The sequence below is a fragment of the Pseudomonas corni genome, assembly GCF_057128765.1.
Map to the genome: position 1 here is coordinate 57,672 of NZ_JBSKHW010000022.1, position 57,671 is coordinate 115,342.

Sequence of the window (57,671 nt, forward strand, 5' to 3'; positions counted from 1 at the left end):
GTCATGCGCGGTCTTATGATCGATATCAGCGAAACGAAACTCACGGAAGATGCCCTGCGGCTTTCGGAAGGCAAATTCGCCTCGGTCTTTGCGCAATGCCCGGACATCCTGGTAATCGCCAGGCTCTCCGACGGATGCTTTCTCGAAGCCAACCAGGCGTTCGTAGAACAGATTGGGCTTAGCGCTGCGGACGTGATGGGCAAGACGCCGTCTGACCTCAACATCTGGGGCATCCCGGACATCGGCCCGAGCCTCCTTCAACGCCTGCAAAAAGGCAGTATTCGAAACCTTGAAATGCCATTCCGGCGCATTGACGGGCGACTATTTACCGGTCTGCTATCCGCCGAACCGTTTGATCTGGACTCAACACCTGCAGTCGTCGTTGTCGTTCGTGACATCACGCCCCTCAAGGAAGCTCAACAGCAATTGCAGCTGTCGGAAGAGAAGTTCGCCAAGGCTTTCCACTCCTCGCCCGACGGCCTGGTGATCTCGCGGCAAAGCGATGGCCTGCTAGTTGAGGTCAATGACGGTTTCAACCGCATTACCGGTTATCCAAGTTCCATGTCACTCGATCACACAGCGCTCGACCTAGGAATTTGGGTGGATCTGAATGAGCGCCAGCAATTGATAGAACAACTTGGCCGGGACGGTTTCGTCCGCGACTTCACAAGCCACATTCGTCGTAAGGATGGTCAGGTCAGGCTGTGTGAAATCTCATCGCGGCCACTACCCATCGGCGGTGAAGACTGCATGCTGACCATTGCCCGCGACATCACCGAACGCCATCAGATGCAGGAAAAATTGCAGCTTGCCGCAACAGTATTCGAGAGCACGGCCGAAGGCGTTTTGATTACCGACACCCGCCAACGGATCAATGCAGTCAACCGCGCATTTAGCGAAATCACCGGCTACAGCGAGCACGAAGCGATTGGTGAAACCCCACGACTGCTGGCATCGGGTCAGCACGACAGCGCGTTTTACGCAGCCATGTGGTACCAGTTGACGGCCGAGGGGCACTGGCAGGGTGAGATAAGCAACCGTCGAAAGAACGGAGAGGTCTACCCCTGCTGGCTGACGATCAGCGCTGTACGAAATCGCGACAAATTCATTACTCACTTCGTTGCAGTATTCGCCGATATCTCCAGCCTCAAACAGGCTCAGGCGCGTCTGGACTACCAGGCTCATCACGATCCATTGACCGGCCTACCCAACCGCACGCTGTTCGAAAGCCGCCTTCAAGCGGCGCTGCTGCACAGCCAGCATGGCAACAGCCTTGGCGCCGTTCTGTTTCTGGACCTGGACCGCTTCAAACACATCAACGACAGCCTCGGACATCCGGTGGGCGATCTGCTGCTGAAGGGCATCGCGCTGCGCCTGAAAGAAAACCTGCGCGACATTGACACCGTTGCCAGGCTTGGGGGTGACGAATTCATCATTTTGCTGCCAGGCCTGCAAAATGCGGGCGATGCCGAAGCCATTGCCACCAAGCTGCTGAACAGCTTCAGCGCCCCTTTCCAGGCGGGTGAGCACGAGTTTTTCATCAGCGCCAGTATTGGTAGCGCGCTGTTTCCTACGGATGGGCTGGATGTTGCGACAGTCATCAAGAACGCTGATGCCGCGATGTACCGCTCAAAGGCCAAGGGCCGTAACCGCGTCGAGAGCTACACGCGCGATTTGACCGCGCAAGCGAGCGAGCGGATTGCCCTGGAGCATGAGCTGCGCCGCGCCATCGAGCGTAACGAATTCACCCTCTCCTACCAACCCAAATTCAGCTTGCTGACGCAACGGCTGGTCGGCGCTGAAGCATTGATTCGCTGGCACCATCCAACCTTTGGCGATGTGCCGCCGGAGCGTTTCATCTCCCTGGCGGAAGAGAACGGGATGATCCTGCAGATCGGCGAATGGGTGCTGGAAAATGCCTGCCGTCAGTTAAGCGAGTGGAACCAAAGCTACGATGTGTTCGGCCCGCTGTCGGTGAACCTCGCCGGGGCGCAGTTGCGTCAGCCCAACCTGGTCAATCGCATCGAACAGCTGTTGATTGAATACCGCCTGCAACCTGGCTGCCTGCAATTGGAGATCACTGAAAACTTCATCATGAGCCAGACTGAAGAAGCCCTCTCAGTCCTGCACAAACTAAAAAAACTGGGCGTACAGCTCGCAATCGACGATTTCGGGACAGGCTATTCTTCCCTCAGCTATCTGAAGAAGCTGCCGTTGGACATCCTGAAAATCGATCAATCCTTCGTTCGTGGCCTCCCCGACGATCCCCACGACGCCGCCATCGTCCGCGCCATTATTGCTCTGGGTCGCAGCATGCAACTTACGGTCATCGCCGAAGGCGTGGAAACACTCGAACAGCAGCAATTTCTTGCCGACGAAGGCTGCGAACAGATTCAGGGCTACATCGTCAGCCTCCCGCTGCGACCCGAGGAATTCTGCGCGACGTTTCTTCGTATAACAGTTTCAGACTTTTCGGATAGCACAGCACGTAAACCGTCGTTATAATCCGCCGCCTACTGAGGGCCTATAGCTCAGTTGGTTAGAGCAGGGGACTCATAATCCCTTGGTCCACGGTTCGAGTCCGTGTGGGCCCACCATACTCAAAGCCGCGCATTGCGCGGCTTTCGCGTATTTGGAAACTGAAGTTTCCCTCGCAGCAAATACCCAGCATCCATTGGCACCATCTCGAACAGTAGGCATAGTTCCCATCGTTCCCACGCAAACTGGAAACATTCGTCGTTCTGATGGTCTCTTACCCCATGAAAACCTCCCGCACGTTTCCTCCGCTATTGCTGCTACGCCGCGTCCTGCGTCCGTTGCTGGACCCTTATCGCCGCTACCGCCACGCGCGTTATATCCATGCCGGGCGTATCGTCATCGGGTTGCTGGCGACGATTCTGCTGACGACGGGGATTCATTTGCCCCATGGCGAGTGGGCCTCGGTGACGATGTTGATCGTTATCGGCGGTTTGCAGCATCACGGCAATATCGGCAAGAAGTCGGTTGAGCGAGCGTACGGTACGCTGATCGGCGCGGCGCTAGGGCTGGCGGTGGTGACGCAGCAGACGTACCTGGGCATGCCCCTGTTGACGTATCTGCTGATGTCGTTGATTTGCGGATTCTTCGCCTATCACGCGATTGGCAAGGGTGGGTACACGGCCCTGCTGTCGGCGATCACTCTGTTCATTGTCGCAGGGCATGGCGATAACCCTGTGACCGACGGCCTGTGGCGTACGGTGGACATCCTGATCGGGATCGCCTTGGCGCTGGCGTTTTCCTTCGCTCTGCCGCTCTATGCGGTCTATTCGTGGCGTTACAACCTGGCGAGCGGTCTGCGCGATTGCGCCAAGGTTTACGAGCGGATCAACCGAGGCCAGTCCATTACGGCGGATGAGCATCTGAAGCTGACGGGAAAACTCAACGCGACCATGTTGCAATTGCGCTCGCTACTGCCGTCGGTTTCTAAAGAAGTGAAGATCCCCATCGTCGAACTGGAAGCGATTCAGGGGCATTTTCGGATGTGCCTGAGCACGCTGGAGATCCTGTCGAACATTCGTCCGGCAGATATGGCGCAGGCCGCGCTGACGGTGGAGCAGCGCAAAATTCGCCGCCAGTTCATCGGGATGGCCCGGGCGTTGCGTAACGGCGTGACGGATAGACTTGAACGCAAGCCTGAAGCATCGGAAATCAGCTCGGAAACTGAACTCGCCATCCCTGGCGAACTGATCGGTTATCGCTTGCTGACCTTGCAACTGGGCAAGAATCTCGACGGCCTGCAACAACGCCTGGCCAAGACCGCGCGACGGTGGAAAATCTGAAGCTACACGCGACCGATCAGTAGATCGATGGCACCACCATGTCTCGCGGCACCGGAGCTCTCAGGTAATTGGCGTTGTACTCACGGGCCGGCAAATCAATTTGCGCGGACTCGGTTTCACCACGCGGGATCTGCTCCAGCAGGTGATGAATACAATTGAGCCGTGCGCGTTTTTTGTCGTCTGCTTCGACGATCCACCAAGGTGCGACGTCGGTGTGGGAGCGCGTCAGCATTTCCTCTTTGGCGCGCGTGTAATCTTCCCAACGACGGCGGGATTCCAGATCCATCGGCGACAGTTTCCACTGCTTGAGCGGGTCGTGGATGCGCATCAGGAAACGGCGATACTGTTCGTCGTCGGTGATTGAAAACCAGTATTTGATCAGGATGATGCCCGAGCGCACGAGCATCTTTTCGAACTCGGGCACGGTGCGGAAAAACTCCTCGTATTCGTCGTTATCGCAGAAGCCCATCACCCGCTCGACGCCGGCGCGGTTGTACCAACTACGATCGAACAGCACCATTTCCCCCGCTGCTGGCAAATGCGAAACGTAGCGCTGGAAGTACCATTGCGTGCGCTCACGCTCGCTGGGCGCGGTCAGTGCCGCGACACGAACAACCCTCGGGTTGAGCCGTTGCGTGATGCGTTTGATCGCCCCGCCCTTACCCGCCGCATCGCGCCCTTCGAACAGCACGACAACTTTGAGTTTTTGGCTGACAACCCAGTCCTGCAACTTGACCAGCTCACCCTGCAACCGCAGCAGCTCACGAAAGTACACGCGCCGATCAATGCCCTTTGGCACCTCTTCCCCCAGATCGGACAACAGCGCATCCAGGCGCGCATCGTCGTATTCCATCTCCAGCTCTTCGTCGAAGCTGTCGAGGATATCGGCGTGCATATAGCGGGCGGTTTCGGATAGATCCAGTTGCTGGCTATCGGTCATGGCTGGGCTCCGGGCGACGAATCAGATGGACTGGAAGCGGATTTAGACATGCCGAGAGTGACAGCTGAATGACAAAGGGATGACAGCGAGGAAAATTCCTACAGAAGAAGGCGCTGATATCTGTTGGAGCCGAGCTTGCTCGCGAAGCTGAGACCTCGGCTTTATCTGACACACCGCGCTGTCGGCTTCGCGGGCAAGCCTCGCTCCAACGGGCACACCAAATGCGCGGCAAGCCTCGATCCAGCAAGTGCCTGAGTCTGCATGAAGGGTGTGGTTTGACCTCGGCACCGATGCCACCCAACAGGTAACATTCCCCCAACTGCCACCGGAGACACACTCTTGCCCGACACCCGACCTCCCGCCCTCGACGAAATAGACCGTCAATTGATCGCTGCCTTGCAAGTCAATGCGCGCGAACCGGTAGCCATGCTGGCTCGACAGCTGGGCATCGCACGAACCACGGTCACGTCACGCCTCGCTCGCTTGGAAAAAGCCAAAATCATTACGGGTTATGGTGTGCGCTTGAGTCAACGTGTGATCGACGGTGGACTGCAGGCTTACGTCGGGATCACAGTGCAGCCGCGTTCAGGTAAGGAGGTACTGCGACGTCTTGCGCTCCTGCCGCAGGTCCAGCAGCTTTGCGCCGTGAGTGGCGAATTTGATTACGTCGCGTGGCTGCGCACCGATTCGCCGGAGCAGTTGGACCAATTGCTGGATTTGATCGGCAGTGTGGATGGCGTAGAAAAGACCACCACATCGATTATTTTGAGCAGCAAGATAGACCGCGGTCAGCCGTTATGATGCGCCATCTCGTCATATCGCCAAATATCTCTACTAAACGACGACACTCTGCGTCTTATTAACGTCTCAACTGTTATCTAGACTTGTCACCTTTCGCGCCCAGTCGAACAAGGTCAGTCATGAAGAACAATCGCCACCCCGCCGACGGAAAGAAACCGATCACCATCTTCGGGCCGGACTTCCCATTCGCCTTCGACGACTGGATTGAACACCCGGCCGGCCTGGGCAGCATCCCCGTCGAAAACCATGGCGCCGAGGTAGCGATTGTCGGCGCAGGTATCGCGGGACTGGTGGCCGCTTATGAGTTGATGAAGCTGGGCCTCAAACCGGTCGTTTACGAAGCCTCGAAAATGGGCGGCCGCTTGCGCTCGCAGCAATTCGAAGGCGCCGAGGGCATCATTGCCGAACTGGGCGGCATGCGTTTTCCGGTGTCTTCAACCGCGTTCTATCACTATGTCGACAAGCTCGGCCTTGAATCAAAGCCCTTCCCCAACCCGTTGACTGCCGCCTCTGGCAGCACGGTGATCGATCTGGAAGGCACCACACATTACGCACAAAAACTGTCGGACTTGCCTGCGCTGTTTCAGGAAGTGGCTGACGCGTGGGCCGATGCTTTGGAAGCGGGCTCGCAGTTCGCCGACATTCAGCAGGCGATTCGTGATCGCGACGTTCCACGCCTCAAAGAGCTGTGGAATACGCTGGTACCGTTGTGGGACGACCGCACGTTTTATGACTTCGTGGCAACTTCCAAGGCGTTCGCCAAGCTGTCGTTCTATCACCGTGAAGTGTTCGGCCAGGTAGGTTTTGGCACCGGCGGCTGGGACTCGGACTTCCCCAACTCGATGCTCGAAATCTTCCGCGTAGTCATGACCAATTGCGACGATCATCAGCACCTGATCGTCGGCGGCGTCGAACAGGTGCCGCTGGGCATATGGCGTCACGCACCTGAGCGCTGCGCACACTGGCCCGAAGGTACCACGCTGTCTTCGCTGCACCACGGCGCACCGCGCACAGGCGTCAAACGCATCGCCCGCGCGCCCGATGGCAGTTTTGCCGTCACCGACAACTGGGGCGACACCCGGCATTACGCCGCTGTGTTGACCACTTGCCAGAGCTGGTTGTTGACCACGCAGATCGAGTGCGAAGAAACGCTATTCTCGCAAAAAATGTGGATGGCGCTGGACCGTACCCGCTACATGCAATCGTCGAAGACATTTGTGATGGTTGATCGCCCCTTCTGGAAAGACAAAGACCCGGAAACCGGCCGCGACCTGATGAGCATGACCCTCACCGATCGCCTCACCCGGGGCACGTACCTGTTCGACAACGGCACGTATTCCAACGGTGTAGAGAAGCCGGGTGTGATTTGCCTGTCCTACTCATGGATGAGCGACGCGCTGAAGATGCTGCCGCAACCGATCGAAAAGCGCGTGAAGCTCGCCCTCGATGCGCTGAAGAAGATTTACCCGAAGGTCGACATCGCCGCACGAATCATTGGCGACCCGATCACCGTGTCATGGGAAGCGGACCCGCACTTCCTCGGCGCCTTCAAAGGCGCGCTGCCGGGTCACTACCGCTATAACCAGCGCATGTACGCGCACTTCATGCAGAAGGACATGCCTGACGACCAACGCGGCATTTTCATCGCTGGCGACGACGTCTCATGGACACCCGCGTGGGTCGAAGGCGCGGTGCAGACATCGCTGAATGCGGTATGGGGGATCATGACTCACTTCGGTGGCAAGACCCACGCCGACAACCCCGGGCCGGGTGACGTCTTCGACGAAATCGGGCCGATCGTGCTGCCCGAATAAGCCTGCGAATGCTGATGAGGAATCCCACGATGCGCGTTGCTATGTACCAATGCCCGCCGCTGCCGCTGGATGTGGCGGCCAACCTGCAGCGCCTGAAAGTCCAGGCGATTGATGCGGCTGCGCAGGGAGCCGACATGCTGATCTGCCCGGAAATGTTCTTGACCGGTTACAACATCGGCGCGCAGGCAGCGCGGACATTAGCGCAGTTGCGCGATGGCCCGGCCGCTGAAGAGATTGCTGCCATCGCGCAGGCGTCCGGCATCGCCATTTTGTATGGCTATCCCGAGCGCAGCGCTGAAGAGCAGATCTACAACGCCGTGCAGTTAATCGACGCAGACGGCAGAAGTCTCTGCAATTACCGTAAGACCCATCTGTATGGCGACCTGGACAAGTCCATGTTCGCTGTGGCCGACGAGGACTTCCCCATCGTCGATTTCAAAGGCTGGAAGCTGGGGTTTTTGATCTGCTACGACGTGGAGTTTCCCGAGAACACACGACGCCTGGCACTGAACGGCGCGGAGCTGATTCTCGTGCCCACCGCGAACATGGCGCCGTATGACTTCGTCGCCGAGGTCACGGTTCGCGCCCGTGCATTCGAGAACCAGTGCTACGTGGTTTACGCCAATTACTGCGGCAGTGAGGGGGATATTCATTACTGCGGACTGAGCAGCATCTGCGCGCCAGACGGCAAGCAGATTGGCCTGGCCGGGCATGATGAGGCGTTAGTGGTGGCGACGCTGGATCGACAGGTGATGGAGGCATCGCGGGCGATCAATACCTATTTCAATGATCGCCGGCCGGGGTTCTATTCGGGGTTGAGCCAACCCTGAACACCCTTTTCTTTGGTGTGGCCTGTAGGAGCGAACTTGTTCGCGAGGCGGCCGGGCTGACACACCGCAGTGTTCGGCTCGCCAACAAGTTGGCTCCTACAGAGCGTGTCCGCGCCAACCACTGTCTAATCCGCTAGCATGACCATTCACTTTCCCGAGCCCATCCGGAAACCGTCATGCCAGCTCCCGCCTCGCCCACAACCCAATTCCTGATCCTGCCCAACGGCCTGCGCGTCATGCTGTGCCATGCGCCGCGCCTGAAGCGTTGCGCGGCAGCGTTGAGGGTATCGGCGGGCAGTCATGATGTACCGCGCGATTGGCCAGGGCTGGCGCACTTTTTGGAACATCTGTTTTTTCTCGGCACCGAGCGCTTCCCTGCCGGGGATAACTTGATGGCGTTCGTGCAGCGTCATGGCGGTCAGGTGAACGCCAGCACTCGCGAGCGCACGACTGATTTTTTCTTTGAGCTGGCGCCGCCTGTTTTCGCTGAAGGCCTGGAGCGACTGTGCGACATGCTCGCCCATCCGCGCATGGCCCTCGACGATCAACTGCGTGAGCGCGAGGTGTTGCACGCAGAGTTCATTGCCTGGACACGCGACGAGGCAGCGCGTACTCAGATGCAGCTGGTTGAGCACGTTTCGACGGAGCATCCGCTGCGCTGGTTTCACGCGGGCAATCGTTACAGCCTATTGGTGCCGCGTCCAACTTTTCAGCAGGCGCTGCACGATTTTTATCAGCGGTTTTATCAAGCGGGCCAAATGACGCTGAGCCTCACCGGCCCTCAGTCACTGGCGGAATTGAAAGCACTGGCTGAACGGTTAGGGAGGATGTTCGCCGAGGGCGCGCAGGTCGAGCAAATAGCGCCGCCTCGATTGATGGGGGCATCGCCAAGCGCTCATATCACTATCGATTCACGTCGGATGCATCTGATTTTTGCGTGTGAGGATTTGCCCGACGACGCGGAGAAGGCCGCAGATTTTTTCTGTTTTTGGTTGGGAAATTCCCAGGCGGGTGGGTTGGTTGCGGAGTTAAAGGCACGAGGACTGGCGGAATCACTGCACACCGAGATTCTGTATCAGTTTGGCGCGCAGGTCTTGATCGATATAGGGGTCGTTCTGAACGCCAACTTCGCGGGCAAGCGCGCTCCTACAAGTGATCACGCGTTATCTGTAGGAGCGCGCTTGCCCGAAATAGGGCTCATGCAGTCTGCACAGGATCAAATCACCGAACTGTTCCTCGACTGGCTTACCTTCTTCAAAAGGCATTACCCCGCCCTGCGCGACGAATACGCCCTGCTGCAACAAAGACGTCTGGAGGTCGGCGGGGCTCTAACGCTCGCCCGACATTACAGTGACAGCCACGCCTCTTCAGGTTTGTCTGATCGAGGAGCCGGCGCGCTGGATGCGTTGATCTATCAATTGCACGGGGACGTCGAACTCCTGACGCCGACGAAAACGGAACACCAACCCGAAGCAACTTGGCGCTTACCTAAACCAAACGCATTCCTGCGAGCCGCGCAGCTACCCGAGGAGGTCTGCCCGCCTCTATCACCGCTACCCTTCAGCAGTGCGCTACCTTTCTCATCCGGCGAAGGCGCGGTGTATTTACGCTGGTCGTTGCAACACCCACGCCCGATGCTTTGGCAAATGCTGAAAGACAGCCTGAAATCCTTAACTGAGGATGCGCAGCAGGCCGGGGTGAATCTGGCCCTCAGCGCGTTTGGCAGTTATTGGCAGCTCAAACTGAGTGGATTGACTGAGCCAGTGCCTGCGGTCCTTGAAGCCGTGCTGAAATTGCTCAGTGATCCGTCCGCCGACACGCTGGCACGGTATGCACAGCCCACGAACGAACCCAGACTCATACCCATTCGCCAGTTGCTGAAGACCCTTCCGGATTACCTTTTGAACGCCGCTACGCCTGCTTTTACTGCTCGTGAGTCTCTGCAGTCTGTCTGGCAAACCGCGTCGTGGAGCGGGTTGGCGCTGGGATTCTCAAGCGAACTTCAGAACAGCTTGCGTCACGCGCTGATCGGCATCCCCGGTACTGCGGATGTCCAGCCGCCCCAGCCACCTGTGATCCCCGAAGGCAAACGATGGGAAACCGAGCTGCCGGAGTCCTCCGAAGATGCGGTACTCATCTTCTGCCCGGCACCCAGCTTTTCCGTCGCAGACGAAGCGTGTTGGCGACTGCTCGCACACCTTGCACAGACGCCGTTTTACCAACGCCTGCGTGTCGAGTTGCAACTGGGCTACGCGGTATTCAGCAGCTTCCGACAGATTGCAGGGCAGTCAGGAATATTGTTTGGGGTGCAGTCGCCCTCGACCACAGCGGCCGAACTGGCTGGGCACATCGAGCAATTCATCGCTAGCATGCCGACGCTGATCGCTTCAGAAGACGTGGCGCTGCAAGGGCAAATACTCGCTGCTCAACTCGATCTGGGCAGTATGGAAACAGAACAGGCAGCCGAGTTGATGTGGCAGGCGCATTTGGCCGGTCACGACCAAGCCTCGCTGGAAGCCTTGAAACACTATTTATCAAATCTTCACGAAACCGATTGGCTCGCCGCCCTCGCGCAGCTCACAGGTCGCCAAACCGGCTGGCTGTACCTGGCAAATCGCTCTAGGCCAAGTGGCTTATGGTCTTGCAGCGAGTGATAGTTACCCACGCTGTAACGACCTTTCTCCGATAATCCGGCATTAATGCCCTGTCGAATTTAGTAACATAGCTCCCTAAGCATTTGAACGTCTCCCGCTGAGGGTGTACTAAGGATGTATCTACCCACCGCTGCATTAACCCAAAAGGAGTCTTTTATGTGGACTAAACCTGCTTACACTGATCTGCGTATCGGCTTTGAAGTCACCATGTACTTCGCAAGCCGTTGATTGTTGCGCACTGAAAAGCCTCGGTTCGCCGGGGCTTTTTTTGTGAAAGAAATAGTTTTCAGGCTCGACCAAACGAGCCAATCGGTACGGAGCAACAATGCACATCCAGATTCTCGGTTCCGCCGCTGGTGGTGGCTTCCCGCAGTGGAACTGCAACTGCGTCAATTGCGCAGGTTTTCGCGACGGCAGCCTGAACGCCAAGGCGCGTACTCAATCGTCCATCGCCCTGTCAGATGACGGTGTGAACTGGGTCTTGTGCAACGCGTCACCCGATATCCGTGCCCAACTGCAAAATTTTGCGCCGATGCAGCCCAACCGCGCGCTGCGCGACACTGGTATCAGCGCGATTGTCTTGATGGACAGCCAGATTGACCATACCACCGGTTTGTTGAGCCTGCGTGAGGGTTGCCCGCATCAGGTCTGGTGTACGGACATGGTTCACGAAGACCTGAGCACCGGCTTCCCGCTGTTTGAAATGCTCAAGCACTGGAACGGCGGCCTGCAGTGGAACCGGATCGAGCTGGAGGGCAGCTTCGTCATCCCGGCCTGCCCAAACTTGCGTTTCACGCCGTTTCCGTTGCGCAGCGCGGCACCGCCCTACTCGCCACACAGATTCGACCCACACCCTGGCGACAATATTGGCCTGATGGTCGAAGACCTGAAAACCGGCGGCAAATTGTTCTACGCCCCGGGCCTGGGCAAAGTCGACGACGCGCTGATGGAAAAAATGAGCGCGGCCGATTGTCTGCTGGTGGACGGCACGATGTGGGACGACGATGAAATGAAGCGTCGCGGCGTGGGCACTCGCACCGGTACGGAAATGGGTCACTTGGCGCAGAACGGCCCCGGCGGCATGCTGGAAGTGCTGGAACGCCTGCCCAACCAACGCAAAGTGCTCATCCATATCAACAACACCAACCCGATCCTCGACGAAGATTCCCCCGAGCGCGCTGAGTTGGTCCGCCGTGATGTGGAAGTGGCGTATGACGGTATGAGTATTCATCTGTAGGAGCGAACTTGTTCGCGAGGCGGTATTCCTCATACATCGCCTCGCCAACAAGTTGGCTCCTACAGAAAAGCGCTATTCCATCCAGTAAACGTGTTGTTTGACCGGAGCCCAAATGAGCGAACACGCTGCACTGTCCCCCGCTGAATTCGAAGCCGCCCTGCGCGCCAAAGGCGCCTATTACCACATCTACCACCCCTTCCATGTGGCGATGTACGAAGGCCGTGCGACCCGCGAGCAGATTCAGGGCTGGGTCGCCAACCGCTTCTATTATCAGGTCAACATCCCGCTGAAAGACGCGGCGATTCTGGCCAACTGTCCAGATAGGGAAATTCGTCGTGAGTGGATCCAGCGCCTTCTGGATCACGACGGAGCGCCGGGCGAAGACGGCGGCATCGAGGCATGGCTGCGTCTGGGTCAGGCCGTGGGGCTGGACCCGGACCAACTGCGCTCGCAGGAATTGGTCCTCCCCGGCGTAAGATTCGCGGTAGATGCTTACGTGAACTTCGCCCGCCGCGCGAATTGGCAAGAGGCCGCCAGCAGCTCTTTGACGGAGCTGTTCGCACCGCAGATTCACCAATCGCGCCTGGACAGCTGGCCTGCGCACTATCCGTGGATCGACCCCGCCGGTTACGAGTATTTCCGCACGCGGCTGGGCCAGGCCCGGCGTGATGTCGAGCATGGTCTGGCGATCACGCTGCAGCATTACACGACCTACGAGGGCCAGCAGCGGATGCTGGAAATCCTGCAGTTCAAACTGGACATCTTGTGGAGCATGCTGGACGCCATGAGCATGGCTTACGAGCTGAATCGTCCGCCCTATCACAGCGTGACCGACCAACGCGTCTGGCATAAAGGCATTGCCCTATGAGCTTCGATCGACAACTCACCCCGCGCTGGCGCCAAGGCTATCGCTTTCAGTTCGAACCCGCGCAGAACGGCCATGTGCTGCTCTACCCAGAAGGCATGATCAAGCTCAATGAAAGCGCGAGCGCCATCGGCGGTCTGATCGATGGCGAGCGCACTGTCGAAGCAATCATTGCCGTGCTCGATGAGAAATTCCCTGGCGTTCCCGAGCTCGGCGCAGATGTCGAGCAATTCATGGAGGTCGCTCGTGCAGAGCACTGGATTGAACTCGCCTGAATCGGCCCTGACTGAGTCCATCGTGACCGACCCCGGTTTGCGCATCCCGCCCAAACCCGAGGTCGGCCTGCCGCTGTGGTTGCTCGCCGAGCTGACGTATCGCTGCCCCCTGCAATGCCCTTATTGCTCCAACCCGCTGGACTTTGCCAAGCAGGGACAGGAGTTGACCACCGAGCAGTGGTTCAAAGTCATGGCCGAGGCGCGGCAGATGGGCGCGGCGCAGATTGGTTTTTCTGGCGGCGAACCGTTGGTGCGTCAGGATTTGGCCGAACTGATCGCCGAAGCGCGTCGGCTGGGCTATTACACCAATTTGATCACTTCAGGTATCGGCCTGACCGAGCAGAAGATCATCGATTTCAAGAAAGCAGGTCTCGATCACATCCAGATCAGCTTTCAGGCCAGCGACGAGCAAGTGAACAACATGCTCGCGGGCTCGAAAAAGGCCTTCGCGCAGAAGCTTGAAATGGCCCGGGCGGTGAAGAAACACGGCTACCCGATGGTGCTGAACTTCGTCACACACCGGCATAACATCGACAAGATCGACCGCATCATCGATCTGTGCCTGGCCCTCGAGGCGGATTTCGTCGAGTTGGCGACCTGTCAGTTTTACGGCTGGGCGCATCTGAATCGCGTAGGTCTGCTGCCGACGAAAGACCAGCTGGTGCGCGCTGAACGCATCACCAACGAATACCGCGCAAGGCTGGCCATCGACGACAATCCGGTGAAACTGATTTTCGTCACCCCGGATTACTATGAAGAACGCCCGAAAGCCTGCATGAACGGCTGGGGCAATATTTTCCTGACCGTCACACCCGACGGCACTGCATTGCCATGCCACGGGGCGCGGCAGATGCCGATCCAGTTCCCCAATGTGCGCGATCACACCATGCAGCACATCTGGTATGACTCGTTCGGCTTCAATCGTTTTCGTGGCTACGATTGGATGCCGGAGCCTTGCAGATCCTGCGACGAGAAGGAAAAGGACTTCGGCGGCTGCCGCTGCCAGGCGTTCATGCTCACAGGCGATGCCAGTAACGCTGACCCGGTGTGCAGCAAATCCGAGCATCACGGCCTGATCACCCAAGCCCGCGACGAAGCCGAGTATGCTAGCCAGACTATTGAGCAGCTGGCCTTCCGCAATGAACGAAACTCTCGAATCATCGCCAAATCCTGACCTGTTCTCTGCCGCCCAAGCTGTGGCGGCAGGGACTGATTTTGCCGAACTGAGCCTAAGCCCGGCAGGGCTGTTCTGGAGTCAGTACAGTCCTGAAGACGCCGCCTCACGGGTCTGGCGCTGGCAAAACGGCCACACGCAGTGCCTGACGCCTACCGACTTCAGCGTGCAAAGCCGCGTGTATGAATACGGCGGCGGTTCTTTTTGTCTGACTGACGATGCCGTGGCGTTCGTCAACGCCAGCGATCAGCAGATTTATCTCCAGCCGTTTGACGGCAGCCCCTCCCCGTTGACTCAAGGTGACAAGCGCTACGGCGATGTCCGGTTTGCCCGTGGGCAGATTCTGGCGGTCGAGGAAGATGGCGACACTCATCGACTGGTCTCCATCGACCTAGCTGACGGTATGCAGCATGTGCTGGCCGAGGGCGCAGACTTTTACGCTGCGCCTACCTTGAGCCCTGACGGGCAGCGATTGGCGTGGATCGAGTGGTGGCGGCCGCATCAGCCTTGGACCATGACGCGCCTGATGCACACAACGCGGCAGACTGATGGGCTTTGGTCCGCCGCCCAGTGTCTGGCAGGCCATGATCCCGAATCCCTGCAACAACCGCGCTTCGACGCACAAGGCCGGCTGTATTGTCTGACCGATCGCGGCGGTTTTTGGCAGCCCTGGATTGAAGCCGCAGAAGGTCTGGAGCCATTGCCCGCAGCCGATGCCGACCATGCGTCCGCCCCATGGCAATTGGGCGGCAGCACTTGGTTGCCACTCAAGGGTGGCGGTTATCTGGCCACGTGGTCCGAGGATGGATTCGGTGTACTGGGTCTGCGCGAGTCTGACGGCACGTTGGAAGATTTCAGCGGCGATTACAGCCGTTTTCGTAGCCTGGCCATCGACGATGAGTTTATTTACTGCATTGCGGCTTCCGCGGTCAGCCCATCTGCGGTGCTGGCTATTCGTCGCGACGATCATAACGTTCAGGTGCTGGCGGGGGGCGTTGCACCACTGCCTGCCGAACGTATCAGCCGTCCACAAACCTTGCGTTATCCCAGCGGCGACAGCGAAGCGCACGGTTATTTCTATCCGTCGATGGACGGGGCAGAAAAGCCGCCATTGCTGGTGTTCATCCACGGCGGCCCGACTTCAGCCTGCTACCCGGTTCTCGACCCACGGATTCAATACTGGACGCAACGAGGCTTTGCCGTCGCCGACCTCAACTATCGTGGCAGCACTGGTTATGGCCGTGCGTATCGGCAAGCGCTGTTTCTCACTTGGGGTGTGGTGGATGTAGAAGATGCCTGCGCAGTGGTCGATCATCTGGCCGGACGCGGGCTGATCAATCCGGATCAGGCATTCATTCGTGGCGGCAGCGCCGGTGGCTACACGACGCTGTGCGCCCTGGCGTTTCACAAGGTCTTCCGCGCGGGCGCGAGCCTGTACGGCGTCAGCGATCCCATCGCATTGGCTGCGGCCACGCACAAATTCGAGGCAGATTATCTGGACTGGCTGATCGGCGAGCCGGATATCGACATGGAACGTTACCGCGCCCGTACGCCTCTGCTGCATGCAGACCAGATCAGCGTGCCGGTGATCTTCTTCCAGGGCGAACTCGACGCCGTAGTGGTCCCGGAACAGACTCGCGCCATGCTCAAGGCTCTGCAGGACAAAGGCATCCCTGCTGAAGGGCATTTCTACGCGGACGAACGCCACGGCTTTCGCAAGGCAGCTAATCAGATCCACGCGCTGGAAACGGAATGGGGGTTTTATCGGAGGGTCATCGACGGCGCGTTATAACAATCCGCAATCTGTAGGAGCGAACTTGTTCGCGGGGCGGGCAATTGCATACACAGAGCAAGTGCCTCGCCAACAAGTTGGCTCCTACAGAATCGGTATCAGCCGCTCCACCATAGATGTGCAACGCATATGCGGCTGACTTTGATTCGGGTTACTTACGGCTGGCGATGATGTAGATCGCGTGGATGATGCCTGGGAAGTAACCGAGGAGGGTCAGGAGGATGTTCAGCCAGAAGGCGCCAGCGAAGCCTACTTGCATGAAAACGCCCACGGGTGGCAGCAGGATGGCGAAGATAATGCGGATGATGTCCATGGGTGAAGCTCCTGATTAAAAGACGGCCTTTGTTGGCCACACAGCTAATCGACCTTGGACAATTACAGGGGTTCCACGGGTGCGGCAACTCGCCACCATCAAAATTGAGTTGCCACAGTCTGCCGTCAATTCCGAAACAAAAAACGCAGACAAAGAAAACCCCGCCGGAGCGGGGTTTTACAGATTGTTTCCCTTTGACTTCCTTTTCGTCCCACCTCCCTGGCAGGTTTCCTACGTGTCCGTGTTATCTATTTGCGCGTCCTGCGCTACGTCCATGTGAAGTAGATTAACTTTGGATCCATTCCAGGGATATGGCAAAACAGCAGCACGTCATGTAAGCAAATGCTTACACGCTATCACCGGGGTCAGAATTGTGACGCCTCCAGCAAGTAGAGCGACTCGCTACCGGCTTTGACTGAAGTCGCAAGTGACTGAATCCGCGGCAGCAAACGGGCGAAATAGAACCGAGCAGTGCCCAGTTTGCTGGCGTAAAAGTCCTCCTGACTTTCCTTGCCCAGCGCCGCCTTAGCCATCATCGCCCACATGTAGGCATAGGCTGTGTATCCAAATACTTGCAGATACTCTACCGACGCAGCGCCGATTTCATTCGGATTGTTACGCGCGCGATCCAATACCCAGTCGGTCAACTCGTCCAGCGTTGTCAGCGCAGCGCTCAACGGTTTGGTGAATTCACTCAACGAGCTGTCGGACGCAGCGATGAATTGACGTACTTCGTCGGAGAAGACTTTGTAGTACGCGCCGCTATTGGCGACGACCTTGCGCCCCATCAGATCCAGTGCCTGAATCCCGTTGGTGCCCTCGTAGATCTGGGTGATCCGCACGTCGCGCACCAGTTGTTCCTGGCCCCATTCGCGAATGTAGCCGTGGCCGCCGAAAACCTGCTGCCCATGAACCGTGGTGTCCAGGCCCATATCCGTCAGGAACGCTTTGGCGATAGGCGTAAGCAGCGCGACCATGGCATCGGCGCGCTGGCTGACGTTGGCGTCTTCACTGTACTTGGCAGTGTCCAGTTGCAACGCGACATAGCTGGAAAAAGCTCGACCTCCCTCATTCAGCGCCTTCATGGTCAGCAGCATGCGCCGCACATCTGGGTGAACGATGATCGGGTCGGCGGCGGTGTCTTTGGATTGAGCACCCGTTGGAGCCCGGCTTTGCAGGCGGTCGCGAGCGTACTCGATTGCGTTCTGATACGAGCGCTCACCAGAAGCCAGGCCCTGAATCCCGACCCCCAGTCGCTCGTAGTTCATCATGGTGAACATCGCCGCCAGGCCCTTGTTCGCCTCGCCGATCAAATAGCCCTTGGCCGCGTCGAAGTTGATCACGCAGGTTGCGGACGCTTGAATACCCATTTTGTGTTCGATAGAGCCGCAGGACACCGTGTTGCGCTCACCCAGGCAGCCATCGCCATTGACCAGGAATTTGGGGACCAGAAACAACGAAATGCCTTTGGGCCCGGCTGGCGCATCCGGCAGCTTTGCCAACACCAGGTGGATGATGTTTTCGGTCAGGTCGTGCTCGCCGCCGGTAATGAAAATCTTGGTGCCGCTGATCTTGTAGGCGCCGTCGGTCTGTGGCTCAGCCTTGGTACGGATCATCCCGAGATCGGTGCCCGCGTGAGCTTCGGTCAGGCACATCGAGCCGCTCCAGAGACCTGCATACATGTTCGGAAGGTAAGTTGATTTGAGTTCTTCACTGGCGTGGGCATTGATGGAGACGCAGGCGCCAGAGGTCAACATTGGGTACAGACCAAACGCCAGGCTGGCTGAGTTGACCATCTCCTCGACCTGCGCCGACACAGCTTTCGGCATGCCCATGCCACCAAACTCAGGGTTGCCCCCGACGCCTACCCAGCCGCCCTCGGCGTAGGTTTTGTAAGCAGAAACGAAGCCTGCGGGTGTCGTTACAACGGTGTCCTGCCAGTGGCAACCTTCTTCGTCGGCTGCCCGGCTTAGCGGGGCGACGGATCTGCCGATGACCTTGCCAGCTTCTTCAAGAATCGCTTCGACCGTTTCAGCATCGACCGCCTCGGCCAATTCAGGCAGTTGTGCCCAGAGTTTGGAGACCTCGAACACTTCATTAAGGACGAAGCGCATATCGCGCAAAGGCGCTTTGTAGTCAGCCATGGCAAACCTCGCAAACAGACGCAGTAACTCGGAAAGGTAACGCCGTTTGCAGTCTACGGCGCCGATGTGTCGATGAAACCGAGTGTACCCGAACACCATTTGCGACACATAGGGTCAGCTCGTGACCGTATAGTTAATTATGGTCACATATTTGGAGCATGCATGTGGGGGCCGTCTTACACAGATGAAAGGCGTTTGATTACAAAGAAAAAAGAGATGGATGTCAGCTGGCCGTGGCCATTCGCACGGCACCGCGTTTGCTGGTTTGGCTGTGAGAAATCACACAATTGCGCCCTGCGGCTTTGGCGGCATACAGCGCCTGATCTGCAGATTTCAGGACTTCTTCGGGATTGCGTTGTTCGGGCTGACGCTCGGCAACACCAATACTGATCGTCACAGTTACTGTAGAGGCCAGATTGCCCCTACGCCGTTGCCGGCCTTGCAGATCGTCTTGCGGGCGGTCTTGCTGGTCACGCAGACGAATCTGGTAATTGGCGATGACTTCACGAACAGCGTCAAGGTGAGGAATGCAGTCCTCAAGGGTCTTGCCAGCGAACACGATGGCGAATTCCTCGCCACCGTAGCGATAGGCTCGACCGCCCCCGCTGGTGATTTTCGACAGCTTGCTTGCCACTAATCGCAGCACTTGGTCGCCCACATCGTGGCCGTAGGTATCATTGAATTTCTTGAAATGATCGACATCGCCCATGGCCAAAACGTAGTTGCGGCCCAGTCGTTGCATTCGCTCGTTCAGGGCGCGACGACCCGGCAGACCCGTGAGCTCATCACGGAAAGCCATCTGGTAAGCCTCATGCGCGACGGCCGCGGCGATCATCAGCATGACCTGGCTGCACATGACGTTCAGGGTGAACGGGAGAATGAACGTTTTCGGCAATGCCCAGAACAAGCCAAGCAAACCCACGAGCTGCGCGGCATGCAGCGGGCTGGGCTTGCGTACGTATTGGGTGATCAGCAGACAAAAAGCGATGATGAACGCGGCGTAGGACAGCTGAATCAAACTCATCCATTCGCCATGAAGCGCCGGCCAGCGAATGTCGGCCAGCCACGCCAGCAGTCCTTGAGGAAAGCTTTGCTCCAACCCGAGCGCGACGCCGCCGACCGCTGCCAGTACTGCCACCCGCGCGACCAGGTCCTGAAACAAGTGCGTGCGCTCTTCCCAAACCGCGAAGAGGCCGAACAGCATCGGTAGCAGCAGGCAACAAAGATGGAAGACGACGGCTGCGTCCGCACGCACCACGCCATTATCACGGTAGTAGTCGGTCTGGGTATCCAGCAGGAAATACGCGATATACACCGTGATCATCAGAAACAGCTCACGCTGACGCTTGTATACGCCGCAGTACGCGCCGCCGAGCAGCAGAACCAAGGTCGGCAGCACGTTGAACAATGAGGTGAAGAACACGTTCAGGTCCTTCACATACGCAGCCGCCAGCCCAGCGATCAATAACGCCAGGGAAGGCAAAAAATGGCTGATGCGTGCGGCGGATGGGCGGCGCAAAACGGTCTTTCTCCTACTCGGCTAAACTTGGGTCAATGCGAGTGGCGGTAAATGGCATTGTGCCTGTATCGGCTGCGATACGCATTTGATAAGCAGAAAAGAGACAGTAATTACGACAGACGCTGATCGATAACTCGACTGTAGGAGCGCGCTTGCTCGCGATTGCGTCGGGTCAGAAATATGAAAGTTGCCGGAACACCTTGATCGCGAGCAAGCGCGCTCCTACAAGAAAACCGGCGCAAAAAAAACCGCTCCCCCCGAAGGAGAAGCGGTTTTTTGGTTAGCTCAGCGGGTGACTTTAGTAAGCCAGACCGAAGTGCTCTTCGTTCATATCCATCAGGTTGCCTGCGCCTGACAGCATGGTGGCGACGTAGGTGCGGGTACGCGGCAGGATGCGCTGGAAATAGAAGCGCGCGGTTTGCAGCTTGGCGGTATAGAACGCTTCTTCGCTGGTGCCGGCCGCCAGTTTCTCGGCAGCGACGCGGGCCATGTCTGCCCAGAAATAGGCCAGGCACACGTAACCGGAATACATCAGGTAATCCACCGAAGCGGCGCCGACTTCTTCACGGTCTTTCATGGCGGCCATACCGATCTTCATGGTCAGTTCGCCCCACTCTTTGTTCAGAGCGGCAAGCGGCGTGACGAATTCGGTAACAGCCTCATTACCTTCCTGGTTCTGACAGAACTTGTGGACGATCTTGGTGAAGCTTTTCAGCGCCTCGCCCTGAGTCATCAGTACTTTACGGCCCAACAGGTCGAGAGCCTGAACGCCGGTCGTGCCTTCGTACAGCATGGAAATCCGACTGTCGCGAACGTTTTGCTCCATGCCCCACTCGGCGATAAAGCCGTGGCCGCCATAGATTTGCACGCCGTGGTTGGCGGATTCGAAGCCAACCTCGGTCATGAACGCTTTTGCGATTGGGGTCATGAACGCCAACAGGCCATCGGCTTGCTTCTTGGCCTCAGCATCATCGCTGTACTTGACGATGTCGACCTGCTTGGCAGTGAAGTACACCATCGCACGGGTGCCTTCGGCGAACGCCTTCATGGTCAGCAGCATGCGACGCACGTCAGGGTGAACGATGATCGGGTCAGCGGCTTTCTCCGGCGCTTTCGGGCCAGTCAACGAGCGCATCTGCAGACGTTCACGGGCATATTTCAGACCGCCCTGGAACCCGATTTCAGCGTGGGCCAGACCCTGCAACGCTGTACCCAGACGTGCCGTGTTCATGAAGGTGAACATGCAGTTCAGGCCCTTGTTCGGCGGGCCGATCAAGTAGCCGATAGCGCCGTCGAAGTTCATCACGCAGGTGGCATTGCCGTGGATGCCCATCTTGTGTTCCAGCGAACCGCAGTTCACGGCGTTACGATCACCGATGTTGCCCGCAGCATCCGGCACGAACTTAGGCACGATGAACAGCGAAATACCTTTGGTGCCAGCCGGTGCATCGGGCAGGCGCGCCAGCACGATGTGGACGATGTTATCGGCCATGTCGTGTTCGCCAGCAGAAATGAAGATCTTGGTGCCGGAGACTTTGTACGAGCCATCCGCCTGAGGCTCGGCCTTGGTGCGAAGCATGCCCAGGTCAGTGCCGCAATGTGGTTCGGTCAGGCACATGGTGCCGGTCCATTCGCCAGAAACCAGCTTGGTCAGGTACGCGTCCTGTTGCTCAGGCGTGCCGTGTTCTGAAATGGTGTTCATCGCACCGTGGGACAGACCAGGGTACATGCCCCACGACCAGTTCGCCTCGCCAACCATCTCGCTGACAGCCAGACCCAGAGACTCAGGCAAACCCTGACCACCGTGGGCGACGTCATGGGCCAGGCTCGGCCAACCGCCTTCGACGAACTGTTTGTAGGCTTCTTTGAAACCGGTAGGGGTTTTGACGCCGGACTCACTCCAGGTGCAGCCTTCGGTGTCGCCGACGCGGTTCAACGGGGCTAATACCTGCTCACAAAACTTGGCGCCTTCTTCAAGGATGGCGTCGACCATGTCAGGCGTAGCGTCATGGCACGCTGGCAGGCTCTGATAGTGCGCTTCGTAGCCAAGCAGTTCGTCACGTACGAAGCGAATATCACGCAAGGGGGCCTTGTAGTCAGGCATAGCGATAAACCTCTGCTGATGAATCCTGGAATTGGATGACCGATGGGTCGGTGTAGGGACTGCCGCAACCACCGACAATCACGTATGCCTAGCGGTCAAACAGGTGTTTGAAACATACGTTTACGCTTATACCTTGTCAAGCGTGCGTCATGAACCATTCATCGTTGAGCACGCGCGCACCACGCAGGCAGAGGCCCTCAGCGTTGAGCAGGTCGTCGAAGCGGCAGGACGAATGGGTATTCGAGTGGGAGCGGACCTGTCCGCGAAAATGCCCATTCGAGCACCTCGGAACTGGCTAAAAAGATAGGTTGCCTGCTCCGACGCATTCGCAGACAGGTCCGCTCCCACAGGCTTAAATGAGTCAATTGATATGAGCTTAGTCGAGCGAATCCCCAGCCACAGTTATTCCAAAGCCGGAATTTAGGCTGTCTATAGGGAGATATTCAGACGGAGAAAACGGTTACAGCGACGTGCGCCGAAGCGCACGGGAGGGGAGTCAGGCGTAGGTATCGATCAATGTGCCGAGCATCTCATCGCTGGCTTTTGCAACAGCAAGACCAGCTTGCACCTGAACCTTGCCCTGGGTCAGCTCGACGACATTGGTTGCCATATCGGAACGCTGACTGCGATCAACCGAGCGAAGATTTTCCAGCTGAAAATCCGAAGACTGGCTACGACCCGCTACTTCCGTAGCCGGGCTGGCCAGCTGAGTGGCCGCCTGATCGACACGCGACTGTCCGACCTGAATCGCGCCCAGGCCTGGGTATAGCGTGTTATTCAAAGAAATCTGCATGGACAACCCTCTGTTCATAAAACGAACAGCGGCCATTGAAACAGACCGCACCGAAAAAGACCCGTCAAAAACACTAATGGCACAAGGCCTGCCAATAGAGTGAATGATTGGAACTGTCAAAGCGTTACCGCAAACGTGGCGGCAAGTGACACTGGTTAGTAAGCAATGCCTGAAAACAGTGCGCCCTGCCGCTACCGCAATCCCGAAGATACTCGCTGTGATCCATGCCTGCCCCGGCGCTCTGTCGAAAGTGTGCGGTGGCGCACATCCTGCATCTACGCTGATCCCCCTGGTCAGATCGCGTCTCCCATTGTCATGCGCCCAAAGGAACTGAAGCACTGGACCGCCGGTGTCGCCCACCTCCTGGCCTTGCCGGGCGGACCGGCGCGTCTGGCGGGTTTGAGTCAATGGCTCAAACATATCTGCCCGGTGGATCACTTCGTTCTGTTCGTCTATGAAGGCAACCACCGCCCGCTGGCGCTGTTCGACACATTCGCGCCGGACAAACGCAAAATTTACGTCGATGACTATCAGTGCGGGCCCTATTTGCTGGACCCATTCTATTTGGCGTGTACGCGTAAACAGCAGCCAGGGCTGTGGCGTCTGCGCCAGTTCGCGCCGGACCACTTTTATCTCAGTGAATACTATCTGGCGTATTACCAGCAGACCGGCCTTGCCGAAGAGGTGGCGTTTTTCGTCGATCTGGGCGGCGATGCGATGGCGGTGCTGTCACTGATGCGCGCGACCACCAGCTGCGCCTTCAGCCGTGACGAACTACAGCTGATGGACTGCGCGCAGCCGGTGGTCGATCAAATCGTCACTGAAGCCTGGCGCCAGCATCGTGCCGAACAGCCGCGCACTGTGCAGGACCTCGACTTCAAGATTCATGCGGCTTTCGATCACTTCGGCGACCACATTCTTACCGGGCGCGAGCAGGAAATCGTACGCCTGCTGTTGCGCGGCCATTCCAGCGCTTCGGTGGCAGAGCAACTCTCCATCAGCCCCGGCACCGTGAAGATTCACCGCAAAAACATGTACGCCAAGCTCGGCATCGGCAGTCAGGCTGAACTGTTGGGGCTGTTCATCCGCGAACTGACCGGTCCCGATATCGCTGCGGTTGGCTGATACCTGAAAGCGACCTCTATCCCCCGAGGGATATATACAGCGCAAAACCGTGGGCGTTAGTTTGGCCTCCATTGCAGCGAACGATGCACTGGGATGTGAGAGCCAATGACCGACAGTAAACACCTCAACGATATTGAGTTCTGCAACGTAGAAAAGCTCTACGGCAACCTCAAGGCCGTCAACAATCTGAGTTTTACGGTGCGACGCGGGACGTTCCACTCCTTCCTCGGCGGTTCGGGCTGCGGCAAAACCACCACGCTGCGCATGATCGCAGGCTTCGATCAGCCAAGCTCCGGCGAGGTCATGCTCGCCGGCAAAAACGTCGCCGGCGTGCCGGCCTATCAGCGCCCGGTGAACATGGTGTTCCAGCACTACGCGCTGTTTCCACACATGACCGTCTCGGAAAATATCGCCTACGGTCTGCGTTATCTCACCCCGCGCCCCGACAAGAAAGAGCAGCGCCGCCGAGCCGATGAGGCTCTGGAAATGGTGCGCCTGTCGGGCCTGGGCCATCGCAAACCAAGCGAGCTTTCAGGAGGTCAGCAACAGCGCGTCGCCCTTGCTCGCGCGCTGGTCAACAAGCCGACCGTGTTACTGCTGGACGAACCGCTGGCCGCTCTGGACCGCAAGCTGCGCAAAGAAATGCAATCTGAACTGCTGCGCCTGCAGCGCGAGGTCGGCATCACCTTTGTGCTGGTGACCCACGATCAGGAAGAAGCGCTCTCGATGAGCGACAGCATCAGCGTCATGCACAGCGGCTCGATTATCCAGACCGCTTCCCCGGAACAACTCTATGAAGCGCCAGCCAGCCGCTATGTCGCTGACTTCATCGGCGAATCCAATTTGTTTAACGGCACCGTTCGCCACGTCCACGGTAATTCGGCGGTCCTGCGCACGCCCCAAGGCATCGAACTGAGCAGCCCGCTGACACCCAATGGCGCCAGCTTGAGTGCCGAGTCCGAAGGCTGCATCGCGGTGCGTCCCGAGCTGATCGACATCGCCAGCAAAGGTGCGCTGCCAGGCCGCGACGTGACACTGGACGGCCAGGTCGAAGACCGCATCTATCTGGGCAACATCACCGAATACCGCGTGCGCACCCAGCCGTTCGGCATCGTCTGCGTACGTGTCCCCCGCCAGCTCGGGTCGGCAGGAGGCAGCAGCGCTGACAACGCAGGATTCGAACACGGCGCGGCGGTTCAGGTCGGCTGGAACAACGCCAACGGCCTGGCGATGGGCCTTTGACCGCAAGAAAAGCCACTCACTAACGATCAGATCACTTATCAGACGGGGAGCACGCCATGGACCAGAAGACCTTTATCAAGACGATGCGCAGCTGGCAGAACGGCTCGATCACACGCCGGGAGTTTCTGGGCCGCACGGGCTTAGGCGTCGCTGCTGCCGTGGTCGCGACGAATATGCCTGGCTTGTTGACTGGCAGCGCCAGCGCTTTTGCGGCGGAGAAAGGCTCGATCGGCGATCGCCTGGGACTGGCCACCTGGCCCAATTATCACAGCCAGGAAAACCTCGATGACTTCGCCAAGACCACCGGAGCGCGTGTGTCCATGAGCGTGTTCGGCTCCAACGAAGAGATGCTCGCCAAACTGCAAGCGGGCGGCAGTGGCTGGGATGTGCTGGTGCCGACCAACTACACGATCAGCACCTACGTGAAACTGGGGCTGATCGAGCCGCTGGACCTGGCGCGCATCCCCAACTTCGACCCCGCAGCGTTTCAGGAAAAGTTCATGGCCCAGGGCACGGTCGATGGCAAGGTTTACGCCGTGCCGAAAAACTGGGGCACCACTGGCATGGCCTACGACAGCGCCAAACTCAAGGCCAAACCGACGTCGTGGAAAGATTTCTGGGCCATTGCTCAGGATCAAGGCAGCGGCAAGACCATGGTCCACGATTACCAATTGACGGCCATCGGCAACGCGCTCAAATCCTTCGGCTACAGCTTCAACTCGCTGGACCCAAAAGAATTGGCCGATGCCGAAAAACTGCTGATCGAGGTCAAGCCGCACCTGTTTGCGATCAACTCCGACATCCAGCCATCGATGCGCAGCGGTGACGCGACACTGGCGATGTCGTGGACCGGCGACGCCTCGCAACTGCACCGTGACATCCCGACCATGCAGTACGTGCTGGGCAAGGAAGGCGGTGAGTTGTGGAGTGATTTTTTCGCCATTCCAAAGGGCGCTGAACACCGCGACGCGGCGTACGCGTTCATCAATTACCTGCTCGATCCGCAGCACAACAAGCTCGAAGTACTCGCCCACGGCTACCCAAGTGGAGACAAACGCGTCGATGCCCTGTTGCCACCGGCCATGCTCAACGACCCGATCATGTACCCGGCTGCCGAGCAGTTGAGCCCGCTTGAATTTGGTGCTGCGGCAACGCTCACCAGTCCGTTGCGCGCAGAACTCATGGCGCGTTTCAAATCGGCCTGAACCCTGAACCCTGACCATGAGCAGCAAGGACCCGTCCATGAATGCCGTCGCTTCTACTGACGCCCTTCACCCCGAAGCCAGCGCCGCCGTAGCCGATCTGGAGCAGTCGCTGCGAAAGCGGCGCAGCCTGACACGCCGCATCACGCTGTTGATGCTGCTGCCGTCGACGCTGTGGTTCCTGCTGCTGTTGGTCATGCCACTGGTGATCATTCTGGTCTTCAGCTTTGGCGAGCGCAGCGCCGTCGGCGGTTACGCGGGCGGTCTGACGCTGGCCAACTACATGAACCTGGGCTCGCGCGCGGCAGCTTTCGGCAACACGCTGATGCTTGCGCCGTTGGGCACGCTGGTGTGTCTGCTGGCGGCCTATCCGCTGGCTTACTTTCTGGCGGTCAAAGCAGGCAAGAATCGCTCGCTGCTGCTGACGCTGGTGATTGTGCCGTTCTGGACCAGTTTTCTGATTCGCACTTACGCCTGGATTTTCATCCTCAGCGGCAAGGGTATTCCGGCGCTGCTGGCCAGCATTGGTCTTGAGGACGTGCGCCTGATCAATACGCCTTACGCGGTACTGATCGGGATTGTGTACGGCTACTTGCCGCTGATGGTGTTTCCGATTTACGTCAGCCTGGAAAAACTCGACAAGCGCCTGCTGGAAGCGTCGTCCGACCTGGGCGCCAGCGCGCTGGAAAGCTTTCGGCGCATTACCTTGCCGTTGTCGGCGCCTGGGATCATCACCGGCGTGATGCTGGTGTTCATTCTGTTGATGGGCGAATTCCTGATCCCGGCGGTGCTGGGTGGCGGCAAGGTGTTCTTCGTCGGTAACGCGCTGGTGGATTTGTTCCTGCAATCGCGAAACTGGCCGTTTGGCAGCGCGCTGGCCATGACGCTGGTGGCGATCATGCTGGTGATCATCGGCATTTATCTGAAATTGGTGGCGCGCTACGGCGGCACCCCCGGCGAAGGAGCGCTCTGACATGTGGCTGCGCACCTATTCCACTTCGGTTTATCTGTTCCTCTACTTGCCCATCGCGTTGATCATGCTGTTCAGCTTCAATGCCGGACGCAGCGGCCTGGCGTTCGAATGCTGCTCGGTGCAGTGGTTCGGCCGGGCGTTCAGCAACCCCTTCATCATGGAGGCTCTGGGCAACAGCGCCTTGATCGCCACCTGTTCAGCGGTGCTCGCAACATTGTTCGGCACACTGGCGGTGTTCGGCCTGCAACGCGCTAGCCGTAAGGTGCGGTTGCTGTTCGACGCGTTGACCTACTGCGCCATCATCATCCCCGGCATCGTCATCGGTATCTCGACGCTCATCGCCTTCATCAGCGTGTTCGACCTGATCAACCCGGTGTTGGCGCAACTGATCCCCGGCATTCCCCGCCTGAACATGGGCTTCTTCACCGTGGTCGCAGCGCATTCATTGTTCACTATGGCGCTGGTGATGATCATTGTGCGAAGCCGCGTCGACTCCCTCGACAAGGCGCTGCAAGAGGCGTCCGCCGATCTGTACGCGCCACCGCTGGAAACTTTCTGGCGCGTGACACTGCCGCAAATCACCCCGGCGATCATGGCCGGCTTCCTGCTGGCGTTCACGTTCAGCTTCGATGATTTCATCATTGCGTTCTTCGTCGCAGGCCCTGAAACCACGTTGCCGATCTACATCTTCTCGTCGATCCGTCGCGGCGTGACGCCGGAAATCAACGCCGTGTCCACGGTCATCATCTGCGCCTCGCTGGCGCTGCTGTTCACCTCCCGCTACCTACAGAATCGCCGGACAGGAGCCTCACATGCGTGATCAGTTGTACATCAATGGCGAATGGGTGGGACCCGACCTGGGCGGCTACCTGGACGTGATCGACCCTGCCACTGAGCAAGTCCTGCAAAAAGTCGCAGCCGGGACCGAGGAAGATATCGACCACGCGGTGCGAGCGGCGCGGCGCGCTTTCGAGGGTGGATGGAGCCAGACCACTGGCGCAGAACGGGGGGCCTGGCTGGACAAGCTGGCCGATGAACTCCACGACGTGCAGCAAGACCTTGCGATGATCGAAGTGCGCGACAACGGCAAACCGATGCCTGAAGCGCAGTGGGACATTGGCGACGCAGTGGCGTGCTTTCGTTATTACGCCGGGCTGGCCCGAGAACTGGACGGGCGTCAGGACCAACCGTTGGCGTTACCTGATGAGCGTTTTCGGTGCCGTGTGAGGCTTGAACCGGTGGGTGTGGCCGGACAGATCATTCCTTGGAATTACCCGCTGCTGATGGCCGCCTGGAAAGTCGCACCGGCATTGGCTGCGGGCGCCACGGTTGTGCTGAAACCCTCGGAGCTGACGCCACTGACGGCTTTGGAACTGGCCGCCGCCGCAGACCGCATCGGTTTGCCGGCGGGCGTCCTTAATGTTGTCACAGGGCTAGGCGCAGACGCTGGCAGCCCACTTACACTGCATTCCGGCGTGGACAAGCTGGCCTTCACCGGCAGCGTGCCCACGGGCTCCAAAATCATGTCGGCAGCGGCGGCTGACATCAAAAACATCAGCCTGGAACTGGGCGGCAAGTCGGCCTTTATCGTGTTTGACGACGCCGACGTGGAAGCGGCGGTGGAGTGGATTCTGTTCGGGATTTTCTGGAACCAGGGCCAGGTGTGCAGCGCCACTTCACGGCTGCTGGTTCAGGAAAGCATCGCAGCTCGGTTGCTTGAGCGGCTGGTGGAAGAGACCCGCAAGATCACCATTGGCCCAGGCCTTGAGGCGGGCGTGCTGTTGGGTCCGCTGGTCAGCCGCGGGCAGTACGAAAAGGTGTTGGGCTTGGTCGATGAGGGCAAGGCCGGCGGCGCGCGCCTGCTCACGGGAGGTAAACGCCCGGCGCACTTGTCTCAGGGCTACTTCATGGAACCTGCGATTTTTGATGAGCCCGCGCTCGACAGCGTCGTCTGGCGCGAGGAAATCTTTGGTCCGGTGTTGTGCGTCAAACGCTTCAAGACCGAGCAGCAAGCGCTAGAGATGGCCAACGCCAGCCGCTTCGGCTTGGCCGCTGCCGTCATGAGTGCCGACCCCCAGCGCGCCACCCGTGTGGCCAATGGTCTGCGCGCGGGGATCGTCTGGATCAACTGCTCACAGCCCACCTTCGTCGAAGCGCCATGGGGCGGCATGAAGCACAGCGGCATCGGCCGCGAGCTGGGGCAATGGGGGCTGGATAACTATCTGGAGGTCAAACAAGTGACCGAGTATGTCGGGGATCAGCCTTGGGGGTGGTATTTGAAATGAATATGGCCTCGGCTTTGGCTTTGGTTCTGCCCGAAGGCCCATCGCTCAGCGTTGGACGCTGCGCTTTTGATTCTGCCCAGACGCCCATTGGTCAATGTCGGACGCAGCGCTTTTGATTCTGCCCGGAGGGCGTAGGAGCCTTGCTTGCAGGCGATGGCTCCGGGGTCGTGTCCGACCGTAGCAGTCCTGAATCGGGCGACTCGTTCCTCCTGACATACCGCATCAAATCCCTCGCCAACAAGTTGGCTCCTACAGAAACAACAGCTCATTGATCAATCGGCCCCCTGTAGGAGCGAACTTGTTCGCGAGGCTTTTGACTCTGGCCGCAGGCCGCAGGAGCCTTGCTTGCAGGCGATGGCTCCAGGGTCGCGTCCGACCGTAGCAGTCCTGAATCGGGCGAATCGTTCCTCCTGACACACCGCATCAAATCCCTCGCCAACAAGTTGGCTCCTACAGAAACACCAGCTCATTGATCAATCGGCCCCCTGTAGGAGCGAACTTGTTCGCGAGGCTTTTGACTCTGGCCGCAAGCCGCAGGAGTCTGGCTTGCCAACGATCTGCCGCGCAGCGGTAGTAAATCCTGAACACGCGGTATGCCTGATAAACCGGGCCGCCTGGTATCAGGGCCGCTGCGCGCCCCATCGTCGGCAAGCCGGACTCCTACGCCCTTTGGGCAGAAGCGATACGATTTCCGAAATAAGGTGCAATGACCTAATCCAGCAACTCCAGATGCAGATGCTCGGCGACCAGCTCCGGCGTGGATTTCTTCAGGTAGGGCACGCGTCCCAGGCAGGGCGCGGGCAAGCGCTCGGCCAGCGTGGCAAGGTTTTCTTCGAGCCGGGAGGTCTTGGGGTCAATGATATTAGCCACCCAGCCTGCCAACTGCAGGCCGTCTGCGGCGATGGCTTCGGCGCTCAACAAGGCATGGCTGATGCAACCCAGCCGCACGCCCACCACCAGAATGACCGGCAGGCCGAGCGCGATGGCCAGGTCCGACAGGTTGGCTTGATCGGCCAAAGGAACGCGCCAACCACCGGCGCCTTCAATCAGGGTGAAATCGGCGCCCTTGCTCAGGATATGGCGCATCGGCTTGAGTAACGATTGCACCGTCAGCGCCACGCCCGCTTCACGGGCCGCCAGATGCGGCGCAATCGCGGGCTCGAATGCCACCGGGTTGACCTCGTTATAGGTCAGCGCGATGGAGCACTCGGCGCGCAAGGCCACCGCATCGGAGTTGCGCAGGCCTTTGGGCTTCACGTCACATCCGGACGCCACGGGTTTGCCCGCTGCCGTGCTCCACCCCGACTGGCGCGCGGCAAACAGCAGCCCCGTGGCGATCGTGGTTTTGCCGACGTCGGTATCGGTTCCGGCGATGAAATACGCATGACTCATCTGTGCAGCCGTCCGTTCAAGTGTTGCAACCTGTTGCCCATTAACTATAGCGCTCAATAGTGGCGTCGTTCAGGACGCTGCCAGTGGCTTTTCCAACACCGCATAGACCACCTGATACGTAGCTGGCAGGCCAGCGAGCTGACGGAACTGTTCGTACGCTGCTATCAACGCCTGAATTCTCGCTCGACCGGTCAACCCGCCAGGGCGTCCCGGATTGATGTTGTGCGCGCCCAAAGCCTTGAGTTCGTGAGTCAGGCTGCGCACGTCGGGGTAATGCAGCACATGAGGCAACACATCCAGACTGCGAACACTCAAGCCGCTTTGCGCGCACAACCGCTGGTAGTCGCTCAATTGCCGGAAACGATTAACGTGGACCAGGCCGTCCACCGCCTGCCAGCTGTCACGCAGCTCATACAACGTGCCGACACACAAACTGGCAAACGCAAATACGCCGTCCGGTTGCAGCACCCGTTGCGCTTCGCTCAATACCGCCCCGAAATCCGCGCACCACTGCACCGCCAGACTGGAGAAAACCAGCCCCACGGATTCATCCTGCAGCGGCAGACGCTCGGCATCTCCGGCGACAAAATGCTTGGCGCCACCTGAAGGCCGAGCGTGACGAAGCATGCCTTCGGCGATGTCCAGCGCGATGCCTTCACTGGACGGCAAGTGCCGGGCGAGCTGGCGGCTGAAGTATCCGGTGCCACTGCCCAGATCCAGCCAGCGTGACGGGCTCGATCCGGCCTGGGGCAAGCGTGAAAGTAATTCGGTGCCCACGGCTCGTTGCAGTTCGGCCACGCTGTCGTAGGTTGCCGCAGCCTTGGAAAAGGACGCCGCCACCTGACGCTTGTCGGGCAAATTGTCCTGCTGTGCAGCTTGTTGCTGAACGGCCTTCAAAACCGAGCAGTGAGAAAGATCAGTCATCGCCGGACTCGTGTAAAAAAGCCTGGATCGCCGCCGCCACACCGTGGGGGTTTTCCAGGATGAACCCGTGGCTGGCCTGTTCGATCAGGCCAACTTCGATATCGGGCAGCAGGTTCAACAGGTCGGTCGACGCTTCGGCCGGGACCAGCGCATCAAGGCCGCCAAACAGGTGTAATTGCGGGCCACGATAGCTTTGCAGTGCTGCCCGGGTGTCCATATGTTCAAGCAACTTGAGGCTCTCGATCAGCGCCGTTGGCGAGCCATGGGGTGCGCCGGCGTTCAACTGCCGGGCCAGTGCGCGCGCATCGTCCGTACCCTGCACGCACAGCAGACTGAAGCGCTTTAGAGTGCCTTGGGGGTCGGCACTGCAACCAGCGAGGAACGCGTCGAAATCGGTTTGTGCCATGGCCGAGGGCCAGTCACTGCGCGCGACAAAACACACATTGCTGGCGAACGTCGCCAGGCCGCAGCAACGCTCACCGCGACGTGCCGCCAGCTCAGCGGCAAGCATACCGCCCAGTGACCAACCGCCCAGCCAGATGTTATCGGGCAGCGTTGCATCCAGCTCGTCGAGCCACTCGTTGAGGTCGTCGGTTTCAAGATCCGGCAGCGGCTCGATCTCGACGCGCAGGTGTTCATCCAGGCCGCGCAAAGCCGCAGCGAGTGGCTCCAGCGGCGAAACGCCAAGTCCCCAACCCGGCAGCAGAATCAAACGGTCACGCATGGTCAGGCTCCACCGGCTCATTGGCTTCAAGCAGCGGATAACACTGCTCCAGTGCTTCCAACAATAGCTGGACCTGAGCTTCGCTGTGAGCAGCGGACAGGGTCACGCGCAAACGCGCACCGCCCGCAGGAACAGTCGGCGGACGAATCGCTGTGACCATCAACCCGCGCTCACGCAACAACTGCGACAGGCGCAGCGCACGTCCGCTGTCGCCGATCAGGATCGGCTGGATCGGCGTGAAGCTGTCCATCAATTGCAGGCCAAGGGCTTGTGCACCCGTGCGGAACTGCTTGATCAACGCGGTCAGATGCTCGCGACGCCAGTGTTCGGCGCGCAGCAGTTCGAGGCTTTTCAACGTGGCGCAGGCCAGCGCCGGAGGCTGGCTGGTGGTGTAGATGTAGGGGCGGGCGAACTGAATCAGGGTTTCGATCAGCTCCTCGCTGCCAGCGACGAAAGCACCGGCCGTGCCGAACGATTTGCCCAATGTGCCGACCAACACCGGCACATCCTCCATGCTCAAACCAAAATGCTCGACGATACCTGCGCCATTGGCACCCAGCGGTCCGAAACCGTGAGCATCGTCAACCATCAGCCACGCGCCTTTGGCCTTCGCGACCCTCGCCAACGCCGGCAGATCAGCAATGTCGCCGTCCATGCTGAACACGCCGTCGGTGACCACCAACGTGTCGCCAACCGCTTTCTCAAGCCGCGAGCCGAGGCTGTCAGGATCGTTGTGCAGATAACGCGAGAAACGCGCGCCACTGAGCAGGCCGGCATCGAGCAGCGAAGCATGATTGAGGCGGTCTTCCAGCACCGTGTCGCCCTGCCCCACCAGCGCAGTGACGGCGCCGAGATTGGCCATGTAGCCGTTGGAAAACAGCAACGCGCGAGGGCGACCTGTGAGGTCGGCGAGGGCTTCTTCCAGTTCGTGGTGCGGCGTGCTGTGGCCGATCACCAGATGCGACGCACCACCGCCAACGCCCCAGCGTTCGGCACCGGCTTTCCAGGCGGCGATCACTTCGGGATGGTTCGCCAGTCCCATATAGTCGTTGTTGCAGAACGCCAGCAACGGCTGACCGTCGACAATCACTTCCGGGCCTTGCGGGCTTTGCAGCAAGGGACGATGGCGATAGAGGTGTTCGGCGCGACGTGCAGCGAGACGCGCACTCAGATCAAAGGACATGCAGGCCTCGAGGTTATTGGGACGTTGAGCCGTGGCTCATCTGTAGGAGCCAACTTGTTGGCGAGGCGGACCACAAGGTGTGTCCGGAAAAACGCCTCGCGAACAAGTTCGCTCCTACAGGGGCCAGCGTAAAAATCAGACCGTCGCGTCGTAAAACAGCGCGCTGCTCTTCTGCTCGACCAACGCTTGCTCGATCGCCGCCTGGTGCACTTCATCAGAATGCTCTTCGCGCGCTTCCGGTTGAATGCCCAGACGCGAGAACAGCTGCATGTCCTTGTCCGACTGCGGGTTGGCAGTGGTCAGCAGTTTGTCGCCGTAGAAGATCGAGTTAGCACCGGCGAAGAACGCCAGGGCCTGCATCTGATCATTCATCGCCTCGCGACCCGCCGACAGACGCACGTGGGATTGCGGCATCAGGATGCGCGCCACAGCCAGCATGCGAATGAAATCGAACGGGTCGATGTCTTCGGCGTTTTCCAGCGGCGTACCAGCCACTTTCACCAGCATGTTGATGGGTACCGACTCAGGATGCTCCGGCAGGTTGGCCAGTTGGATCAGCAAATTGGCGCGGTCGTCCAGCGACTCGCCCATGCCCAGGATGCCGCCGGAGCAGATTTTCATGCCTGAATCACGTACGTACGCCAGTGTCTGCAAGCGTTCGCTGTAAGTGCGAGTGGTGATGATGCTGGTGTAGAAATCCGGCGAGGTGTCGAGGTTATGGTTGTAGTAGTCAAGCCCTGCATCGGCCAGTGCCTGGGTCTGGTCCATGTCGAGACGGCCCAGGGTCATGCAGGTTTCCAGGCCCATGGCCTTCACGCCTTTGACCATCTCCAGCACGTACGGCATGTCTTTGGCTGAAGGGTGTTTCCAGGCGGCGCCCATGCAGAAACGGGTCGAACCAATGGATTTGGCGCGGGCGGCTTCTTCCAGCACTTGCTGGACTTGCATCAGCTTTTCTTTTTCAAGACCGGTGTTGTAGTGCCCTGACTGTGGGCAGTACTTGCAGTCTTCGGGGCAAGCGCCGGTTTTGATCGACAGCAAGGTCGAAACTTGCACGCGGTTGGCGTCGAAATGAGCGCGATGCACGGTTTGCGCCTGAAACAGCAGGTCATTGAAGGGCTGTGTGAACAGCGCCTTGACCTCGGATAAAGTCCAGTCGTGACGCAAATTGGCGGTGATGCTGGCGCTCATGGGCGGCTCCTTAGTGTTTTTTAGCGAGTGCCGGGACGGTTCAGCAGGTTATCTGAAACCTAAAGTCCACAGGCGCCACACGGATGTTCGGCATATTTAAGGAAGAGCCATGCGCTGTCAACCACGCTACGCGCACCCGGTTTACATCTGGTTAAATAGTGATCAATCATGTTTATTGTGCGACGAGCGCACCGGATCAAAAAAATCGATCTGCGACGCCTGTGAGGCCGATCTGCCCTGGCTTACAGACCAATGCGAACGCTGCGCACTGCCCATGCCGCTGTCAGACCTGACATGCGCCCAATGCACGATCAATCCTCCGGCTTTCGATGAGGTCATCGCAGCATGGCTTTACGACTTCCCCATCGACACGCTGGTCACACGCTTCAAGCATCAGGGCAAATGGCCGATGGGTCGGCTGATGGCGGAATTGTTTGCTGAGTTTCTGCGCTATCGGATCAACGAAGGCCTGGCACGCCCTGACTTTTTAGTGCCGGTACCGATGGCCAATAAGCGATTGCGTCAGCGCGGTTATAACCAGGCGGCGATGCTGGCCGCCTGGTTGGGCACCTCGCTGCAACTGCCGGTCAATGAACGACTGCTGCGACGGGTGAAAGAAACGCCCGCGCAGCAAGGGCTGGACGCCAAGGCGCGGCGTCGCAACCTACTCGATGCCTTCGAGCTGACGCCGCAAGATGTGACCGACAAACATATCGCTTTGGTCGATGATGTACTGACAACCGGTTCGACGGCAGATGTGATTGCGAAGATGCTGCGCAAGGCCGGTGCGCGGCAGGTGGATGTTTATTGTTTGGCGCGTACGGCCAAGCCTGGGGGTTGACGTTCAAACGGGCCTCTTCGCGGACAGGTCCGCTCCCACGGGTTTCCATCGTACTAGGGAACAACCCAATCCAGATGTGGGAGCGGACCTGTCCGCGAAGGCGTCAGCCCAGGCAATAGTGATGTAAATTGTCACACCTGTTCGCAGGCAAGTGCGCTCCTACACTCATTTGGTATTCGCCATGTCTTTGCCACCTTCTCTCACCCAACACATGGTCCGCCGCCCGCAGCGCATGGCGTTGCTGGCGCACATTGCCGAGCAAGGCTCGATCACCCGGGCAGCGAAGAGCGCGGGGTTGAGTTACAAAGCCGCTTGGGACGCCATCGATGAGCTGAACAATCTGGCGGAAAAGCCTCTTGTCGAGCGCAGCGTTGGCGGGCGTGGAGGCGGCGGTGCGAAGTTATCGGTGGAAGGCGATCGGGTGCTGCGCTTGTACCAGCGTCTGCAGGCTCTGCAGGCCGAACTGTTGAACAGCGCAGAAGAGTCCAGCGATCTGGCGCTGCTCAGCCGTCTGATGCTTCGCACCAGCGCCCGCAATCAGTTGCACGGCCGCGTGGAGCGCATTACCCGCCACGGCCGCAATGATGTGATCGATTTACAACTGGCAGGCGAATTGTCGGTGCAGGCGCAAATCACCCACGACAGCAGCGAACGCCTGGAACTGGAGATTGGCACGGATGTGTTTGCGCTGATCAAAGCCGGCTGGCTGGAAGTGTTGGCCCTCAGCGCTGAAGTTACAACTGGACACAATTGCCTGACCGGCACTGTCGAGGAGATTCTCGACGCTGACGATGGGCCCAGTGAAGTCAGAATTATCCTGCCAAGTGGACAGACGTTGTGCGCCCTGGCCGACCCTGACCACCTGAAAGCATTAGGATTTAAGGCCCAAAGCCCGGTGAAGGTTCAGTTCGCGCCAGCCAACGTACTGATCGGTACGCCGCTTTGATCTGGCGTCATAATCCGGCTGCCTCAGCACCTCAGTCATCGCACCGACACAATATCGTCATCAACGCTGAATAAGGTTCGTGCCAAAACCGCAGGAAGCCCGTGATGACACGCCTAAAAGACAATCAGTCCACAGACCTCGAAAACATGGTTGGCCTCACCCGCCGCAGCTTCATTAGCGCAGGCGCGTTGTGCGGCGCGGCGATGTTTCTGGGGGGCGACCTGCTCAGCCGCAGCGTGCTGGCCGCCAGCGTCCAAGCGGCCAACAGCAAATTGCTGGGTTTTGCCAGCATCCCCGCCGCCACCGCCGACAGCATCAGTCTGCCGCCGGGCTACACCTCTTTAGTACTAATCAGCTGGGGCCAACCATTATACGCCGACGGCCCCGCGTTCGACCCCAGTGGCAAAGGCAGTGCCGAAGCTCAGGAAATTCAGTTCGGCGACAACAACGATGGCATGAGTCTGTTTACCTTCCCCGGCGACAACCCCAGCAACGCCAGCCGCGCCCTGATGGCGATCAACAACGAATACACCAATTACCGCTATCTGTTCGATCACGGCAAAGACCCGCAATCGGCTGAAGAGGTGCGCAAAGCGCTGGCCAGCGAAGGCGTGTCGGTGATTGAGGTCAAGCGCGAAGGCAGCAAGTGGGAGTTCGTTCAGGGCTCCAAATACAACCGCCGCGTACACGGCAATACCCCGATTCAGTTGAGCGGCCCGGCTGCCGGTGACGATCTTTTGAAAACCGCCGCCGACCAGAGCGGCCGAAATGTGCTCGGCACCTTTCAAAACTGCGCCAACGGCAAGACGCCGTGGGGCACATATCTTACGTGCGAAGAGAACTTTACTGACTGCTTTGGCAGTACCGATCCTGCGCAACAACTGGACGCTGCCACCAAGCGTTATGGCGTGGTCCCGGCCAGTAAAGAGATCAACTGGCACCCCCACGATCCGCGCTTCGACATCGCGCAGAATCCCAACGAGTTCAATCGCCACGGCTGGGTGGTGGAGATTGACCCGTTCGATCCGAAATCAACGCCGGTCAAACGCACGGCCCTGGGGCGCTTCAAACACGAAAACGCAGCTTTGGCCGAGACCAAAGGCGGGCGTGTGGTGGTTTACATGGGCGACGATGAGCGTGGCGAATTCATCTACAAATTCATCAGCCGCGACAAGATCGACCACCAGAACCCGAAAGCCAATCGCAACCTCCTCGACCACGGCACGCTGTACGTGGCGCAGTTCGATAACGGCGACAGCAATCCCGACCATCCAAAGGGCAAGGGCAAGTGGGTCGAGTTGACCCACGGTAAGAACGGCATCGACGCCGGCAGCGGTTTCGCCAGCCAGGCCGAGGTGTTGATTCATGCGCGGATGGCCGCCAGCGTGGTCAAGGCCACCCGCATGGACCGGCCGGAGTGGATCGTCGTCAGCCCCAAGGACGGCCAGGTGTATTGCACGCTGACCAACAATGCCAAGCGCGGCGAAGACGGTCAGCCGGTGGGCGGCCCTAATCCTCGGGCGAAGAACCAGTACGGGCAGATCCTGCGCTGGCGCGAAAATGGCGATAACGCCTCGGCTATGGAATTCACCTGGGATCTGTTTGTGGTTGCGGGTAATCCAGGCGTTCACAGCGGCACCCCGTTGGGTGGCTCTAGCAATATCAACCCGCAAAACATGTTCAACAGTCCGGACGGCCTGGGCTTCGACAAGGGTGGTCGGTTATGGATTCTGACTGACGGCGACTCGACCAACGTCGGGGATTTTGCCGGGATGGGTAATAACCAGATGCTCTGCGCGGACCCTTCAAGCGGCGAGATCAGGCGTTTCATGGTCGGCCCGGTCGGCTGCGAGGTGACAGGCATCAGCTTTGCGCCAGACCAGAAAGCGCTGTTTGTCGGCATTCAGCACCCCGGCGAGAACGGCGGCTCGACCTTTCCTGAGCACCTGCCCAACGGCAAGCCGAGGTCGTCGGTGATAGTGATTACCCGGAAGGATGGCGGGATAGTCGGCGCCTGATTCAGGCTTGCGATCGCACTCATCCGTTGGGGACGTTCTATTTCTGTAGGAGCCAACTTGTTGGCGAGGTGGTGTCAGGCGCAACGCCTCGCGAGCAAGTTCGCGCCTACAGGGAGTGCGTAACGCGTTGTGTCAGGGTTACACGCCTGAGTTAACATAACGGGCCCGACGCGGCAGCCTGCTGCGCGCAGGAGTAAGCATGGCCCACCCGTTTGCAACACTCACGCCTGATCTTGTGCTCGATGCCGTTGAAAGCATCGGTTTTGTCAGCGACGCCCGCATTCTTGCGCTCAACAGTTACGAGAACCGCGTTTATCAGGTAGGTATCGAAGACGATCAGCCGCTGATTGCCAAGTTCTACCGGCCACAGCGCTGGACCACCGAAGCCATCCTCGAAGAACACAGCTTCACCGCCGAACTCGCTGGCGTCGACATTCCGGTGGTTGCGCCAATGACCCACAACGGCGCCACCCTGTTCGAACACGCAGGCTTTCGCTTCACGCTGTTTCCTCGTCGCGGCGGGCGGGCGCCGGAGCCTGGGAATCTGGATCAGCTGTATCGCCTGGGCCAACTGCTGGGGCGCATCCATGCCGTCGGTGCCATCAAGCCCTTCGAACACCGCGAAGCGCTCGGGGTGCAAAACTTCGGTCATGACTCGCTGGCCTATCTGCTGGAAAACAACTGCATCCCTCGCAGCCTGCTGCCGGCGTATGAGTCCGTAGCGCGGGATCTGCTCAAGCGCGTCGAAGACGTTTATGCCGCCACGCCGCATCAAAACATCCGCGTCCACGGCGACTGCCATCCCGGCAACATGATGACCCGCGATGACATTTTTCATATCGTCGATCTGGATGACTGCCGCATGGGCCCGGCCGTGCAGGACATCTGGATGATGCTGGCGGGTGATCGTCATGAGTGCATCAGCCAGCTGTCGGAATTGATGGACGGCTACAACGAATTCCACGATTTCAACCCCCGTGAACTGGCATTGATCGAGCCACTGCGTGCACTTCGATTGATGCACTACAGCGCCTGGCTCGCTCGGCGCTGGGATGACCCGGCGTTCCCCCACAGCTTTTCCTGGTTCGGGACAGAACGCTATTGGGGCGACCAGGTGCTGGCGTTGCGCGAGCAATTGTCGGCGCTGAATGAAGAGCCGTTGAAGTTGTTCTGAAGCCTGCTACCACCCGTTGGAGGGGGCTTGCTCGCGAAAGGACGGTGAGAGCAACGCATCCTCATCGGCACAAAAGCATCGCGAGCAAGCTCCCTCCCACAGAATGAGTAGAGCTTGCCAAGTACTGAGTTGAACAAAAAATAAAACCTGCCACAGGACACCTCATGCCAGCCGCCAACCCGCGTCGCGGGTACATTCTTGGCCTCAGCGCCTACATCATCTGGGGAATTTTCCCGATCTATTTCAAAGTCCTTTCCAGCGTCCCGTCGATCGAGATCATCGTCAATCGGGCGATCTGGTCGGCGGTGTTCGGGCTGGCGTTGTTGATGCTGGTGTGGAAGCACCCGGGCTGGTGGCAGGAGCTTTGCGATCACCCCAGACGCTTTGCGATTCTGGCGCTCAGTGGCTCATTGATCGCCGCCAACTGGCTGATTTACGTGTGGGCGGTAAACAACAACCACATGGTGGAGGCCAGCCTCGGTTACTTTATCAACCCGTTGATCAACGTGATGCTGGGCATGGTGCTGCTGCGTGAACGATTGCGGCCGCTGCAGTGGATAGCGGTCATCCTTGCGCTGATCGGCGTCGCGCAGCAGGTCTGGCAGGTGGGCAGCTTGCCGTGGGTATCGTTGGCGCTGGCCTTCAGCTTTGGTTTTTACGGGCTGATCCGCAAGCAAGCGCCAGTCGCCGCGCTGCCTGGGCTGGTGGTTGAAACCTGGATTCTGGTGCCGTTGGCGATTGGCTGGCTGCTGTTCAATCCGATGGCGCACAGCGCGCAAGGTGAATTCTGGACCACCAAAGAAGCGATCTGGCTGGCAGCGGCCGGGCCGATAACGCTGGTGCCGTTGGTGTGTTTTAACGCCGCTGCGAGGGATTTGCCCTACGCCACGCTGGGTTTTTTGCAGTACATCGCGCCGACGTTGGTGCTGACGTTGGCAGTGTTGGTGTACGGCGAACACCTGGCCACAAGTACCGCGATAACCTTCGCCTTCATTTGGGCGGGGCTGGTGATCTATAGCGTTGATGCATGGAGAAGCCTGCGTCGGCGTGCGTGACATACGCTTTTTTTGGCTTTTGTAGGAGCCAACTTGTTGGCGAGAGCCTGAGCGCGGGGTGTCAGACACGACGTCTCGCGAACAAGTTCGCTCCTACAGAAATCAGCAAGTTCGTACTCTTCTGTAGGAGCCAACTTGTTGGCGAGAGGCTGAGCGCGGGGTGTCAGGCACGACGTCTCGCGAACAAGTTCGCTCCTACAGAAATCGACGGCTTAATCCTGCGACTTGAGCACCAACTCAACCATCAAATCATCGGCCAGCGTTTCGAGGTGCTTTTGCAGCACCTCAAGCGACAACGTGTTCGGCACGCCCAACAAGGCAACGGCCGTAAACAGCGTCTCGCTGCTCATCGGCGCTGGCGACACATCGGTGGTCAGGCGCTCGACGTTGACGCCCTGTTCAGTCAGCAATCTGGTGATGTCGCGCACGATGCCTGGGCGGTCGTTACCCACCAATTCCATGTTGATCGGCCGGGTCGTGCCAACATTCTCCGCACTGCTTTCGGCGAATTGGGTGCGGATGCCATCTTCGGCTAATCCCTGCAATGCGCTAATCAACTCTTCGCGCGATTCAAGGGGTACGCTCAAGCGCAAAATCCCTGCGAACTGTCCGGCCATGTGTGTCATGCGGCTCTCCAGCCAATTGCCGCCATGGCTGGCGATGCAGGACGCTATCTGTTCAACCTGGCCCGGTTTATCGGGGGCAAATACGGTGACAACGAGATGATCCACGGTCAATTCCTCTTCTTTTGCTATCAGCAGTCCGGCAAAGCCTGATCTGCGCAGGTATCGGCCAAGTATAGGCAGATGCCACGAACGCACCGCCAGGTTATGAATAGAGCTAATCGTGTACTGTTTTCATAATTATCTGGAACAATCTATTCATTTTTTGAGAACATCCTGCACCTTTGTATGACTGACGATGTAACTCCAGTCGTTCGGTGACATATTTGGTCTGATTTTCACGTTACAAGTCATCATGTAGTATTGCGCCGCATTCACTACATGCCCCCGAACAAAACGCTGAAACGATGCCTGACCACGTCATTGCACACCCAGGCCCAGCCGCCAGCGATGGCATGTTCTGGCACGGGTAACAGCGATTCGTCGATGGCTTAATAAAAAGCGCGCTCAAGATTGAAGCGCAGATAGCTCAGTAGAGTGAGGCAAGCAATGACTGAACACGTTCAAGTCGGTGGCCTTCAGGTCGCCAAAGTCCTGCTGGATTTCGTGAACAACGAAGCCCTTCCTGGAACCGGCCTCGATGCCGCCGCGTTCTGGAGCGGTGCCGATACGCTCATTCACGAGCTGGCGCCGAAGAACAAAGCCCTGCTCGCCAAACGTGATGATTTCCAGGCAAAAATCGATGCCTGGCACCAATCCAATGCCGGCAAAGCCCATGACGCCTCGGCTTACAAAGCCTTCCTGCAAGAGATCGGTTACCTGCTGCCAGAAGCAGCGGACTTCCAGATCACCACGCAAAACGTCGATGAAGAAATTGCTCGCATGGCTGGTCCACAGCTTGTGGTGCCGGTGATGAACGCCCGCTTCGCCCTCAACGCGTCGAACGCGAGATGGGGTTCGCTGTACGACGCGCTATACGGCACCGACGCCATCAGCGAAGCCGACGGCGCCGAAAAGGGCAAAGGCTATAACAAGGTCCGGGGTGACAAGGTCATTGCTTTCGCTCGGGCCTTCCTCGACCAGGCGGCGCCGCTGTTTGCAGGCTCCCACGTCGACTCCACCGCTTACAAACTGGTTGACGGCAAATTGGTGGTCACGCTCAAGGGCGGCAGCAATTCCGGCCTGCGAGATGATGCCCAACTGATCGGCTTTCAGGGTGAAAGCTCAGCGCCAACCTCCGTACTGCTCAAGCACAACGGCCTGCATTTCGAAATCCAGATCGACGCCTCAAGCCCTGTCGGCCAGACCGACGCCGCTGGCGTGAAAGACGTGCTGATGGAAGCCGCGCTGACCACCATCATGGACTGTGAAGACTCCATCGCTGCCGTCGATGCCGACGATAAAGTGGTGGTCTATCGCAACTGGCTGGGCCTGATGAAGGGCGATCTGTCCGAAGAGGTCGCCAAGGGCGGCACTACCTTCACCCGCATCATGAACGCCGACCGCGTATACACCTCGCCCACCGGCGAACCGGTGACGCTGCACGGCCGTTCGTTGCTGTTCGTGCGCAACGTCGGTCACCTGATGACCATCGACGCGATCCTCGACAATCAGGGCAACGAAGTGCCCGAAGGCATTCTTGATGGTCTGATGACCAGCCTGGCGGCGATCCACAATCTCAATGGCGGCTGCACCCGCAGCAACAGCCGCACCGGTTCGGTGTACATCGTCAAACCGAAGATGCATGGCCCCGAAGAGGCAGCCTTCACTAACGAGTTGTTTGGCCGCATTGAGGACGTCCTGCGCCTGCCACGCAATACGCTGAAAGTCGGGATCATGGACGAGGAACGCCGCACGACGGTCAACCTCAAGGCCTGCATTCAGGCCGCCAGCGAGCGTGTGGTGTTCATCAACACCGGTTTCCTGGACCGCACTGGCGACGAAATCCACACCTCCATGGAAGCTGGCCCGGTGGTGCGCAAGGCGCAGATGAAAGCCGAGAAGTGGATTGGCGCGTACGAAAACTCCAACGTCGATATCGGCCTCAAGTGCGGCCTGCAAGGGCGTGCGCAGATCGGTAAAGGCATGTGGGCCATGCCGGACCTGATGGCCGCGATGCTGGAACAGAAAATCGCTCATCCACTGGCGGGCGCGAACACTGCCTGGGTGCCGTCGCCGACGGCCGCCGCGCTGCATGCGCTGCACTATCACAAGGTCGACGTGTTCGCGCGTCAGGCTGAACTGGCGCAACGCGCGCCAGCCTCCGTCGATGACATCCTGACCATCCCACTGGCACCGAACACTGACTGGACGCCGGAAGAAATCCAGAACGAACTGGACAACAACTCCCAAGGCATCCTCGGTTATGTGGTGCGCTGGATCGATCAGGGCGTGGGCTGCTCGAAGGTGCCGGATATCAATGACGTCGGCCTGATGGAAGACCGCGCGACGCTGCGTATTTCCAGCCAGCACATTGCCAACTGGCTGCGTCACGGCGTGGTCAATGAGCAGCAAGTGATGGAAAGCCTCAAGCGCATGGCGCCGGTGGTGGATCGCCAGAACGACGGCGACGCACTGTATCGCCCGCTGGCGCCGGATTTCGACAGCAACATCGCGTTTCAGGCCGCGGTGGAGCTGGTGATCGAAGGCACCAAACAACCGAACGGTTACACAGAGCCGGTGCTGCATCGTCGGCGTCGTGAGTTCAAGGCGAAGAACGGGGCTTAATAGCCCTAGACAAATTGTGGGAGGGAGCTTGCTCGCGAAAAGTATTGTGGTCGATAAATCTGTATCGGATGTATCGGACAATCGCGAGCAAGCTCCCTCCCACAGATCAAACCAGGACCGCAGTTCACTCCACCCCTAACTCCCGCTTCACCAACTGCAAAAGCTGTTTGGTGTTGATCGGCTTGAGCAAAAAATCCAGGACGCTCAGGTGCATCGCGTCAATCGCATCGCGCACATGCGCATCGCCCGAGACAATGATGATCGGCAGTGCTGCCCGGTCCGAATCGCGTATCTGCCTGATCAGGTCCAGCCCGTCACACGGCGCCATGCGCAGGTCGGTGATGAGCAGACCGATCGAAGGACGGGTTTGCAGCAAATGCATCGCGCTGTTGCCGCCCGCTGCGGTAATACAACAGATGTCGTTGAGACTCAGGATTTCGGCAAGCAACTCGCGCGCGTCCCTGTCGTCGTCGACGATCAGTACCCGTTGCGGTGATTGTGAGGATGGCGCCGACATCACCTCGTTGAGGGCTTCGCGCTCTTCATCACTCAAAATGTCGTGATCGAACATACCCGTCTCACTTCCCGTCGACTGAATTCTGACAGCGGATACGAATGAATCAGCTGCACGCATTAAAACCTTCCTACGCTGCGTCTCGCTCCCTTGGGTCCACCTGCGCTTCCATCGCGCCCAACACCCACTTCCTAGGGCTTTTTAACGCCTAAGACTTACGTCCAATGGGCACTGCCGGATAAGCGGTCGACCATGGGGCTTATAAAAACAAGCGGTGTCAGTCATGAGCAAAGCGGACGCTTTCACCCAGGCAGGAAAAACAGCCGTGCTGCAAAACATTCACGGCACGATGCAATTTCTGCAGAAATTCCCGCCTTTCAACCAGATGGAAAACGCCCACCTGGCTTACCTGGTTGAACAGTGCCAGCTGCGTTTCTACGCTACCGACGAGAGCATCATCAAGACTGGCGATGGGCCAGTAGAACATTTTTACATCGTGAAGCAGGGTCGTGTGGTAGGCGAACGTCCTCATTCAGCGAAAGGCGGCACCGAAACAACTTTCGAAATCACCACCGGTGAATGCTTTCCACTGGCTGCTTTATTGGGTGAGCGCGCCACTCGCACCGAGCATCTGGCAGCTGAAGACACGTTCTGTCTGCAGCTCAACAAGCAAGCGTTTATCAAGCTGTTCGCGCTCTCAAGCCCCTTCCGCGACTTCGCCCTGCGCGGCGTCAGCAGTCTGCTCGACCAGGTCAATAGGGAAGTAAAGCAGAAAGCCGTGGAAACCCTCGGCACCCAGTATTCCCTCAACACTCGTTTGGGCGAATTGGCGATGCGGCATCCCGTGACGTGCGGGCCGGAGATGCCGTTGCGTGAAGCGGTCAAGCTGATGGACGAGCAGCAAGTAGGCAGCATCGTGATCGTCGATGAGGCCAAGGCGCCGCTTGGGATATTCACCCTGCGCGATCTGCGCCAGGTGGTGGCTGACGTCAACGCCGATTTCGGTCAGCCCATCGAGCGCAGCATGATTCAAGCGCCGTTTTACCTGAGCCCGGACGCCAGCGCCTTTGACGCAGCCATCGCCATGACCGAGCGGCACATCGCCCACGTTTGCCTGGTCAAGGATCAACGGCTGTGCGGCGTGGTTTCGGAGCGCGATCTGTTCTCGTTGCAACGGGTGGATCTGGTGCACTTGGCGCGGACGATTCGCACGGCGCCGCGCATCGATGCGCTGAGCAACATGCGCGGCGACATCGTGCAGTTGGTGGACCGCATGCTGGCTCACGGCGCGTCATCGACGCAGATCACCCAGATCATCACCCTGCTCAACGATCACATGGTGTGCCGGGTCATTGAACTGACGCTGGAAGAAAAGGGCGATCCGGGCATCCCGTTCACCTGGCTGTGTTTCGGCAGCGAAGGCCGTCGCGAGCAAACGCTGTACACCGATCAGGACAACGGCATTCTTTTCGAAGCCTCGGATGCAGCCGACGCCGCACGCATTCGCGGCCAACTGTTGCCGATCGCCGAAAGGATCAACCAAAGCCTGGCGCTGTGCGGCTTTGCGTTGTGCAAGGGCGGGATCATGGCCAGCAACCCTGAGCTGTGCCTGTCGCGGGTTGAATGGGCGCGGCGCTTTGGGTCGTTCATTCGCGAGGCGACGCCGGAGAACCTCTTGTCGTCGAGCATCTACTTTGACCTGCGAGTGGTATGGGGCGATGAAAGCGGCGGCGAGCAATTGCGCCACAGCATTCTCGATCAGGTGGGCGACAACAAACTGTTTCAACGCATGATGGCCGACAACGCCCTGCGACAACGCCCACCAGTGGGGCGTTTCAAGGATTTTGTGGTGGCGCGCAAAGGCAGCGAAAAAGACACGCTGGATCTGAAGACTCAGGGCCTGACGCCGTTCGTGGATGGCGCGCGACTGCTGGCGCTGGCCAACGGCATTGCCGTCAACAACACGCTGGAACGCCTGCGCCAACTGGTCGCCAAAGAGGTGATTGATCCGCTGGATGGCGCAGCCTACGAAGAGGCGTATCACTTCATCCAGCAGACCCGTATGCAGCAGCATCAACAGCAGAGCCGGCAAAACCTGCCGTACTCCAACCGCATCGACCCGGACGTGCTCAATCATTTGGACCGACGCATCCTGCGCGAATCATTCCGCCAGGCGCAGCGGCTGCAAACCAGCCTGACCTTGCGTTATCAACTGTGAAATTTCAAAACCGATGAATTTGTTCGAATGGCTCAGGCCAACCAAGCGTGCTCAACCGCATGCATTAACGACACTGCAATCAACCCGACTGAGCCAACTGACGCGGCCCAAACTGCTCAGCGAACAATCGTTGCGCGATCAGCGCTGGGTCGTGCTGGACCTGGAAACCAGCGGCCTGAACATGAGTCGCGATGAGGTGCTGTCGATTGGTGCGCTGGTGATCGAGGATGGCGCGATCGATTTCAGCCAGCAGTTCGAACGTACTTTGCTGCGCGCCGATCACAAGCTTAATCCGAGCGTGTTGATTCACGGCCTGGGCCCTAGCGCGATTGCGGCGGGGACAGAACCGGTGGAGGCGTTGCTCGACTTCATGGAGTTTCTGGGGGACAGCCCGGTACTGGCGTTTCATGCGCCATTCGATCAGCACATGATCGGCCGCGCGCTGAAGGAGAGTCTGGGTTATCGCTTGCAGCATCATTTTTTCGATGCCGCCGAGATGGCGCCGATGCTGTGTCCGCAGGCGTCATTTCGACAGGCCGGGCTGGATGACTGGACGGGCTTTTTTGGCTTGCACGCCGAGGAACGTCACCACGCCAGCGCCGACGCGTTGGTCACCGCAGAACTGGGGCTGATCCTGTTCAGCCACGCCCGCCGCCAGGACATCGACAGCCCCGCGCGGCTGGACCAGAGCTTGAGTCAGTGGCGCAGACGGCAGAAATCCCATTCGTTTTGATCCTGCGCAGGTCAGGCGCATGGGGTGATCGTGCTTGCCAGCGTGAATTACAAATGGGAATCGCTTAGAATCGCGAAGCCGAAAGAAGGGTCACTGTCGCGCAGTGGCCCTTTTGCTTTTGGCGCAAACAAGTAATGGAACGTCATGAAAAGCCAAACCATCCGCCGTTGGTCCTTCATCCATACCTGGACGAGCCTGATTTGCACGCTCTTCCTGCTGCTGTTGGCGCTGACCGGCCTGCCGTTGATCTTTCATCACGAGATCGACCACTTGCTTGGCAATTCGCCGGAACTCAAAACAATGCCGGCGGAAACGCCGCGTCTGGATTTGCAGCAATTGGTGGCGGCGGCCGAAGCCCATCGTCCCGGCGACGTGATGCAGTACTACGGCAGTGACGACGATGACCCCAACGCCGTGTTCGCGATCATGGGTGCAACCGCAGGCGGCGACCCCAACGATTCCCACACCTTCATGCTCGACGCGCGCACCGGTGAGGCGTTTGAAACACCGTCTGCCAATGGCGGCTTCATGATGGTCATGCTGCGTCTGCATGTGGACATGTACGCCGGACTGCCGGGCAAATTGTTCCTGGCGTTCATGGGCTTTTTGTTTGTGCTGGCGATTGTCTCGGGTGTGGTGTTGTATGCGCCGTTCATGCGCCGGCTGGATTTCGCGACCGTACGACCGAACAAATCCCGACGCGTGCGCTGGTTGGATTTGCACAACCTGATCGGCGTCGTGACACTGACCTGGGCATTGGTGGTGGGAGTGACGGGTGTGATCAGCGCCTGCGCCGATCTATTGATTTCGGCGTGGCGCGCCGAGAGCATGGCGGCATTGATCGCTCCATACAAAGACGCCCCGCCGCTGCTGCAACGAGCGCCAGCGACACACGTCCTGGAGATCGCCGAGCGTGCAGTCCCGGGGTCGGAGGCAGACTTCATCGCGTTCCCCGGCACGCGCTTTTCCAGCGAGCACCACTACACCGTGTTCATGAAGGGCAGCACGCACCTGACCTCGCACTTGCTCACGCCGGTATTGATCGATGCCAAGGATTTGAGCGTGACAGCAGTGGTCGAGCGCCCGTGGTACATGGACGCCATGAGCCTGTCGCAACCGCTGCACTTCGGTGATTACGGCGGCATGCCGATGAAGGTGCTGTGGGGCTTGCTGGACGTTTTGACCATCGTCGTGCTCGGTAGCGGCGTTTACCTCTGGTGGGTCAGACGCCGGGCGGCCGCGCCCGCCAAATTGCCTCAGGGCGAGGCGGCGCGTTGAAACGCTCGACCTTCTGGAAAGTCTTTGCCCACCCCACCTGGATCGCCGTACTGACCGGCGCAGGTCTGTTCGCGGCGCTGCTTGGCGACGGCTGGTGGGATTCGCTGGCGTGGGTCGGGATGGCGATACCGGCGGCGCTGAGTGCAAAAGGGTTGATGGTGCGACGCGCCACATGAGTGTTAGGGCAGCCACAACCCGCAATATTCCCCTCCCCGGTTACAAGCCAGTTACATATAGAAATACAATCGCCAATCACACCTATTTCAATTGACAACAAAACGTGGGTTTGCCTAAATCCAGTCATACGACGACGTATAACGATCGCCGCTAATAACAACAATACAAATGAGTGGACTCGATGAAAATCAAAGGCATCCGCTGGTGGATGGTCGCGCTGATTACGGGCGGCCTGGTTGTCAACTATCTCGCCCGCAATACGCTTTCCGTTGCTGCTCCGACCATGATGGCCGAGCTCAACATCTCCACCGAGCAATACTCCCACGTGGTCATCGCCTGGCAGATGGGTTACGCCTTCATGCAGCCGGTCGCCGGCTACGTGATAGACGCCATCGGCACCAAGATTGGTTTTGCGATCTTCGCCGTGGCCTGGTCAGCTGCTTGCGCCTCTGCGGCCATGGCGACTGGTTGGCAAAGCCTGGCGTTTTTGCGCAGCTTGCTCGGCATCACTGAAGCGGCGGGCTTCCCGGCTGCGATCAAGGCGACTACTGAGTGGTTCCCGGCCAAAGAGCGCTCGGTCGCTATCGGATGGTTCAACATTGGTTCTTCCATCGGTGCGTTACTTGCCCCGCCTCTGGTGGTCTGGGCGATTCTGCACAGCGGCTGGCAGGTGGCATTCATCATCGTCGGCGGGCTGGGTTTGCTATGGAGTGCTTCGTGGTTGCTGCTGTACAAGCACCCGCTCAATCAGCGCTTGCTGGGGGACGAAGAACGCGACTACATCCTCGCCGGTCAGGAAAACCACCTAAAGGACGCTCCTACTCAGCGCACCAGCTGGAAAAAGATCGTCGGCACCCGCAACTTCTACGCCATCGCCTCGGCGCGCATGCTTTCGGAGCCGGCCTGGCAGACCTTCAACGCGTGGATTCCGTTGTACCTGATGACCGAACGGCACATGAACATCAAGGAAATCGCCATGTTCGCATGGCTGCCGTTTCTGGCCGCCGACATTGGCTGCGTGCTGGGCGGCTACCTCAGTCCGTTTTTCTATAAGCACTTCAACGTCTCGCTGTTGACCTCGCGCAAAATGGTCATGGTGCTGGGGTCGTTGTGCATGATCGGACCGGGCTGCATTGGCCTGGTGGACAGTCCTTATATGGCCATCGCGCTGCTGTGTGCGGGCGGCTTCGCACACCAGACCCTATCGGGCGCGCTGTACTCGATCACGTCTGACTCATTCGGTAAAAACGAAGTCGGCACCGCAACCGGACTTGGCGGCATGTGTGGCTTTATCGGCGCGGCACTGTTCACGCTGGTGCTCGGGATCATGGTCACCAAAGTCGGTTACAGCCCGCTATTCGTGGCGCTCGCTGCGTTCGATATCCTTGCCGCGATCATTATCTGGTTTGTGCCCAAGCCATTGGTCACGCCGCTGGATACCGTGAACCCAAACAATTCGACGACCGATCAAGGCGACGTTTTGCCCACCACCTGACCCGCAGTGTTTGGGCCGACAGTGTCGGCCCAAACGCCTTGAGTGTCCTATTGCGGTGTGTTCTTGCTCTGATTAGTCTACGAGGCTGTCCGACAAGAGGAATGTCCATGTCCGCCCCAAGCATGACGCTGTACTACAACGCGGCCTCGCCTTTCGCACGCAAAGTGCTGGTGCTCCTTCACGAAACCGGACAGACCAGTCGCGTGGCCCTCAAGCCTGTGAACGTCACCCCGGTCAACCCCAACACCGAGTTGTGCCAGGAAAATCCTGCCGGCAAGTTGCCCGCGCTGCGTCTGGCCGATGGCAACGTGCTGCATGACAGCCGGGTAATTCTCGATTATCTCGATTACCAACATGTTGGCAATCCGCTGATCCCGCGGGAAGGCTCCGCCCGCTGGAGACGTCTGACCCTGGCCTCTCTGGCAGATGCCCTGATGGATGCAGCGTTGCTGATCCGTTATGAAACGTTTCTGCGCCCGCCGGAAAAACACTGGGCCGAATGGCTCGACAATCAACAGGAAAAAATCGCCCGCTCGCTGTCGTATTTCGAACAGGAGGCGGTGACCGAGTTGAGCTCCAATTTTGATGTTGCCTCGATCAGTCTGGCAGCAGGCCTGGGCTATCTGGACTTCCGCCAGCCGGACCTTAACTGGCGCAGCAGCTACCCGCGTCTGGCTGCCTGGTACTACGAAATCAGCCAGCGCCCATCAATGATCCAGACTCAACCGTCGGTTTGAGCAATCCCACCTAAGCCGGACGTATGGCTGTTGTAGGCGCTTACGAGCAGCGCCTACAGAGATTGCCGGTTAGCAATCAGCAGTCCGGCTTGTCAGCGATGTAGCGTCGGGCAGGGTTCACCGCCGCGCCAAACTCACGCAGGGCCTTGGCGCCGATCAAAAGTGGATAGTTGAAGTGGCTGCGGTCGACCAGATTGACCTCGACTGTGCGCTTCACGTCGCCCAGGCACAGCTCCAGATCGACAACCGGGCGCTTGGTCGGATCGACTGGCTCGTCGTCATCGTCACCATCGGAACGGCCCTTGATGCGGCTGATACGCGAAACCTTGTGCTCGTAAACCTTGTTGTCGGCGTCTTTGGTGGCCAGGCGGAAACGCACCCAGTCATCACCATCGCGCTTGAACAGCTCTATGTCCTTGGCCGACAGCGAGGCAGTCAATGCGCCGGTGTCCATTTTGGCTTTGAAGGTTTCGCCGAATTCAGACACCTGAATATATTCGTAGCGACCGTATAACGTAGGCTCGGCGGCCATGACAGGTAACGCCAGCAGAGACAGAAGCGCCAGAAGAGATTTCACGTAACAGGTTCCTCAAGGAGTGGGCCGTGCAGAAGCTCGATTTTAGACCGCAACTTTGCACTTCGTTCGGTCACTAAACAGAGGCTGACTGTACGTGGCTACGAGTGAAAGGTACGTGATCGACTCGCAAGTTTGGCGCCGTCGGCATTGCTGCTTATTATTGCCCGCCCTTTATTGTTATGAGTCGTTCTATGCGTCGCCTGCTAACCGGTCTGTTTGTCACGCTGCTGCTCTTGCTCAACACGCTGGTGTTGTTCGGGCCATTGATGGTGTTTGCACTACTCAAGCTGGTGTTTCAGGGCGAGATGCGCGATCGCTGTTCGTGGGCGGTGATGTGGATCGCCGAGACATGGGCTGAAATCGACAAGCTGATTTTCAAGCTGTACATCCCGACGCAGTGGGATATCCGGGGCAACGACGGCTTGCGCGACGACACCTCGTATCTGGTGATCAGCAATCATCAGTCATGGGTCGATATCCCGGCGCTGGTGCAGACGCTGAATCGGCGCACGCCGTTTTTCAAATTCTTCCTGAAGAAAGAGCTGATATGGGTGCCGTTCCTGGGCCTGGCGTGGTGGGCGCTGGATTACCCGTTCATGAAGCGCTACACCAAAGCATTTCTGGCCAAGCATCCCGAGCTCAAAGGCCATGATCTGGAAATCACTTAAGCGGCGTGCGAGCTGTTCAAGCGCCAGCCGGTGACAGTGGTCAATTACCTGGAAGGCACGCGTTTCACTGCCGGGAAAAAAGCCGAGCAACACTCGCCCTATACTCACTTGCTCAAGCCCAAGGCGGGCGGGGTAGCGTTTGTGTTGGCGGCGATGGGCGAACAGCTCGACGCGATTCTCGACGTGACAGTGGTTTATCCCCAAGCCAAAATTCCGGGCTTCTGGGATTTGATCAGGGGGCAGGTGCCCCGGGTGATCATCGACATTCAGACCCGCGAACTCGATCCTGCGCTGTGGCAGGGCGATTATGAGAACGACCCGGTGTTTCGCGAGCATGTGCAGAACTGGGTGAATCATTTGTGGATCGAGAAAGACGCGCGGATTGTGCAGCTGCTTGAAAATCAGCCCAAGCCACGCACTTAGCCCGCAGCGCACCAAAAAAGGTGCAAAGAAAAGCCCCCGGCCTTGTGAACCGGGGGCTTTTTCGTTACGGCCGCTTAACGGTGAATCCGTTCCACCGCTGCCGCTACGCCTGCGCCGTATGCAGGATCAGCCAGGCTGCAGTGATCGATGTGCAGCTGGATGATCGGCGTCGACACCCCTTGCAGCGAACGTGCGGTGTTTTCGAACAACACCTGCTGTTGCGCTGGCGTCATCAGGCGGAACAGATTGCCAGGCTGCGAGTAGTAGTCGCCGTCGACCCGGTGATTCCAGTGGCCCGCCGCGCCCTCGATGGACAGCGGTGGTTCTCTAAAATCAGGCTGCTCCTGAAATGCGCCTTTGGTGTTGGGTTCGTAGGACGTCATGCCGCCACGGTTGCCGTCAATACGCATGAGGCCGTCGCGGTGGTAGCTGTTGACGTGCAACGCGGCCTTCGGCGAGTTAACAGGGATCTGGTGGTGGTTGACGCTCAAACGGTAGCGCTGCGCATCGCCGTAGGAAAACAGTCGGCCCTGCAACATCTTGTCCGGAGAGAAACTAATGCCCGGCACCACGTTGGACGGGGCGAAAGCGGCCTGCTCGACATCGGCAAAGTTGTTTTCCGGGTTACGGTTCAGTTCCACCACGCCCACTTCAATCAGCGGGTAATCGGACTTCGGCCAGACTTTGGTCAAGTCAAACGGGTTGATGTGGTAGGTGCCCGCTTCCTTCTCCGGCATGATTTGCACGAACAGCTTCCAGCGCGGGAAATTAGCGTTCTCGATATTTTCATACAGATCACGGTGGTGCGACTCACGGTCACGACCTACCAGCTCCTGAGCCTCGGCGTCGGTGAGGTTAGCGATGCCTTGCTGCGACACGAAGTGGAACTTGACCCAGAAACGTTCGTGCTGGGCATTCAGAAAACTGTACGTGTGGCTGCCAAAACCGTGCATTTCGCGGTAGCTGCGCGGGATGCCCCGATCACTCATGACCACAGTCACCTGATGCAGTGCTTCGGGCAGTTGAGTCCAGAAATCCCAGTTGTTTTCAGCGCTACGCATGCCGGTCCGCGGGTCACGCTTAACGGCGTGATTGAGGTCAGGAAATTTCAGCGGATCACGCAGGAAGAACACCGGCGTGTTGTTGCCGACCATGTCCCAGTTGCCTTCTTCGGTGTAGAACTTGAAGGCGAAACCACGAATGTCGCGCTCGGCGTCGGCAGCGCCGCGCTCGCCAGCGACGGTTGAGAAGCGCGCGAACATTTCAGTCTGCTTGCCGATATCGGAAAAGATTTTGGCGCGGGTGAATTGGGTGATGTCGTGCGTGACTGTGAAGGTGCCGAAGGCGCCCGAGCCTTTGGCATGCATGCGACGCTCCGGGATCACTTCGCGATCGAAATGCGCCAGTTTTTCTAAAAACCAGACATCTTGCAGCAGCGCAGGGCCATGTGGGCCAGCCGTCTGGATATTCTGGTTGTCAGGTACGGGGGCGCCAAAAGCGGTCGTCAGTTTGTTGTTCATGCGTGTCGTCTCCACAGGTAAACACTTCATCCGGGCGGGCTGATTGTTGCCATCCCGGCGTTTATTCGATGGAGAGGACGATATTCAATTACGCCGCGGGAAGCTCATTGTCACTGCATACCGGCTAGATAGGCTTTCTCAATTACCCTTCGCAACGTCAATAGTGAACAGTAATCGCAAGCCAACTTCAGCAGGGGCTGGGAGCATCAAATCTGATTACGATGGTATCCGCTCGGGACACCACCTTTGGATAGTACCCATTGCCACAACTGAATATCCCGAGCCCGAAATGCACCTGCGCAGGACAGCAAGTAATAGCGCCACATACGGTAGAAACGCTCACCCAACTTCGCTTCGAACTGAGGCCAGGCTTGCATGAAGTTGTCGTGCCAGGCCATGAGTGTCTTATCGTAATCGGCGCCGAAGTTATGCAAATCTTCTACAACGAACAATCCGTCCATCGCATCGCCTATTTGTCCGGTCGACGGCAAGTCCCCATTGGGAAAAATATATTGGTCAATCCAAGGATCGGGATAACTGCTGCGCTGGTTTTTGCCGATAGTGTGCAACAAGAACATGCCACCCGGTTTCAGGCAGCGGTGGGCAACTTTCATATACGTGCGGTGGTTCTTGCGCCCGACATGTTCGAACATCCCAACACTGACGATTGCGTCAAATTGTTCATCGACCTCTCGGTAGTCTTGAAAACGGAACTCCAGCGGCAAGTGTCCGTAACGTTCTTTAGCCCAGGCAATCTGTTCCTTAGAAATGCTCACCCCAACCGCTTCGACACCATAATGTTCAGCGGCATAGCTCATGAAGCTGCCCCAACCGCAGCCGATGTCCAGTACGCGCATCCCGGGTTGTAGTTTCAGCTTGCGACAGATCAGATCCAGCTTGGCGGTCTGTGCATCTTCCAGTGTCGTGGCGTTTTCCCAGTAGCCGCAGGTGTAGGTCATTCGCGAGTCGAGCATGGTGGAATAAAAGTCGTTGCCGAGGTCATAGTGCACCTCACCCACTCGTTTGGATCTCCTGATGTTCTGTCGATTGAGGAACCTGGCCATCAACGCGTAAAACACCAACCGTACTGGTTTTACGTCATCGGTCAGGCGTGTCGCCATCAAGCGATGAAAAAATTCATCAAGCTGCTCGCTGTCCCAGAGGCCATCCATATAGGCCTCGCCGAGCCCGAGATTACCCTGCGCGAATGCTCGCTCCAACACACCAGGGCCATTGAGCCTGATGTCCCAGGGAGCTGATCCGTTGATCTGTACTCCGGCCTCTTTAAGAATGCGCGAGGCCGCGCGAAAGAGGCCAGAGTTCTCGTAGGAGAAGGCGTCAGTGCTGAAATTCGTCGTTGTCATGGATGGTTAATTCCAGGCGCAGTTGTCAGGCTAGACTTTGAAGATACCCGGACTATAGGACAAATAAGGACGACACTTAAACTTAAAATACTCAATCAGAAGATTGAAAAAGACTATGAGGGTAATTACTCACGAATAACGCAAAACACTGATGACGCAATTGCAATAATAGCGCTTTATTGAAAGCACATATCTGCTATTTAACTGCGGCTAACTTTCTGTAGGAGCCAACTTGTTGGCGAGATAAGGGGTATTCCCAAAGAGCTCTCGCGAACAAGTTCGCTCCTACAGACAACGGGTTACACGGCAACAGGCGCCTTGATGCTTGGATCTGCGTCGTATCCCACGATTTCGAAATCTTCGAATCGGTAATCGTAGATGCTGTCCGGACGACGATTGATCTTCAGCGTCGGCAGCTTCTTCGGCGTGCGCGTCAGCTGCGTTGCGATTTGCTCTTCGTGGTTGGCGTAAGCATGGGTATCGCCCAGGCTGACGATGATCTCGTGGGGGATCAGGTCGCACTGCTGCGCCAGCATGTGGGTCAACAGCGCCAATGCCGCCGTGTTGTATGGCAGACCGAGGAAAACATCGGAGCTGCGGATATACAACTGCATCGACAGTTTGCCGTCAGCCACATAGGCCTGATAGAGCAAATGACACACCGCCAGCGCCTGGCGCCCGGCTTTTACGTTTTCCTGAGGCGAGAGCTTTTCGTCCGGCAGATATTCGGTGTTCCAGCCGTGGAACAGAATTCGGCGGCTGTTGGGATTGTTCTTCAGGCAATCAACCATGTAGTCGATCTGATTGATCTTGCCGCCATCTTTGGTCGGCCAGCCAGTCCACTGTGCGCCATAGACCGGCCCCAGATCGCCCTCTTCCGTGGCCCACTCATCCCAGATGGTCACGCCGTTTTCGTTCAGCCATTTGGTATTGGTGTTGCCGCTGAGCATCCAGATCAACTCATTGGCAATGCTCTTGAAATGTAGCTTCTTGGTGGTCAGCAGCGGAAAGCCATCGGCCAGATTGTGGCGAAACTGACGACCGAACACAGCGGTCGTACCGGTGCCGGTGCGATCGCCCTTACGCGTTCCGTTATCGATGACGTCCTGCAGCAGCTCAAGGTATTGCTTCATGCCCAAAGGCCTCTCTGTATCGATGAACAGCCGGGCGATGAAGCCCGGCTCTTCAGTACTTTAGACGCGTGTTAAACGGTCGCGTTTTTAGATGCCGGTGCGCGATGGTACGCCAGCCAGATCAGCACCAGCCCTG

At 58.5% G+C, this 57,671-nt stretch carries 48 protein-coding genes, 1 tRNA gene and 1 pseudogene (2 of these 50 cut by a window edge); 32 read left to right on the top strand and 18 right to left on the bottom strand.

The genetic code is table 11. From position 1 onward, the window contains the following. The 3 genes from ACWKV9_RS26050 to ACWKV9_RS26060 form a co-directional block, all read left to right on the top strand. Positions 1-2,505 carry the 3' portion of a sensor domain-containing protein gene (locus ACWKV9_RS26050; RefSeq protein WP_483838985.1) on the top strand. Its footprint begins 732 nt before the window's first position, so 2,505 of the gene's 3,237 nt are visible here — the last part of the coding sequence; its start codon lies off the left edge, out of view; its stop codon occupies positions 2,503-2,505. Positions 2,506-2,520: 15 nt separating this feature from the next. Next, positions 2,521-2,597, top strand: a tRNA-Ile gene (locus ACWKV9_RS26055). 162 nt (positions 2,598-2,759) lie between these two features. Beyond that, entirely contained in the window at positions 2,760-3,818 is a 1,059-nt protein-coding gene (locus ACWKV9_RS26060) for an FUSC family protein (protein ID WP_483838986.1), read from the top strand. 16 nt (positions 3,819-3,834) lie between these two features. Here the strand turns inward: ACWKV9_RS26060 and ppk2 are convergent, their stop codons facing one another. Continuing rightward, positions 3,835-4,758, bottom strand: coding sequence for a polyphosphate kinase 2 (gene ppk2 / locus ACWKV9_RS26065; protein WP_483838987.1), 924 nt, complete (start codon positions 4,756-4,758; stop codon positions 3,835-3,837). A gap of 339 nt (positions 4,759-5,097) precedes the next feature. On the opposite strand from ppk2, the gene ACWKV9_RS26070 reads away from it, so the two are divergent. From ACWKV9_RS26070 to ACWKV9_RS26115, 10 genes are all read left to right on the top strand, one after another. Next, positions 5,098-5,559 carry an Lrp/AsnC family transcriptional regulator gene (locus ACWKV9_RS26070; protein WP_483838988.1) on the top strand — a complete coding sequence of 154 codons (462 nt, stop codon included), beginning with the start codon at positions 5,098-5,100 and terminating at the stop codon, positions 5,557-5,559. Between the two features lie 119 nt (positions 5,560-5,678). After that, positions 5,679-7,373 carry a flavin monoamine oxidase family protein gene (locus ACWKV9_RS26075; protein WP_483838989.1) on the top strand — a complete coding sequence of 565 codons (1,695 nt, stop codon included), beginning with the start codon at positions 5,679-5,681 and terminating at the stop codon, positions 7,371-7,373. A 29-nt stretch (positions 7,374-7,402) separates the two neighbouring features. Continuing rightward, on the top strand, positions 7,403-8,203 hold the full coding sequence (locus ACWKV9_RS26080; RefSeq protein ID WP_483838990.1) for a carbon-nitrogen hydrolase family protein: 801 nt from the start codon (positions 7,403-7,405) through the stop codon (positions 8,201-8,203). Positions 8,204-8,379: 176 nt separating this feature from the next. Continuing rightward, the gene (gene pqqF / locus ACWKV9_RS26085) at positions 8,380-10,857 is read left to right on the top strand and encodes a pyrroloquinoline quinone biosynthesis protein PqqF (RefSeq protein WP_483838991.1); all 2,478 of its coding nucleotides are present in this window, start codon (positions 8,380-8,382) and stop codon (positions 10,855-10,857) included. Positions 10,858-11,013: 156 nt separating this feature from the next. After that, on the top strand, positions 11,014-11,085 hold the full coding sequence (pqqA, locus tag ACWKV9_RS26090) for a pyrroloquinoline quinone precursor peptide PqqA (RefSeq protein WP_008365141.1): 72 nt from the start codon (positions 11,014-11,016) through the stop codon (positions 11,083-11,085). 97 nt (positions 11,086-11,182) lie between these two features. Beyond that, positions 11,183-12,094, top strand: coding sequence for a pyrroloquinoline quinone biosynthesis protein PqqB (pqqB, locus tag ACWKV9_RS26095; protein ID WP_483838992.1), 912 nt, complete (start codon positions 11,183-11,185; stop codon positions 12,092-12,094). A 112-nt stretch (positions 12,095-12,206) separates the two neighbouring features. Beyond that, positions 12,207-12,962, top strand: coding sequence for a pyrroloquinoline-quinone synthase PqqC (gene pqqC, locus ACWKV9_RS26100; RefSeq protein WP_483838993.1), 756 nt, complete (start codon positions 12,207-12,209; stop codon positions 12,960-12,962). Continuing rightward, positions 12,959-13,234 carry a pyrroloquinoline quinone biosynthesis peptide chaperone PqqD gene (gene pqqD, locus ACWKV9_RS26105; RefSeq protein WP_483838994.1) on the top strand — a complete coding sequence of 92 codons (276 nt, stop codon included), beginning with the start codon at positions 12,959-12,961 and terminating at the stop codon, positions 13,232-13,234. Before pqqC ends, pqqD begins: the two co-directional genes overlap by 4 nt. Further along, a complete protein-coding gene (gene pqqE, locus ACWKV9_RS26110) occupies positions 13,206-14,408 on the top strand; it encodes a pyrroloquinoline quinone biosynthesis protein PqqE (RefSeq protein WP_483838995.1) in 1,203 nt (400 codons plus the stop codon). The genes pqqD and pqqE overlap by 29 nt, the downstream gene beginning before the upstream one ends. Continuing rightward, positions 14,374-16,200, top strand: a complete 1,827-nt coding sequence (locus tag ACWKV9_RS26115) for a S9 family peptidase (RefSeq protein WP_483838996.1) — start codon at positions 14,374-14,376, stop codon at positions 16,198-16,200. The genes pqqE and ACWKV9_RS26115 overlap by 35 nt, the downstream gene beginning before the upstream one ends. Before the next feature lie 151 nt (positions 16,201-16,351). Here the strand turns inward: ACWKV9_RS26115 and ACWKV9_RS26120 are convergent, their stop codons facing one another. The 5 genes from ACWKV9_RS26120 to ACWKV9_RS26140 all read right to left on the bottom strand — a co-directional run bounded on the left by ACWKV9_RS26120 (position 16,352) and on the right by ACWKV9_RS26140 (position 23,073). Further along, positions 16,352-16,513, bottom strand: coding sequence for a YqaE/Pmp3 family membrane protein (locus ACWKV9_RS26120; protein ID WP_483838997.1), 162 nt, complete (start codon positions 16,511-16,513; stop codon positions 16,352-16,354). 365 nt (positions 16,514-16,878) lie between these two features. Continuing rightward, positions 16,879-18,657: an acyl-CoA dehydrogenase C-terminal domain-containing protein gene (locus ACWKV9_RS26125; RefSeq protein ID WP_483838998.1), complete on the bottom strand. Its 1,779-nt coding sequence runs from the start codon at positions 18,655-18,657 to the stop codon at positions 16,879-16,881. A 223-nt stretch (positions 18,658-18,880) separates the two neighbouring features. Beyond that, positions 18,881-20,176 (bottom strand): GGDEF domain-containing protein, encoded by a 1,296-nt coding sequence (locus ACWKV9_RS26130; protein ID WP_483838999.1) that lies wholly within the window; start codon positions 20,174-20,176, stop codon positions 18,881-18,883. Positions 20,177-20,474: 298 nt separating this feature from the next. Further along, positions 20,475-22,280, bottom strand: a complete 1,806-nt coding sequence (locus ACWKV9_RS26135; protein ID WP_483839000.1) for a phenylacyl-CoA dehydrogenase — start codon at positions 22,278-22,280, stop codon at positions 20,475-20,477. Positions 22,281-22,776: 496 nt separating this feature from the next. Beyond that, positions 22,777-23,073 carry a pyrroloquinoline quinone biosynthesis protein PqqE gene (locus tag ACWKV9_RS26140; RefSeq protein WP_483839001.1) on the bottom strand — a complete coding sequence of 99 codons (297 nt, stop codon included), beginning with the start codon at positions 23,071-23,073 and terminating at the stop codon, positions 22,777-22,779. 315 nt (positions 23,074-23,388) lie between these two features. Here ACWKV9_RS26140 and ACWKV9_RS26145 point away from each other — a divergent pair, with 315 nt between their 5' ends. The 6 genes from ACWKV9_RS26145 (at position 23,389) to ACWKV9_RS26170 (ending at position 29,900) form a co-directional block, all read left to right on the top strand. Beyond that, positions 23,389-24,198: a helix-turn-helix transcriptional regulator gene (locus tag ACWKV9_RS26145; protein WP_483839002.1), complete on the top strand. Its 810-nt coding sequence runs from the start codon at positions 23,389-23,391 to the stop codon at positions 24,196-24,198. A gap of 105 nt (positions 24,199-24,303) precedes the next feature. Continuing rightward, complete coding sequence (locus ACWKV9_RS26150) at positions 24,304-25,440, top strand: ABC transporter ATP-binding protein (protein WP_483839003.1); 1,137 nt, start codon at positions 24,304-24,306, stop codon at positions 25,438-25,440. 56 nt (positions 25,441-25,496) lie between these two features. Continuing rightward, complete coding sequence (locus tag ACWKV9_RS26155; protein WP_483839004.1) at positions 25,497-26,645, top strand: ABC transporter substrate-binding protein; 1,149 nt, start codon at positions 25,497-25,499, stop codon at positions 26,643-26,645. Positions 26,646-26,682: 37 nt separating this feature from the next. Further along, positions 26,683-27,615 carry an ABC transporter permease gene (locus ACWKV9_RS26160; RefSeq protein WP_483839005.1) on the top strand — a complete coding sequence of 311 codons (933 nt, stop codon included), beginning with the start codon at positions 26,683-26,685 and terminating at the stop codon, positions 27,613-27,615. Between the two features lies 1 nt (position 27,616). Then, a complete protein-coding gene (locus ACWKV9_RS26165) occupies positions 27,617-28,435 on the top strand; it encodes an ABC transporter permease (RefSeq protein WP_483839006.1) in 819 nt (272 codons plus the stop codon). Beyond that, on the top strand, positions 28,428-29,900 hold the full coding sequence (locus ACWKV9_RS26170) for an aldehyde dehydrogenase family protein (protein ID WP_483839007.1): 1,473 nt from the start codon (positions 28,428-28,430) through the stop codon (positions 29,898-29,900). Before ACWKV9_RS26165 ends, ACWKV9_RS26170 begins: the two co-directional genes overlap by 8 nt. A 711-nt stretch (positions 29,901-30,611) precedes the next feature. Here the strand turns inward: ACWKV9_RS26170 and bioD are convergent. From bioD to bioB, 5 genes are all read right to left on the bottom strand, one after another. Next, positions 30,612-31,292 (bottom strand): dethiobiotin synthase, encoded by a 681-nt coding sequence (bioD, locus tag ACWKV9_RS26175; RefSeq protein ID WP_483839008.1) that lies wholly within the window; start codon positions 31,290-31,292, stop codon positions 30,612-30,614. A gap of 69 nt (positions 31,293-31,361) precedes the next feature. After that, positions 31,362-32,216, bottom strand: a complete 855-nt coding sequence (gene bioC / locus ACWKV9_RS26180; protein WP_483839009.1) for a malonyl-ACP O-methyltransferase BioC — start codon at positions 32,214-32,216, stop codon at positions 31,362-31,364. Then, the gene (locus ACWKV9_RS26185; protein ID WP_483839010.1) at positions 32,209-32,940 is read right to left on the bottom strand and encodes an alpha/beta fold hydrolase; all 732 of its coding nucleotides are present in this window, start codon (positions 32,938-32,940) and stop codon (positions 32,209-32,211) included. The genes bioC and ACWKV9_RS26185 overlap by 8 nt, the downstream gene beginning before the upstream one ends. Next, positions 32,933-34,123, bottom strand: coding sequence for an 8-amino-7-oxononanoate synthase (bioF, locus tag ACWKV9_RS26190; protein ID WP_483839011.1), 1,191 nt, complete (start codon positions 34,121-34,123; stop codon positions 32,933-32,935). Before bioF ends, ACWKV9_RS26185 begins: the two co-directional genes overlap by 8 nt. Positions 34,124-34,258: 135 nt before the next feature. Then, positions 34,259-35,314 (bottom strand): biotin synthase BioB, encoded by a 1,056-nt coding sequence (gene bioB, locus ACWKV9_RS26195; RefSeq protein ID WP_483839012.1) that lies wholly within the window; start codon positions 35,312-35,314, stop codon positions 34,259-34,261. Between the two features lie 109 nt (positions 35,315-35,423). Here bioB and ACWKV9_RS26200 point away from each other — a divergent pair, with 109 nt between their 5' ends. The 5 genes from ACWKV9_RS26200 to rarD all read left to right on the top strand — a co-directional run bounded on the left by ACWKV9_RS26200 (position 35,424) and on the right by rarD (position 41,348). Next, positions 35,424-36,155: a double zinc ribbon domain-containing protein gene (locus tag ACWKV9_RS26200; RefSeq protein WP_483839013.1), complete on the top strand. Its 732-nt coding sequence runs from the start codon at positions 35,424-35,426 to the stop codon at positions 36,153-36,155. Positions 36,156-36,336: 181 nt separating this feature from the next. Next, a complete protein-coding gene (locus ACWKV9_RS26205; RefSeq protein WP_483839014.1) occupies positions 36,337-37,101 on the top strand; it encodes a TOBE domain-containing protein in 765 nt (254 codons plus the stop codon). A gap of 104 nt (positions 37,102-37,205) precedes the next feature. After that, positions 37,206-39,119 (top strand): PhoX family protein, encoded by a 1,914-nt coding sequence (locus ACWKV9_RS26210; protein ID WP_483839015.1) that lies wholly within the window; start codon positions 37,206-37,208, stop codon positions 39,117-39,119. A 199-nt stretch (positions 39,120-39,318) separates the two neighbouring features. Further along, complete coding sequence (locus tag ACWKV9_RS26215) at positions 39,319-40,293, top strand: serine/threonine protein kinase (RefSeq protein ID WP_483839016.1); 975 nt, start codon at positions 39,319-39,321, stop codon at positions 40,291-40,293. Positions 40,294-40,457: 164 nt separating this feature from the next. Next, a complete protein-coding gene (gene rarD / locus ACWKV9_RS26220; protein ID WP_483839017.1) occupies positions 40,458-41,348 on the top strand; it encodes an EamA family transporter RarD in 891 nt (296 codons plus the stop codon). 212 nt (positions 41,349-41,560) lie between these two features. Here rarD and ACWKV9_RS26225 read toward each other — a convergent pair whose 3' ends face one another. Next, positions 41,561-42,079, bottom strand: coding sequence for a glycine cleavage system transcriptional repressor (locus ACWKV9_RS26225; RefSeq protein WP_483839018.1), 519 nt, complete (start codon positions 42,077-42,079; stop codon positions 41,561-41,563). 441 nt (positions 42,080-42,520) lie between these two features. Here ACWKV9_RS26225 and ACWKV9_RS26230 point away from each other — a divergent pair, with 441 nt between their 5' ends. Then, positions 42,521-44,698, top strand: coding sequence for a malate synthase G (locus tag ACWKV9_RS26230; RefSeq protein ID WP_483839019.1), 2,178 nt, complete (start codon positions 42,521-42,523; stop codon positions 44,696-44,698). Between the two features lie 124 nt (positions 44,699-44,822). Here ACWKV9_RS26230 and ACWKV9_RS26235 read toward each other — a convergent pair whose 3' ends face one another. Continuing rightward, positions 44,823-45,269 (bottom strand): response regulator, encoded by a 447-nt coding sequence (locus tag ACWKV9_RS26235; protein WP_483839020.1) that lies wholly within the window; start codon positions 45,267-45,269, stop codon positions 44,823-44,825. A gap of 226 nt (positions 45,270-45,495) precedes the next feature. Between ACWKV9_RS26235 and ACWKV9_RS26240 the strand changes: the two genes are divergently transcribed. The 6 genes from ACWKV9_RS26240 to ACWKV9_RS26265 all read left to right on the top strand — a co-directional run bounded on the left by ACWKV9_RS26240 (position 45,496) and on the right by ACWKV9_RS26265 (position 51,850). After that, positions 45,496-47,430: a putative nucleotidyltransferase substrate binding domain-containing protein gene (locus ACWKV9_RS26240; protein ID WP_483839021.1), complete on the top strand. Its 1,935-nt coding sequence runs from the start codon at positions 45,496-45,498 to the stop codon at positions 47,428-47,430. A gap of 13 nt (positions 47,431-47,443) precedes the next feature. Further along, positions 47,444-48,163 (top strand): 3'-5' exonuclease, encoded by a 720-nt coding sequence (locus ACWKV9_RS26245; RefSeq protein ID WP_483839022.1) that lies wholly within the window; start codon positions 47,444-47,446, stop codon positions 48,161-48,163. A gap of 144 nt (positions 48,164-48,307) precedes the next feature. Continuing rightward, the gene (locus tag ACWKV9_RS26250) at positions 48,308-49,441 is read left to right on the top strand and encodes a PepSY-associated TM helix domain-containing protein (protein WP_483839023.1); all 1,134 of its coding nucleotides are present in this window, start codon (positions 48,308-48,310) and stop codon (positions 49,439-49,441) included. Further along, complete coding sequence (locus ACWKV9_RS26255; protein WP_483839024.1) at positions 49,438-49,617, top strand: hypothetical protein; 180 nt, start codon at positions 49,438-49,440, stop codon at positions 49,615-49,617. The genes ACWKV9_RS26250 and ACWKV9_RS26255 overlap by 4 nt, the downstream gene beginning before the upstream one ends. A gap of 182 nt (positions 49,618-49,799) precedes the next feature. Then, positions 49,800-51,113, top strand: coding sequence for an MFS transporter (locus ACWKV9_RS26260; RefSeq protein WP_483839025.1), 1,314 nt, complete (start codon positions 49,800-49,802; stop codon positions 51,111-51,113). A 107-nt stretch (positions 51,114-51,220) separates the two neighbouring features. Further along, positions 51,221-51,850: a glutathione S-transferase family protein gene (locus tag ACWKV9_RS26265; protein WP_483839026.1), complete on the top strand. Its 630-nt coding sequence runs from the start codon at positions 51,221-51,223 to the stop codon at positions 51,848-51,850. A gap of 76 nt (positions 51,851-51,926) precedes the next feature. Here ACWKV9_RS26265 and rloA2 read toward each other — a convergent pair whose 3' ends face one another. Next, positions 51,927-52,427 carry a retropepsin-like aspartic peptidase RloA2 gene (rloA2, locus tag ACWKV9_RS26270; protein ID WP_483839027.1) on the bottom strand — a complete coding sequence of 167 codons (501 nt, stop codon included), beginning with the start codon at positions 52,425-52,427 and terminating at the stop codon, positions 51,927-51,929. Between the two features lie 191 nt (positions 52,428-52,618). Between rloA2 and ACWKV9_RS26275 the strand changes: the two are divergent. Then, a pseudogene (locus tag ACWKV9_RS26275) lies at positions 52,619-53,518 on the top strand (acyltransferase). Between the two features lie 74 nt (positions 53,519-53,592). Here ACWKV9_RS26275 and ACWKV9_RS26280 read toward each other — a convergent pair. The 4 genes from ACWKV9_RS26280 to lgt all read right to left on the bottom strand — a co-directional run. After that, positions 53,593-55,038, bottom strand: coding sequence for a catalase (locus ACWKV9_RS26280; RefSeq protein WP_483839028.1), 1,446 nt, complete (start codon positions 55,036-55,038; stop codon positions 53,593-53,595). A gap of 206 nt (positions 55,039-55,244) precedes the next feature. Further along, positions 55,245-56,402 (bottom strand): cyclopropane fatty acyl phospholipid synthase, encoded by a 1,158-nt coding sequence (cfa, locus tag ACWKV9_RS26285; protein ID WP_483839029.1) that lies wholly within the window; start codon positions 56,400-56,402, stop codon positions 55,245-55,247. A gap of 299 nt (positions 56,403-56,701) precedes the next feature. Next, complete coding sequence (locus ACWKV9_RS26290) at positions 56,702-57,535, bottom strand: thymidylate synthase (protein ID WP_483839030.1); 834 nt, start codon at positions 57,533-57,535, stop codon at positions 56,702-56,704. Between the two features lie 71 nt (positions 57,536-57,606). Next, positions 57,607-57,671 carry the 3' end of a prolipoprotein diacylglyceryl transferase gene (gene lgt / locus ACWKV9_RS26295; protein ID WP_483839031.1) on the bottom strand. Its footprint extends 748 nt past the window's final position, so 65 of the gene's 813 nt are visible here — the last part of the coding sequence; its start codon lies off the right edge, out of view; it ends in the stop codon at positions 57,607-57,609.

Excerpts from the sequence above, each read along its gene's own strand:
- ACWKV9_RS26115 (WP_483838996.1), top strand. The coding sequence starts at position 14,374 with ATGAACGAAACTCTCGAATCATCGCCAAATCCTGACCTGTTCTCTGCC.
- ACWKV9_RS26205 (WP_483839014.1), top strand. The coding sequence starts at position 36,337 with ATGTCTTTGCCACCTTCTCTCACCCAACACATGGTCCGCCGCCCGCAG.
- ACWKV9_RS26150 (WP_483839003.1), top strand. The coding sequence starts at position 24,304 with ATGACCGACAGTAAACACCTCAACGATATTGAGTTCTGCAACGTAGAA.
- ACWKV9_RS26170 (WP_483839007.1), top strand. The coding sequence starts at position 28,428 with ATGCGTGATCAGTTGTACATCAATGGCGAATGGGTGGGACCCGACCTG.
- ACWKV9_RS26155 (WP_483839004.1), top strand. The coding sequence starts at position 25,497 with ATGGACCAGAAGACCTTTATCAAGACGATGCGCAGCTGGCAGAACGGC.
- ACWKV9_RS26160 (WP_483839005.1), top strand. The coding sequence starts at position 26,683 with ATGAATGCCGTCGCTTCTACTGACGCCCTTCACCCCGAAGCCAGCGCC.
- ACWKV9_RS26140 (WP_483839001.1), bottom strand. The coding sequence starts at position 23,073 with ATGCAGATTTCTTTGAATAACACGCTATACCCAGGCCTGGGCGCGATT.
- ACWKV9_RS26230 (WP_483839019.1), top strand. The coding sequence starts at position 42,521 with ATGACTGAACACGTTCAAGTCGGTGGCCTTCAGGTCGCCAAAGTCCTG.
- ACWKV9_RS26290 (WP_483839030.1), bottom strand. The coding sequence starts at position 57,535 with ATGAAGCAATACCTTGAGCTGCTGCAGGACGTCATCGATAACGGAACG.
- bioD (WP_483839008.1), bottom strand. The coding sequence starts at position 31,292 with ATGAGTCATGCGTATTTCATCGCCGGAACCGATACCGACGTCGGCAAA.
- ACWKV9_RS26260 (WP_483839025.1), top strand. The coding sequence starts at position 49,800 with ATGAAAATCAAAGGCATCCGCTGGTGGATGGTCGCGCTGATTACGGGC.
- pqqF (WP_483838991.1), top strand. The coding sequence starts at position 8,380 with ATGCCAGCTCCCGCCTCGCCCACAACCCAATTCCTGATCCTGCCCAAC.
- ppk2 (WP_483838987.1), bottom strand. The coding sequence starts at position 4,758 with ATGACCGATAGCCAGCAACTGGATCTATCCGAAACCGCCCGCTATATG.
- ACWKV9_RS26125 (WP_483838998.1), bottom strand. The coding sequence starts at position 18,657 with ATGGCTGACTACAAAGCGCCTTTGCGCGATATGCGCTTCGTCCTTAAT.
- ACWKV9_RS26120 (WP_483838997.1), bottom strand. The coding sequence starts at position 16,513 with ATGGACATCATCCGCATTATCTTCGCCATCCTGCTGCCACCCGTGGGC.
- ACWKV9_RS26135 (WP_483839000.1), bottom strand. The coding sequence starts at position 22,280 with ATGCCTGACTACAAGGCCCCCTTGCGTGATATTCGCTTCGTACGTGAC.
- ACWKV9_RS26240 (WP_483839021.1), top strand. The coding sequence starts at position 45,496 with ATGAGCAAAGCGGACGCTTTCACCCAGGCAGGAAAAACAGCCGTGCTG.
- pqqC (WP_483838993.1), top strand. The coding sequence starts at position 12,207 with ATGAGCGAACACGCTGCACTGTCCCCCGCTGAATTCGAAGCCGCCCTG.
- cfa (WP_483839029.1), bottom strand. The coding sequence starts at position 56,402 with ATGACAACGACGAATTTCAGCACTGACGCCTTCTCCTACGAGAACTCT.
- ACWKV9_RS26165 (WP_483839006.1), top strand. The coding sequence starts at position 27,617 with ATGTGGCTGCGCACCTATTCCACTTCGGTTTATCTGTTCCTCTACTTG.
- ACWKV9_RS26145 (WP_483839002.1), top strand. The coding sequence starts at position 23,389 with ATGCGCCCAAAGGAACTGAAGCACTGGACCGCCGGTGTCGCCCACCTC.
- ACWKV9_RS26265 (WP_483839026.1), top strand. The coding sequence starts at position 51,221 with ATGTCCGCCCCAAGCATGACGCTGTACTACAACGCGGCCTCGCCTTTC.
- bioF (WP_483839011.1), bottom strand. The coding sequence starts at position 34,123 with ATGTCCTTTGATCTGAGTGCGCGTCTCGCTGCACGTCGCGCCGAACAC.
- ACWKV9_RS26210 (WP_483839015.1), top strand. The coding sequence starts at position 37,206 with ATGACACGCCTAAAAGACAATCAGTCCACAGACCTCGAAAACATGGTT.
- ACWKV9_RS26250 (WP_483839023.1), top strand. The coding sequence starts at position 48,308 with ATGAAAAGCCAAACCATCCGCCGTTGGTCCTTCATCCATACCTGGACG.
- pqqB (WP_483838992.1), top strand. The coding sequence starts at position 11,183 with ATGCACATCCAGATTCTCGGTTCCGCCGCTGGTGGTGGCTTCCCGCAG.
- ACWKV9_RS26215 (WP_483839016.1), top strand. The coding sequence starts at position 39,319 with ATGGCCCACCCGTTTGCAACACTCACGCCTGATCTTGTGCTCGATGCC.
- bioC (WP_483839009.1), bottom strand. The coding sequence starts at position 32,216 with ATGACTGATCTTTCTCACTGCTCGGTTTTGAAGGCCGTTCAGCAACAA.
- ACWKV9_RS26245 (WP_483839022.1), top strand. The coding sequence starts at position 47,444 with ATGAATTTGTTCGAATGGCTCAGGCCAACCAAGCGTGCTCAACCGCAT.
- ACWKV9_RS26080 (WP_483838990.1), top strand. The coding sequence starts at position 7,403 with ATGCGCGTTGCTATGTACCAATGCCCGCCGCTGCCGCTGGATGTGGCG.
- pqqD (WP_483838994.1), top strand. The coding sequence starts at position 12,959 with ATGAGCTTCGATCGACAACTCACCCCGCGCTGGCGCCAAGGCTATCGC.
- ACWKV9_RS26200 (WP_483839013.1), top strand. The coding sequence starts at position 35,424 with ATGCGCTGTCAACCACGCTACGCGCACCCGGTTTACATCTGGTTAAAT.
- ACWKV9_RS26075 (WP_483838989.1), top strand. The coding sequence starts at position 5,679 with ATGAAGAACAATCGCCACCCCGCCGACGGAAAGAAACCGATCACCATC.
- rarD (WP_483839017.1), top strand. The coding sequence starts at position 40,458 with ATGCCAGCCGCCAACCCGCGTCGCGGGTACATTCTTGGCCTCAGCGCC.
- ACWKV9_RS26185 (WP_483839010.1), bottom strand. The coding sequence starts at position 32,940 with ATGCGTGACCGTTTGATTCTGCTGCCGGGTTGGGGACTTGGCGTTTCG.
- ACWKV9_RS26280 (WP_483839028.1), bottom strand. The coding sequence starts at position 55,038 with ATGAACAACAAACTGACGACCGCTTTTGGCGCCCCCGTACCTGACAAC.
- bioB (WP_483839012.1), bottom strand. The coding sequence starts at position 35,314 with ATGAGCGCCAGCATCACCGCCAATTTGCGTCACGACTGGACTTTATCC.
- ACWKV9_RS26235 (WP_483839020.1), bottom strand. The coding sequence starts at position 45,269 with ATGTTCGATCACGACATTTTGAGTGATGAAGAGCGCGAAGCCCTCAAC.
- ACWKV9_RS26060 (WP_483838986.1), top strand. The coding sequence starts at position 2,760 with ATGAAAACCTCCCGCACGTTTCCTCCGCTATTGCTGCTACGCCGCGTC.